General features: G+C 62.3%; 46 protein-coding genes and 2 tRNA genes (2 of these 48 running past the window's edge). 16 read left to right on the plus strand and 32 right to left on the minus strand.

All coding sequences use genetic code 11. From position 1 onward, the window contains the following. The 6 genes from HNE_RS08940 to HNE_RS17975 all read right to left on the minus strand — a co-directional run. Nucleotides 1-132, minus strand: partial view of an MBL fold metallo-hydrolase gene (locus tag HNE_RS08940; RefSeq protein ID WP_011646814.1) — the start only. The gene continues 672 nt to the left of window position 1, outside the view; the window shows 132 of its 804 coding nt (coding positions 1-132); the start codon lies at nucleotides 130-132; its stop codon lies off the left edge, out of view. Further along, on the minus strand, nucleotides 129-905 hold the full coding sequence (locus HNE_RS08945; protein WP_011646815.1) for a TatD family hydrolase: 777 nt from the start codon (nucleotides 903-905) through the stop codon (nucleotides 129-131). Before HNE_RS08945 ends, HNE_RS08940 begins: the two co-directional genes overlap by 4 nt. Before the next feature lie 10 nt (nucleotides 906-915). Further along, nucleotides 916-1,851, minus strand: coding sequence for a DNA polymerase III subunit delta' (locus HNE_RS08950; protein ID WP_011646816.1), 936 nt, complete (start codon nucleotides 1,849-1,851; stop codon nucleotides 916-918). Beyond that, nucleotides 1,848-2,507 carry a dTMP kinase gene (gene tmk / locus HNE_RS08955; RefSeq protein ID WP_011646817.1) on the minus strand — a complete coding sequence of 220 codons (660 nt, stop codon included), beginning with the start codon at nucleotides 2,505-2,507 and terminating at the stop codon, nucleotides 1,848-1,850. The genes HNE_RS08950 and tmk overlap by 4 nt, the downstream gene beginning before the upstream one ends. Beyond that, entirely contained in the window at nucleotides 2,500-3,654 is a 1,155-nt protein-coding gene (locus HNE_RS08960; RefSeq protein WP_233351886.1) for a D-alanyl-D-alanine carboxypeptidase family protein, read from the minus strand. Before HNE_RS08960 ends, tmk begins: the two co-directional genes overlap by 8 nt. A 117-nt stretch (nucleotides 3,655-3,771) precedes the next feature. Beyond that, on the minus strand, nucleotides 3,772-5,004 hold the full coding sequence (locus HNE_RS17975) for a septal ring lytic transglycosylase RlpA family protein (RefSeq protein ID WP_011646819.1): 1,233 nt from the start codon (nucleotides 5,002-5,004) through the stop codon (nucleotides 3,772-3,774). Nucleotides 5,005-5,214: 210 nt separating this feature from the next. On the opposite strand from HNE_RS17975, the gene HNE_RS08970 reads away from it, so the two are divergent. Next, nucleotides 5,215-5,304, plus strand: a tRNA-Ser gene (locus tag HNE_RS08970). Between the two features lie 146 nt (nucleotides 5,305-5,450). Here the strand turns inward: HNE_RS08970 and HNE_RS18945 are convergent. After that, nucleotides 5,451-5,675 carry a hypothetical protein gene (locus tag HNE_RS18945; protein WP_148205850.1) on the minus strand — a complete coding sequence of 75 codons (225 nt, stop codon included), beginning with the start codon at nucleotides 5,673-5,675 and terminating at the stop codon, nucleotides 5,451-5,453. A gap of 243 nt (nucleotides 5,676-5,918) precedes the next feature. On the opposite strand from HNE_RS18945, the gene HNE_RS08975 reads away from it, so the two are divergent. From HNE_RS08975 to HNE_RS09010, 8 genes are all read left to right on the plus strand, one after another. Continuing rightward, a complete protein-coding gene (locus HNE_RS08975) occupies nucleotides 5,919-6,491 on the plus strand; it encodes a histidine phosphatase family protein (protein WP_011646820.1) in 573 nt (190 codons plus the stop codon). A 164-nt stretch (nucleotides 6,492-6,655) separates the two neighbouring features. Continuing rightward, nucleotides 6,656-8,248, plus strand: coding sequence for a PfaD family polyunsaturated fatty acid/polyketide biosynthesis protein (locus HNE_RS08980; protein WP_035591184.1), 1,593 nt, complete (start codon nucleotides 6,656-6,658; stop codon nucleotides 8,246-8,248). Between the two features lies 1 nt (nucleotide 8,249). After that, complete coding sequence (locus HNE_RS08985) at nucleotides 8,250-12,176, plus strand: type I polyketide synthase (protein ID WP_083759060.1); 3,927 nt, start codon at nucleotides 8,250-8,252, stop codon at nucleotides 12,174-12,176. 74 nt (nucleotides 12,177-12,250) lie between these two features. Next, complete coding sequence (locus HNE_RS17980; RefSeq protein WP_049755098.1) at nucleotides 12,251-13,594, plus strand: SDR family NAD(P)-dependent oxidoreductase; 1,344 nt, start codon at nucleotides 12,251-12,253, stop codon at nucleotides 13,592-13,594. Further along, nucleotides 13,591-19,671, plus strand: coding sequence for a beta-ketoacyl synthase N-terminal-like domain-containing protein (locus tag HNE_RS08995; protein ID WP_011646822.1), 6,081 nt, complete (start codon nucleotides 13,591-13,593; stop codon nucleotides 19,669-19,671). Before HNE_RS17980 ends, HNE_RS08995 begins: the two co-directional genes overlap by 4 nt. A gap of 782 nt (nucleotides 19,672-20,453) precedes the next feature. Further along, nucleotides 20,454-21,626: an OmpA family protein gene (locus HNE_RS09000; protein WP_035591182.1), complete on the plus strand. Its 1,173-nt coding sequence runs from the start codon at nucleotides 20,454-20,456 to the stop codon at nucleotides 21,624-21,626. Between the two features lie 43 nt (nucleotides 21,627-21,669). Then, nucleotides 21,670-23,415, plus strand: a complete 1,746-nt coding sequence (locus HNE_RS17985) for a hypothetical protein (protein ID WP_011646824.1) — start codon at nucleotides 21,670-21,672, stop codon at nucleotides 23,413-23,415. Nucleotides 23,416-23,513: 98 nt separating this feature from the next. Further along, a complete protein-coding gene (locus HNE_RS09010) occupies nucleotides 23,514-24,713 on the plus strand; it encodes a CaiB/BaiF CoA transferase family protein (protein ID WP_011646825.1) in 1,200 nt (399 codons plus the stop codon). 63 nt (nucleotides 24,714-24,776) lie between these two features. Here HNE_RS09010 and HNE_RS09015 read toward each other — a convergent pair whose 3' ends face one another. The 6 genes from HNE_RS09015 to HNE_RS09040 all read right to left on the minus strand — a co-directional run bounded on the left by HNE_RS09015 (nucleotide 24,777) and on the right by HNE_RS09040 (nucleotide 29,846). Continuing rightward, nucleotides 24,777-25,574, minus strand: a complete 798-nt coding sequence (locus HNE_RS09015; RefSeq protein ID WP_011646826.1) for a crotonase/enoyl-CoA hydratase family protein — start codon at nucleotides 25,572-25,574, stop codon at nucleotides 24,777-24,779. A gap of 26 nt (nucleotides 25,575-25,600) precedes the next feature. Then, entirely contained in the window at nucleotides 25,601-26,401 is an 801-nt protein-coding gene (locus HNE_RS09020; protein ID WP_011646827.1) for a TIGR03084 family metal-binding protein, read from the minus strand. 3 nt (nucleotides 26,402-26,404) lie between these two features. Then, nucleotides 26,405-27,295, minus strand: a complete 891-nt coding sequence (mmsB, locus tag HNE_RS09025) for a 3-hydroxyisobutyrate dehydrogenase (protein WP_011646828.1) — start codon at nucleotides 27,293-27,295, stop codon at nucleotides 26,405-26,407. Between the two features lies 1 nt (nucleotide 27,296). After that, nucleotides 27,297-28,073 carry an enoyl-CoA hydratase-related protein gene (locus tag HNE_RS09030; protein WP_011646829.1) on the minus strand — a complete coding sequence of 259 codons (777 nt, stop codon included), beginning with the start codon at nucleotides 28,071-28,073 and terminating at the stop codon, nucleotides 27,297-27,299. 6 nt (nucleotides 28,074-28,079) lie between these two features. Further along, on the minus strand, nucleotides 28,080-29,576 hold the full coding sequence (locus HNE_RS09035) for a CoA-acylating methylmalonate-semialdehyde dehydrogenase (RefSeq protein ID WP_011646830.1): 1,497 nt from the start codon (nucleotides 29,574-29,576) through the stop codon (nucleotides 28,080-28,082). A 194-nt stretch (nucleotides 29,577-29,770) separates the two neighbouring features. Continuing rightward, a tRNA-Thr gene (locus tag HNE_RS09040) sits at nucleotides 29,771-29,846 on the minus strand. 113 nt (nucleotides 29,847-29,959) lie between these two features. On the opposite strand from HNE_RS09040, the gene HNE_RS09045 reads away from it, so the two are divergent. From HNE_RS09045 to HNE_RS09055, 3 genes are all read left to right on the plus strand, one after another. Further along, the gene (locus tag HNE_RS09045) at nucleotides 29,960-31,144 is read left to right on the plus strand and encodes a DUF418 domain-containing protein (protein ID WP_011646831.1); all 1,185 of its coding nucleotides are present in this window, start codon (nucleotides 29,960-29,962) and stop codon (nucleotides 31,142-31,144) included. 67 nt (nucleotides 31,145-31,211) lie between these two features. Then, on the plus strand, nucleotides 31,212-32,951 hold the full coding sequence (gene metG / locus HNE_RS09050) for a methionine--tRNA ligase (RefSeq protein ID WP_011646832.1): 1,740 nt from the start codon (nucleotides 31,212-31,214) through the stop codon (nucleotides 32,949-32,951). A gap of 4 nt (nucleotides 32,952-32,955) precedes the next feature. Next, the gene (locus tag HNE_RS09055; protein WP_011646833.1) at nucleotides 32,956-33,438 is read left to right on the plus strand and encodes a GFA family protein; all 483 of its coding nucleotides are present in this window, start codon (nucleotides 32,956-32,958) and stop codon (nucleotides 33,436-33,438) included. Here the strand turns inward: HNE_RS09055 and HNE_RS09060 are convergent. From HNE_RS09060 to HNE_RS09120, 13 genes are all read right to left on the minus strand, one after another. Then, nucleotides 33,435-34,091 (minus strand): DUF938 domain-containing protein, encoded by a 657-nt coding sequence (locus HNE_RS09060; protein WP_011646834.1) that lies wholly within the window; start codon nucleotides 34,089-34,091, stop codon nucleotides 33,435-33,437. The two genes, HNE_RS09055 and HNE_RS09060, sit on opposite strands and share 4 nt — an antisense overlap. Then, nucleotides 34,081-35,094, minus strand: a complete 1,014-nt coding sequence (locus HNE_RS09065; protein ID WP_011646835.1) for an aldo/keto reductase — start codon at nucleotides 35,092-35,094, stop codon at nucleotides 34,081-34,083. The genes HNE_RS09060 and HNE_RS09065 overlap by 11 nt, the downstream gene beginning before the upstream one ends. 10 nt (nucleotides 35,095-35,104) lie before the next feature. Beyond that, complete coding sequence (locus HNE_RS09070; protein ID WP_011646836.1) at nucleotides 35,105-36,856, minus strand: class I adenylate-forming enzyme family protein; 1,752 nt, start codon at nucleotides 36,854-36,856, stop codon at nucleotides 35,105-35,107. Nucleotides 36,857-37,034: 178 nt separating this feature from the next. Next, nucleotides 37,035-37,616, minus strand: coding sequence for a hypothetical protein (locus HNE_RS09075; RefSeq protein WP_011646837.1), 582 nt, complete (start codon nucleotides 37,614-37,616; stop codon nucleotides 37,035-37,037). Nucleotides 37,617-37,650: 34 nt separating this feature from the next. Continuing rightward, nucleotides 37,651-38,292, minus strand: a complete 642-nt coding sequence (locus tag HNE_RS09080) for a tetratricopeptide repeat protein (protein ID WP_011646838.1) — start codon at nucleotides 38,290-38,292, stop codon at nucleotides 37,651-37,653. 105 nt (nucleotides 38,293-38,397) lie between these two features. Continuing rightward, nucleotides 38,398-40,320, minus strand: a complete 1,923-nt coding sequence (dxs, locus tag HNE_RS09085) for a 1-deoxy-D-xylulose-5-phosphate synthase (protein WP_011646839.1) — start codon at nucleotides 40,318-40,320, stop codon at nucleotides 38,398-38,400. Between the two features lie 35 nt (nucleotides 40,321-40,355). Further along, a complete protein-coding gene (locus HNE_RS09090; RefSeq protein WP_148205853.1) occupies nucleotides 40,356-41,264 on the minus strand; it encodes a polyprenyl synthetase family protein in 909 nt (302 codons plus the stop codon). A gap of 10 nt (nucleotides 41,265-41,274) precedes the next feature. Continuing rightward, entirely contained in the window at nucleotides 41,275-41,520 is a 246-nt protein-coding gene (locus tag HNE_RS09095; RefSeq protein WP_011646841.1) for an exodeoxyribonuclease VII small subunit, read from the minus strand. A 71-nt stretch (nucleotides 41,521-41,591) separates the two neighbouring features. Next, nucleotides 41,592-42,194, minus strand: a complete 603-nt coding sequence (locus HNE_RS09100; protein ID WP_011646842.1) for a histidine phosphatase family protein — start codon at nucleotides 42,192-42,194, stop codon at nucleotides 41,592-41,594. 92 nt (nucleotides 42,195-42,286) lie between these two features. Further along, nucleotides 42,287-43,135, minus strand: a complete 849-nt coding sequence (lepB, locus tag HNE_RS09105) for a signal peptidase I (RefSeq protein ID WP_035591177.1) — start codon at nucleotides 43,133-43,135, stop codon at nucleotides 42,287-42,289. A gap of 108 nt (nucleotides 43,136-43,243) precedes the next feature. Continuing rightward, entirely contained in the window at nucleotides 43,244-44,308 is a 1,065-nt protein-coding gene (locus HNE_RS09110) for an MBL fold metallo-hydrolase (protein WP_011646844.1), read from the minus strand. 55 nt (nucleotides 44,309-44,363) lie between these two features. Further along, nucleotides 44,364-45,482 carry a pseudouridine synthase gene (locus HNE_RS09115; RefSeq protein ID WP_011646845.1) on the minus strand — a complete coding sequence of 373 codons (1,119 nt, stop codon included), beginning with the start codon at nucleotides 45,480-45,482 and terminating at the stop codon, nucleotides 44,364-44,366. A gap of 69 nt (nucleotides 45,483-45,551) precedes the next feature. After that, nucleotides 45,552-47,321 (minus strand): acyl-CoA dehydrogenase, encoded by a 1,770-nt coding sequence (locus HNE_RS09120; protein WP_011646846.1) that lies wholly within the window; start codon nucleotides 47,319-47,321, stop codon nucleotides 45,552-45,554. A gap of 121 nt (nucleotides 47,322-47,442) precedes the next feature. Here HNE_RS09120 and HNE_RS09125 point away from each other — a divergent pair, with 121 nt between their 5' ends. Genes HNE_RS09125 through HNE_RS09135 form a run of 3 tightly spaced genes read left to right on the plus strand, consistent with a single transcriptional unit; the run spans nucleotide 47,443 to nucleotide 50,400 of the window. After that, the gene (locus tag HNE_RS09125; RefSeq protein WP_011646847.1) at nucleotides 47,443-48,183 is read left to right on the plus strand and encodes a YceI family protein; all 741 of its coding nucleotides are present in this window, start codon (nucleotides 47,443-47,445) and stop codon (nucleotides 48,181-48,183) included. Nucleotides 48,184-48,189: 6 nt separating this feature from the next. Beyond that, nucleotides 48,190-49,398 carry a cytochrome b/b6 domain-containing protein gene (locus HNE_RS09130; protein ID WP_011646848.1) on the plus strand — a complete coding sequence of 403 codons (1,209 nt, stop codon included), beginning with the start codon at nucleotides 48,190-48,192 and terminating at the stop codon, nucleotides 49,396-49,398. Nucleotides 49,399-49,458: 60 nt separating this feature from the next. Beyond that, nucleotides 49,459-50,400 carry an L-threonylcarbamoyladenylate synthase gene (locus HNE_RS09135; protein WP_011646849.1) on the plus strand — a complete coding sequence of 314 codons (942 nt, stop codon included), beginning with the start codon at nucleotides 49,459-49,461 and terminating at the stop codon, nucleotides 50,398-50,400. Between the two features lie 10 nt (nucleotides 50,401-50,410). On the opposite strand, the gene HNE_RS09140 is transcribed toward HNE_RS09135, so the two are convergent. The 5 genes from HNE_RS09140 to HNE_RS09160 all read right to left on the minus strand — a co-directional run bounded on the left by HNE_RS09140 (nucleotide 50,411) and on the right by HNE_RS09160 (nucleotide 56,630). Next, a complete protein-coding gene (locus HNE_RS09140) occupies nucleotides 50,411-50,623 on the minus strand; it encodes a DUF3126 family protein (RefSeq protein ID WP_011646850.1) in 213 nt (70 codons plus the stop codon). Nucleotides 50,624-50,715: 92 nt separating this feature from the next. Beyond that, a complete protein-coding gene (gene cysE / locus HNE_RS09145) occupies nucleotides 50,716-51,525 on the minus strand; it encodes a serine O-acetyltransferase (RefSeq protein WP_011646851.1) in 810 nt (269 codons plus the stop codon). A 72-nt stretch (nucleotides 51,526-51,597) separates the two neighbouring features. After that, nucleotides 51,598-54,726 (minus strand): efflux RND transporter permease subunit, encoded by a 3,129-nt coding sequence (locus HNE_RS09150; RefSeq protein WP_011646852.1) that lies wholly within the window; start codon nucleotides 54,724-54,726, stop codon nucleotides 51,598-51,600. Between the two features lie 18 nt (nucleotides 54,727-54,744). After that, the gene (locus HNE_RS09155) at nucleotides 54,745-55,932 is read right to left on the minus strand and encodes an efflux RND transporter periplasmic adaptor subunit (protein ID WP_148205854.1); all 1,188 of its coding nucleotides are present in this window, start codon (nucleotides 55,930-55,932) and stop codon (nucleotides 54,745-54,747) included. Further along, a complete protein-coding gene (locus tag HNE_RS09160; RefSeq protein WP_011646854.1) occupies nucleotides 55,929-56,630 on the minus strand; it encodes a TetR/AcrR family transcriptional regulator in 702 nt (233 codons plus the stop codon). The genes HNE_RS09155 and HNE_RS09160 overlap by 4 nt, the downstream gene beginning before the upstream one ends. A gap of 140 nt (nucleotides 56,631-56,770) precedes the next feature. On the opposite strand from HNE_RS09160, the gene HNE_RS09165 reads away from it, so the two are divergent. Further along, nucleotides 56,771-57,409 carry a nitroreductase family protein gene (locus HNE_RS09165; protein WP_011646855.1) on the plus strand — a complete coding sequence of 213 codons (639 nt, stop codon included), beginning with the start codon at nucleotides 56,771-56,773 and terminating at the stop codon, nucleotides 57,407-57,409. Between the two features lie 46 nt (nucleotides 57,410-57,455). Here HNE_RS09165 and queF read toward each other — a convergent pair whose 3' ends face one another. After that, nucleotides 57,456-57,671, minus strand: the 3' portion of a protein-coding gene (gene queF, locus HNE_RS09170; protein ID WP_011646856.1) for a preQ(1) synthase. 252 nt of this gene lie beyond the right edge of the window; 216 of the gene's 468 nt are visible here — the last part of the coding sequence; the start codon falls outside the window, past its right edge; the stop codon is at nucleotides 57,456-57,458.

Here is a 57,671-nt window from a genome sequence, read left to right on the forward strand (position 1 = left end):
CTGAACAAGCGCGCAGCATCTCCTCCGGCGATTTTTCGGTTCAGCCGGATCACACGCGCCCCAGTCGCCCCCGACACGCGGGACGCCGCCTGAAGATCCAGTGCCCAGCAGGATGATCCGTGCATCACTCACGCCACGCTCACCTTGGAAAACAGCGTCAGAGCATTCGCCTCTGTAATCGCTTTGACCTCATCCACAGGCATACCCTTAAGCGCTGCGAGCGCCTCTGCGACATGGGCCAGATACGCTGGCTCGTTGCGCCGTCCCCGCATCGGCACAGGTGCCAGATAAGGGCAATCCGTCTCCAGAATGATCCGCTCCATGGGAACCTCACTCATAACCGAACGGACATCCTTTGCGCTCTTGAATGACAATATTCCCGATACGGAAAAATATGCGCCACACGCGAGCGCGCGCTTCGCCAGGCCTTCACCGCCAGTGTAGCAATGCAATAACGGCCGGAATGCGCCTTTGGCTATCTCCGTCTCAAGAATATCGGCCATCTGATCATCCGCCTCCCGCGTGTGCAGGATTAGCGGAAGGTCTGTTTTCCGGGCCGCAACAATATGCGTCAACAGGCTTGCGACCTGCTCCTTCTCCGGACTGTATCCGTAATGAAAATCCAGCCCGGTTTCGCCTATGGCAACAACCTTGTCGTCTTGAGCGGCATCGATCAGCATTTCAGGCGTCAGGCTGGTGAAGTCCTTCGCATGGTGAGGATGGGTGCCTACGGAGCACCACATGTCGTTCTCGGCTTTGGCAATCGCGTGCACGGCCGGGAAATTGTCGAACCGATCGCATATAGCCAGGAACCGCCGCACGCCCGCTTCGCGCGCCCGGCCCAGAACGTCCTGCAGATCGTCTGCAAAAGCTTCGCCATGCAGGTTTACATGCGTATCAAACATCAAAGATCATTCACTTGGCTGGGGCGGCGTCATACATCGCCGCGATTATCTTGGAGGCCACTTGGGCGGCGTCCATGTTCAAGGTCTCCGCATCGCCAGAAAGGCGCGCCAGTCCCAGCCACGCCTTGGCCGCCTTCGGCTCTGTCTCGGCCCGCGCGGCAACCCAGTCCAGCACCTCGTCACGGAATGCAAGTTCAGCCTCCGGGCCCGCGCTGGCCGCGCTCAGCGCCGCAGAAACAAGCTTGTCCGGCGGCCGCGGCATGGCCTTTATCAGCGCGCGCGCCGCGCTGGATGCGCTCATCGCGGCGCCGGATGACAGCCTCATCCCCAGTCCGGGTCGCCCCCTCGCCAATGCGCTCGCTTCGCGCGGCGCGCCCGCTGCTTCCAGGGCGCGCTCACAGTCTTCGGCAGACAGCACCGAAAGCTGCAGCACGCGGCAGCGGGACCGGATTGTCGGCAGGATCGGTCTGGATCGATGATTGACCAGCAACAGGATGCTTTGCGCCGGGGGTTCCTCAAGGGTCTTGAGCAAGGCGTTTGCCGAGTTGCGGTTTGCCTCATCAATGGCGTCAACAATCCCGACGCGCCAGCCGCCCATTGCCGGTTTCATCGAAAAGAAGTGACCCACCTGGCGGATCTGCTCAACGGTTATGTCCTGCGTAAGTTTGCCCTTATCATTGAGCTCGCGGCGCTGGACATTCATGTCAGGATGATTTCCGGCAAGAATGGCGCGCATAACCGGGTCGTCAGCAGGCGCATCAAAAGGCGCCGCCGCCGGGCCACGCGCGCCCAGCAGATACGCCGCAATGCGCTCGGCAACCCGCGCTTTGCCAACGCCTGACGGACCTTCGATCAGCCAGGCATGGTGCAATCGGCCACTGCGATGCGCCGAAAGGAACGCGGCCTCGGCCGCCTCATGCCCGAACAGAGGCAGCGCGGGGCTCATGGCGCGGCGGTCCTCGCGTTCTGCAACAGCGTGGCGACCTGTTTCCACGCGGCATCGAGCACCTGATCAGGCGTCACATCCGTATCGATCAACCGGCACCGGGCGGGTTCGGATCTCGCAATGTCCTGAAACGCCGCGCGCACCGCCTCATGAAAAGCTTTTGGTCTGCGCTCGAACGTGTCGAGCGCGCCGGCGCGCGCCGTGCGGCGCTTACTGGCCACGTCGAGCGAAACGTCCAATATCAGGGTCATGGACGGCACGGTATCTCCCAGAACTTCACGTTCAATCGAGAGGAGGGCGCTGACATCAACGCCGCCTTCAATGGACTGGTAGACGCGCGTTGAATCGGCAAACCGGTCACAGATTACCCAGTCACCACGCGCCAGGGCTGGCCGGATCAGCTTTTCCAGATGGTCTCGCCGCGCCGCATTGACCAGCAGCGCTTCGGACAGAGGCGACCACGCCTCCCCTTCCGGAGGGTGCAGCAACAGTTGCCGCGCAGCCTCGGCCAGCGGCGTGCCGCCAGGCTCTCGCGTGACGACCACACCAATGCCGTGGGCCTCCAGCTTCCGGGCAAGCGCCTTGGCCAGCGTCGATTTGCCGGTGCCTTCACCGCCTTCCAGCGTGATGAAGTGACCAGCAGCCGTATCAGTCATTGCTGCTGGAAATAAACGTGCGAACACCCTCAAGCGCCATGCCGACAAATCCCAGCTTCTTCACATCTGCCTCGGCGATAATCGGGGCTTCGGTAGGCTCAGAACCTTCCATCGTGATCACCAGCCGGCCGACCTGATCGCCCTTCTTCAGAGGCGCTTTCACCGGCCCATCAAGAACGATCTCGACATTGGCTTTGGAAAAGGCAGCCTTGTGTCCGGCCACTTCGATCGGTTCTGCCAGCGAAACCGGAACAGCACGGGCCTCTCCCAGCCACACTTCCACATCTGGCAATACCAGCGTTTCGGGCCCGATGGTTTTGAGGTCAAAGCTCTGGAAGGCGACGCGCATCAGGCGTTCGCTCTCCTGCGCGCGCGCCGCCATGGTCGGCAGCCCGTTCACGACGATCGTGCGCCGCACGCCATCGCGCACAGCCGACGCTGTCAGACCATAGCCGGAAGATTCCAGATGCCCCGTCTTGAGGCCATCGGCCCCGGCAACCTCGAGCAGAGGATTGCGGTTGGCCTGCGTGTATTCGCGCCAGGTATAAGAGGGCAGCGAATACCACTCATAATATTGCGGATACTTGTCGATCGTCATCTTGGCGAGCCGGGCGAGGTCTTCGGCGGAAACGACATGTCCATCGCCCTCAAGCCCGGTCGTGTTGACGAAATTGACCGAAGACAGCCCAAGCTCGTGGGCCATTTCCGTCATTCTGCGGGAGAAGGCTTCTTCAGACCCTGAAATGCCCTGCGCCAGCACAATGCAGGCATCGTTGCCGGACATCGTGATCACGCCATGAAGCAGTTCTTCAACCGTCGGCGTATCCTTGGGCACCAGGCCCATCGTGGACGTACCGGAAGGGAAGCCGCCGCGCCGCCACGCATCTTCGCTGACGGTGAACTTGTCGGTCAGCGAGAGTTCGCCGCGGTCGATCAGCTCGAAGACGACAAAGGCTGTCATCATCTTGGTCATCGAAGCGGGCGTCATCGGCTCATCGCCGCGCTTGGAATAGAGGATCTTGCCGGTCGCGTGATCCATGATCACAGCATACTCCGCCGGCGTGTCGATCATCTGAGCCGATACGCTGGCGCCGCTGAGCGCTCCGAGGGTCAGTAGGGCCGCAAACACCTTGCGAAAGGGAACCACGATGTCTTTCTCCTGTGCCGTTCAGGTGGCCGCAGGATATTCAGCGGCCTTCTGCACTGTATAGGCAGGAAAAAGGGCCGGTTTGTGGTCAGCGTCAATGGGCGCGCTGAGGGTTCCTCAATATCCGGTGACGATCCGGCCGTCCGCCGTGCCGTTCAAAGAGAGATTTGCACGGATCTGCTCGGCTGCGGCATGGTCCTGGAAGGGGCCAACGCGCACACGGAAGAAGTCAGCACCATTCACCCGCGCCGGAACGATCTCGACCGGGAGAGAGGCTTCCACATTCCGAAGCAAGGCTTCGGCATTTCCGATGTCGGAGAAGGAAGCGAGCTGAACGAAAACGTCGCCGGTCGCACTCGCCGGGGCCGTGTAGGCCGGTGCTGGAGGCGCAACCGTCATCGACATCAGGCGCGGCGCAGAGGCGCCGCCGCCAAGAAGTTCGTCCTCGGCAGCAACCGGCGCCGACACGGCTTGCGAAACAGCCGGCTGAGCCACGGGGCTCTCACGCAGCAGAGCAGGCGCGCTGGAAGTCTTCGCGGCAGGGCGGGTGGCAACGACAGGCGCGGGGCTCAGATACCGAAGGCGCACATTGCCCTTCCCTGCTCCGTTCATGCCGAGCGTTTCTGCCGCCTTGCGGGAAAGCTGCACATTGGCGCCATCCTCAAACGGGCCGCGATCATTCACCCGAACAACCACTTCGCGCCCGGTGTCGACATTGGTAACGCTCACAAGGCTCGGCAGCGGCAGGCTGGGGTGGGCCGCAGTCAGTTCCGTCTGGCTGAAAACTTCACCATTGGCCGTCGGCAGGCCCGCAAACTCGTCACCATAGACGATCGCAATACCGGTCTCGGCGAAGGCGGCGTTTACGTCAGCGGGGGCAGAGGCCTCCACCACTGGTTTCAGAGGCGTGTAGTCCATCCCCTGCCCGGCCGGTTCCGGCATCGCCTGAAGCGAAACCGCCTCAACAACCGGCGGTGCCGGCGCAATCATCTGAGGGGCTTCTGAATAAGCACTTTCACGCGTGGATGCCGCGATCGGACCCGATTGGGCCGATGCCGTCTTGAACTCGCCGGCAACCGGCTGGCCCACAGCAGGCTGTGAGTCAGGATAACGGAATTCAATGCGGGCAGTTGCCTTGTCGATCGGCGCGGATTTGGCGGGCGCCGAAGCCCGCGCAGGTGCCTGCGCGGTCTGGAAGGAAGGCGCAGCCCCATTCATCGCGTCCGATTTGTAGACGATAGGTGCCCCACGCGATCCCGCTTCAGCCGTCGCGGAGAGCGCGCAGGCAAAAGCGAGAACCGAAAGGGCAACCCTGGACCGGCCAACAAAAGTCGAACGTTTGAACGGCATGACCGCTAATCTCCTCATTCTGAGTACCGGATCACATTCGGTGGTCCGGGCGGTTTTCTACCGCTTTCAGACTGGTGTTTACCACGTGATGGTGGAATCCCCGTCAACGCCTGAAGGTAATCCAACAGGCATGATTAAGCGTCCGGTAACAGTTTTGGCGCCGTTGCCCCCTTGCCTTCCCGGCACGCTTCGGAGAAACAGCACCGGCCCGGAGGAGTGGCAGAGTGGTTTAATGCGGCGGTCTTGAAAACCGTTGAGCCTTCGCGGGCTCCGGGGGTTCGAATCCCTCCTCCTCCGCCATTTTTTATCGGTTCAGAGAAGTACTCAATATTATCGAGACTTCGAAACGCAATTCGTCCTGAACCGGAAGCTGACTTTCTCGGCTTCGAAGATGTTGCAATTTTGGTTTAGGAGATCACGAGACACTTTTTATAATGTATCACCCGCTACTTTTTGTCTTCTGGTGGCATCAATAGAATTGCCGTCGCACAAATTGCTCCGATAAGTAAACAAAGTAAAAACAATTGCCATGGCTCAAACGGACTGTTGCTGGTCCCACGGTCCCAACAGACAAATTGATCTGGGCAAAAAAATTTAAGTTTGGCACGCATAAAAGCTGTAGCGGATGTAACTAAAAACAACACAAGCCAGAGTTTGATTTTCCATCGCATACTGTTCTCATTGTCGGGTATTTTACGCCTTCAGGCTTTTCTCATTGAGCGCCGTAACAAGGCAACCGATAAGCGAGAAACTGCGCTATCAATGTCTGATGCTGGCTATCCTCGCCCTTCGGCCGTTATTCCAATCCTCCTGGTCTGCTAATTATGGAGACGGGTTCGTATGTGTTTGGAAGTTCCGCCAGCAGCCCTACCCGCTAAACAGGCATACACCCGAGTTGATCGACTGACGGTCCTATGACGGCATTGTTCTTCATCACGCATCCGGAAGTCATCGTCGACCCGGCCATACCCGTCGGCCGCTGGCGCCTTAGCCCTGCCGGCATCGCGCGCATGCAGGTATTTTCCGCTTCGCAGACGATGGCGAATGTCAGGACAATCTGGGCCAGCAGCGAGACCAAGGCGATCGAGGCGGCTGAAATCCTGGGGCGCCAGATCCGCGCGCCCGTGAACATCCATGCCGGTCTGGGCGAAAATGACCGCCAGTCGACCGGCTTCCTGCCACCGGCAGAGTTTGAACAGGTCGCCGACGCCTTCTTTGCGCAACCGGAACACAGCATTCGTGGCTGGGAGCGAGCCCTGGACGCGCAGTCGCGCATCCTGAAGGCCTTCAAATCCATCACCGAAAACCCTCACGCCGGAGACATGGCGATCGTCTCACATGGCGCAGTCGGCACACTCCTTTTCTGCGCGCTCACCGGTCAGCCAATCAGCCGCCATTTTGACCAGCCCTTCCAGGGCCATTACTGGCGTGCGCCATTTCCAGACCTGAAACCCGAGACCGGGTGGGAGCCAATCGCTTGCCGTTGATCCGGGAACCAAACGTGCTCGTTTTGCCGCCTTCAAATCAGGCAGCTCCAGGCGAGTGACACCCCAGAATTCGCATCATGGTAGAATTCTCCAGCCATATCAAAGAAACCCGTCCGGTAACCTTAGTTTCAGGTTGAGTCGGTCTGCAAATGCCCTCTAAGACTATGCGCGGGGCGGACATTGATTCCGCTGCATTTCGGCCAGAAGGGCGGGAAATTTTGTTGGATTTGATACGGAAAGCCGTAGAGGCGCCGCGCGCGCGCGCCTGGATTTCGATCCCCGAATCCGGCATTCCAGAACTCGTTTCCGTTGGCGCTCAGCCCTCTGGCAATGCCTCTGCCGCGGCCCTTCCTCCTGTCTATCCAGAGTGGTTGGGTGACCGTGCTTTCGCTGCCGAACACGGCGCCCGTTTCAACTATGTTGCTGGCGAAATGGCCCGTGGAATTGCAACGCCTAAAATGGTTATCGAAGCGGCCCGCGCCGGCTGTGTCGGCTTCTATGGAAGCGCCGGCCTGCCCCTCGCCGAGATCAAATCAGGCGTAGAGGAAATCAAGGCCGCCCTTGGCCCCGAAGCCCGAAACTGGGGCGCCAATCTCATCCACTCGCCGCAAGAGCCCGGCCAGGAAAAAGCGGTAATCGACCTCTTCCTGTCCCAGGCCGTCTCAAGAGTGTCAGCGTCCGCCTTCATGCGCCTCACCGCAGATGTCGTGCGCTATACAGCGCTCGGGCTCACCCGCGCCGCAGACGGCACCATCCAGCGCGCCAACCACATCTTCGCCAAAGTCTCCCGCGCCGAAGTCGCCGAAGCCTTCATGGCGCCTGCCCCTGAAAAGATCCTGAAAGATCTCGTCGCAGAAGGTGCGATCACCGCGCAGCAGGCAGACCTAGCCAGCAAGGTGCCCGTTGCAGCCGAAATCACCGCCGAATCGGACTCCGGCGGCCACACGGACAATCGGCCCGCCTCCACCCTCTTCAGCTCCCTCGCCGCCGCACGCTCTCGGGTCGCCGCCCACAATGGCCACCCGGAAAGCAGCATCCGCATCGGCCTCGCCGGCGGCATCGCCACGCCGCAATCGGTCGCCGCCGCCTTCCAGATGGGCGCTGCCTATGTCCTGACCGGCTCCATCAATCAAAGCGCCATCGAATCCGGCCTTGCCGCGCCGGGCCGCGCGCTGCTGGCGAAGGCAGGCCCGGCAGATGTCGCCATGACGCCAGCCGCCGACATGTTCGAACAAGGCGTGCAGGTACAAGTGCTCAAACGCGGCACGCTCTTCGCCATGCGCGGCAAGAAGTTCCACGCCTTCTATCGCAGCGGCGCCTCTTATGAGACCCTGCCCCCAACGGATCAGAAGTGGATCGACGATGTGCTCGGAGAGCCGTTCGAGGCTGCCTGGCAGGCAACGCGCGGATACACTCAGAAGGTCCATCCTGCCGAAGCCGCCCGCGCCGACAAAGACGGCAACAAACGCCTGGCCCTGGTTGCCCGCCGCTATCTGTTCATGGGCGCTCAATGGGCCCGCGAAGGTCATCCGGGCCGCGCAGCCGACTACCAGATCTGGTGCGGCCCCGCGATGGGCGCGTTCAATGAATGGGTCGCCGGCAGCTTCCTGGAGCCTGTCGAAGCCCGCACCGTTCGCCAGATCGCGCTGAACCTCATGGAAGGCGCCGCGCGCGTCACACGGGCAGGCCAGCTGCGATCCATGGGTTTAACGGTGCCCGCCGACCTGTTCTCCTTCCGGCCTGTCGCCTTCGAGTGAAATGATGACCCAGCACCGCAAGCCCGCCACCTTTGATCCTGCCGCGCCGATAGCGGTTGTCGGCATGGGCGCCATCTTCCCCGGCCGCGGCGACACCACCGGCTTCTGGCGCGACATCTTCGAAGGCCGCGACCTGCTCAGCGATACGCCGGAAACACACTGGTTGATCGACGACTATTACGATCCGAGCCCCCTCACCCCGGACCGCACCTACGGCCGTCGCGGCGGCTTCCTCTCCCCCGTCGCCTTTGATCCCATGGCCTTCGGCATCCCTCCCGCCGCGCTCCAGACCACCGACTCCGCTCAACTCCTCGCCCTCGTCGCCGCCAAGATGACGCTAGACGACGCCGAGCGCGACAGCGGCGGAAAGTTTGATCGTACCCGCACCAGCGTCATCTTGGGCGTCGCCTCCGCCACAGAGCTAACAGCGCACATGGCCGGCCGCCTCCAGCGCCCGGCCTGGGTCAACGCCCTGCGCCAATCGGGCCTGCCCGAAAACGAAGTTCAGGACATCGCCCGCCGCATCGAGAGCCACTACGCCGAATGGAAGGAAAGCACCTTCCCCGGCCTCCTCGGCAACGTCGTCGCGGGCCGCATCGCCAACCGGCTGGACCTCGGCGGCAGCAATTACGTCACCGATGCTGCCTGCGCCTCCAGCCTCTCAGCGCTCCAGATCGCCCTGCACGAACTGCGCGCGGGCGACTCCGACATGGTCCTGACCGGGGGCGTCGACGCACTGAACGACATCCTGATGTTCATGTGCTTCTCGAAGACACCGGCCCTCTCGCCCACAGGCGACTGCCGCCCGTTTTCAAATGCCGCTGACGGCACCATGCTCGGCGAAGGCATCGGCATGATCGCCCTGCGCCGCCTCGATGAAGCCGAGCGCGATGGCAACACCATCCACGCCGTCATTCGCGGCCTCGGCGGAGGCTCGGACGGCAAGGGCACCGCCATCTACACACCCCTCCCCTCCGGCCAGGCCCGCGCGCTCCGCCGCGCCTATGAACAGGCCGGCTACGGACCTGACGCGGTAGACCTCCTCGAAGCCCACGGCACCGGCACCAAAGCGGGCGACCGCGCCGAGATCGAAGGCCTGCATCAGGTCTTCGGCGAGAAGGCGTCGGAAGAAGGCCCCTGGTGCGCCGTAGGCTCCGTCAAATCCCAGATCGGCCACACCAAAGCCGCCGCAGGCTCTGCCAGCCTCCTCAAAGCGGTGGAATCCCTGCGCCGCAAAATCCTTCCGCCCACGATCAAGATCGAGGAGCCCGCCGACGCCATCCGCGACAGCGCCTGCTTCTACGTCAACACCGAAGCCCGCCCCTGGATCAGCGCAGAAGACCGCCCCCGCCGCGCTGCCGTCAGCTCCTTTGGCTTCGGCGGCAGCAACTTCCACGTCACGCTGGAAGAATACACCGGCCCCGCCGCCGCCAAACCGCCCCGCGTCTTCCCGGCCGAACTCTTCCTCTACAGCGCCAGCGATGCCGCCGCCCTCGCCGAACAACTCAGCACAGCCGCAGACACCCCGCTCACTGAAGACGCCTTCGCCGCCGCATCTGAAATCACCCTCAAACGCTTCGCCGCGAACGCAACCGTTCGCGCCGCAATCACCGCCACCAGCCCGGATGATCTCGCTGCAAAGGCCCAGCGCCTTGCCGCTCAGATCACCGATGGCTCCGCCGGCGTCGCGCCCCTCCCGCAAGGCTGCAGTCTCTCCCTTCATCCCGCCACCCCCGGCAAGATCGCCTTCCTCTTCTCCGGCCAGGGCAGTCAGTATACTGGCATGGGCTCAGATCTGGCGATGGCCTTCCCCGCCGCCCGCGCCGTCTGGGACAGCGCCGCAAGCCACGCCATCACCGGCGCGCTGAAGCTCCATCGCCTCGCCTTCCCGCCTGCGGCCTTCGATCAGGTCGAGTTCGGCAACCAGACCAAACGCCTCACCGCGATGGAGAACGCCCAACCCGCCATCGCCGCCGTCGCCCTCTCGCATCTTGCCCTCATCGAGGCCCTCGGCCTTGAGGCAGATATGGCCGGCGGCCATTCCTTCGGCGAGATCATGGCCCTCCACCATGGCGGCGCTTTCGACACTGAATCCGCACTCACCATCGCCGCTGCGCGCGGCCGCGCCATGGCCGACGCCGCCGCCTCCAACGAAGGGGCGATGCTCGCCGTTCAATGCGAAGCAGAGGCCATCCGCGCGCTGGTCGATCAGGTCAGCGGCCGCCTCGTCATCGCAAATGATAACGGCCCCAGCCAGGTTGTCCTCTCCGGCCCGGTCAGCGCGATCCAGAAGGCCGAAGACCTGATCGCCCAGCGCGGCATCAAAGCCCGCCGCCTTCCGGTCGCCACCGCCTTCCATTCCAGCGTCGTCAGCCCCGCCGTTGATCCGTTCCGGGATATTCTCACCGGCCTGAAGATCAAGAAGCCCCGCCTCCCGGTTTACGCCAACGCCACCGCCGCGCCCTATAAGGCAAAGGCCGCCGACATGGCGGGCGAAATTGCGGGCCAGGTCGCCACCCCCGTCCGCTTCCGCGAGGAAGTCGAAGCCATGTACGCCTCCGGCGCGCGCCTCTTCATCGAGATCGGTCCCGGCAATGTCGTCAGCGGCCTCGTCGCCGACACCCTGGGCAGCCGGGACTATCTTGCCGTCTCTCTCGATAACAAGCGCACAAATGGCGTGACCCAGTTCCTCTCCGCGCTAGGCACGCTCAGCGTCGCCGGTATCGCGCTGGACTTCACCGCCCTGCTGGCTGGCACGCCGCCGCCCATCCCTAAGCCTGCCCCGTCTCGCCACGCCGTGATGCTGACCGGCGCCAATCACGACCGCCCCTACCCCCCCAAAGACGGCGCTGCAGGACGCGCGCCGCCTAATCCACCACGCACTCACGCTGCGCCCCCGCCTACGCCTCAACCTTCTCCCGCCTCCCAGCCTATTGCCGCCGTTTCTCCAGAAAGGATCTCGACGCCCATGCCTGATCTGCCCCGCACGAATGATCCTTCGCCCGCTCAGCCCACAGAACAAACCGCCTACGTCGCCCCCTCCGGCGCCGTCGAACGCATCTGGCATGAAGTCTCCCAGCGCCATCAGGATTACCTGCAGGTCACCGCTGCGGCCCATACGGCGTACCTGAACGCGGCGGCTTCGCTCCTCGGCGGCGCAACCCTTCCGCCCGCTCAAACATCGTCGCCCCCACCCGCCTTACTACCCCCGCCCCCACGTCCTGTTGCTGCGCCAGCGCCCACACCTTCGCCTACCGCGCAAGCTGTTCCCACGCAGGCTCCCGCCACACGCGCGGAAGTTAATATCGCGCCCGCCCCGCCAGCCAGTAAGCCCTACACAAACGGCCACGCCGCCCCGCATACCGCTGCGCCCGCAACGCCCCCAGCAGGCCTCGACCCCATAGCGCTCGTCCGCTCAATCATCTCGGAGAAAACCGGCTACCCGGAAGATATGCTCGAAATCGACATGGACCTAGAAGGCGAGCTCGGCGTCGACTCCATCAAGCAGGTCGAAATCCTCTCCACTTTGCGAGACCGCGTTCCAGAGCTTCCGGAAATCGATCCTGAAAAACTGGTCGAGCTGCGCACAATCGCGGCCATTGCCGCCATGCTCGGCAACACGCCCGCTCCGGCCCTAACGCCAGTCGCGCCGGCAGCCCAGCCGTCTCAAACTCCGGCGCCCTCCCCCGCTTCGGCAAGCGGCGTCTCGTCAGACATCGTCCGGGCCCTGATCGCCGAGAAAACCGGCTATCCGACAGATATGCTTGAGGATGACATGGACCTCGAAGGCGAACTCGGCGTCGACTCCATCAAACAGGTCGAAATCCTCTCCGCCCTGCGGGATCGTTACCCCTCCCTGCCGGAAGTTGATCCCGAGCAGATCACCGAGCTGCGTACCATCCGGAAGATCGCCGATTTTTTTGCCTGAGGGATGGTGGGCAGGCCCACACCGCCCCCCGTCCCGCTCCGCCTGAGATAGCAGTTCCGGCATACGGATGTGACGTGCGCGCCGCACGCTGGGAAGCCGCATTCCCAGCGGCCCCGCAGTCCGTGCGTTTGCCGGTTGAGATAACGAACGCCGAACCCGCATCGGCAGAAGCTCTACAGGCGGGCCTCGCAGCAGCAGGCATCGAAGCCACGCTGGTTCAATCGCCGAGCGGCGCAGCGGGCACGGTCCTGTTCACCGAAGGCCTGACAGACGCGGCAATGACCGCCCGCCACTGGGCCGCGCTCGATGCAACGCGCAAAGCGCACTGTCAGGACGCTGCCCTTATACTCCTTCAACGTATGTCCGCCGATACCGGCCTCGAAGGCCTCGCCCGCACGCTGCGCCGCGAATGGCCAGACACCTCCGCCCTCTGTTGGACGCTGCTGGACAATGTATCCGGCGACATGCTTGCCCCGTGGCTAGCCCAGCCTGCCGAAGATCTCTGGATTTCATCTGATGGCACCGCCCGCCGTGCCACGCTTGGTTCCCTGCTGACCCCAACACCCTTGCCTGCCACTCAAGCCGGTCTTTGGCTCGTCACCGGCGGCGCGCGCGGCGTCACCGCCGCCTGCGCGGTTGAACTCGCGCGCCAGTCCGGCGGCACATTCATTCTCGCCGGCCGCTCCGCCGAAACACCATGGCCAGAAGGCATTCCGGAAACCACCGACCTCAAAATCCTCCGGGGTCTGATGGCGAGCGCAGCTGTCAAACGGGGCGAAAAACCCTCTCCCGCCGCAATCGATAAAGCGGCCCGCGCCGCCATCGCGGGCCTCGAAATTCGCTCTACACTGGCGCAGATCAACGCCACAGGCGCGGACGCCCACTACCTTCCGATGGATACGTCCGACGCCGCCTCCGTCACCGCCGCGCTCTCCACCATCCAACAGCGTTTTGGCCCCATCACCGGCCTCGTCCACGGTGCCGGCGTCTTGGCAGACCGGCTTGTCGAGGAAAAAACCGAGGCTGAACTGCGCCGCGTCTTCGCCACCAAAGCAGAAGGCCTCTTCCACATCCTCTCAAACATAGACCGCGCCGCGCTCCGCCATGTGGGTCTCTTCTCCTCTGCCTCCGCCTTCTTCGGCAATCGCGGCCAGTCAGACTACGCCATGGCCAACGCCATCCTCGCCAATGCCGGCCGCGCCCTCCATGCAGAACTCCCAGGCGCTCAGGTCAAAGTGTTCGACTGGGGCCCCTGGGAAGGCGGCATGGTCGACGCCACCCTCGCCAGCCACTTCAAGGAACAAGGCGTGCCGCTCATCCCGCTCAGCGAAGGCGCCCGCATATTCGCCCACGAACTTCTCGCCGGTGATCCCTCCGACGTCGAACTGATCGTCGGCACTGTCTGGAGCGACGCATGAGCCGGTTTGAACCCATCGCCATCGTCGGTGAAGGCTGTGTCCTGCCCGGCGCAAACTCGCCCGATGCCCTCTGGAATATCGTGGATCAGAAGCGCGTCGTCACGCAGCGTGTCACCCCGGCCCATCTTGGCCTCGCCGATCGCGGCGCAAACAATCCCGCCTGGGTGTCCGGCCTGATTGACGAGACACCTTCCGATGAGCGCGCCCGCCTCGACCCCGTCTGCCGCTGGCCCCTCACCGCCGTCCTCGACGCTTGGTCTGGCGCCACCACCGATCACATCGCCCCAGAACGCCGCGCCGTCATCCTCGCCAACCTTCTCTACCCCAGCCGCGCCAAAGCCACCTACGCCGCCGACATCTGGCGCGATGGCCACACGGGCCGTCCCCTCACAGACACCCTAAATTCCGGCTTCCCAGCCAAACACATCGCAGACGCCATCGGCGCCACCGGCCCCGTCCTAGCGCTCGACGCCGCCTGCGCCTCTTCGCTCTACGCCCTGGAAATCGCCTGCCGCAAACTCGCCGCCGGCCAGATCGACATTGCCGCCGTCGCCGCCGTCAACGCCGCCGACAATCTCATCCTCCATATCGGCTTCAGCGCCCTCAAAGCCTTGAGCCCCACCGGCCGCTCGCGCCCCTTCATCGAAGGCGCAGACGGCCTCGTGCCCTCCGAAGGCGCCGCCGCCGTAATCCTCAAACGCCTCAGCGATGTGAAGAAAGGCGAGACCGTTCACGGCGTCATCCGCGGCATCGGCCTCTCCAATGACGGCCGCCGCAAAGGCCTCCTCGCGCCCGACGCCACCGGCCAGTCAGAATCCATGCGCCGCGCCTATGCCCAGGCTGACATTGATCCGACCACGATCCAATTCCTGGAATGCCACGCCACGGGAACCTCCGTCGGCGACAGCGTCGAGATCGCCGCCTCCAGCACCGTCTTCGGCGCCCGTCGCCTCCCCATCGGCTCCCTGAAAGCCAATACTGGCCACCTGATCACCGTCGCAGGCCTCGCCAGCGTCCTGAAGCTCACCGCCGCCCTGCGCCGCGAAACCCTCCCAGCCATGCCCCTCGACGGCGCCCTCCTTCCCACGCTCAACAGCAACGGTCTCACCCCTCTCTCCACCCCCGAACCCTGGACACGCGAAGACGCCCCCCGCCGCGCCGCGATCAGCAATTTCGGCTTCGGCGGCAACAACGCCCACCTCATCCTGGAACAACACGATCCCCGCACAAAATACGTCACCGGCGCCCGCCTGAAAGATATCCCCCCTGACGATATCGTCATCTGCGGCATCGGCCTCCTTGCCGGGCCGGATCGGGGTGAACGCGCCGTCCTCCGCCGCCTGATGAACGCCCCGCTCCAGAGCGCGCCCGCCGCCCAGACCGTCAGCGCCGACCCCATCCGCGCCCGCACGCCCCCCGCCGATCTCCTCCGCGCCGAGCCCCAACAACTCGCCATCTTCGAGACCGCCACTATGGCCCTCGAAGGCATCACGCGCCCATCGCCCGAAACCTGCGGCGTCTTCACCGGCACAGGCTGCGCCAATGACAGCGCCCGCTGGCTCCTCCGGGAACGGATCGCCTCTGAAGGCATTTCTTCGCCAGAAACCCTCAACGCCATCGCCCCGCCGCTCGTCGCCGCCGACGTCCTCGGCGCCATGGCCAACATGACCGCTAACCGCCTCACTGTTTCCGAAGATTTCCGCGGCAGGGGCTTTGCCATCTCCGCCGAGGAAGCCTCCGGCCTCGCTGCCCTCGACGCCGCCTGCGACGCCCTGCGCCAGGGCGAGCTGGACCTCGCCATCGTCGCCGCCGCAGACTTCGCCACTGAAACGGTCACCGCCTCGCATACCCCCGCGCCGTCCGCCGACATAGCCGCCGCCCTCGTCCTCAAACGCCGCAAGGATGCAGAAGCCGCCGGCGATCCCATCCTCGGCACCGTCAGCGCCATCGACTGGGGCGCCCCCGCTGCAACCGGCGAGAGCCTGACGCAATCCGCCTACGGCAATGCTCCCATCGCCGCCCCTCTCTTCGATCTTGCCACGCGCCTCGCTCTCGCGGCGCGCGGCGTCGCCCCTGCAGCAGACAAGTCCATTGCCGCCCCTTACCTCGCAGACCCCATTCCCGCCTTCACCGCCGCCGCGCCCACCACCGCAACCTTGCCCGGCATCGCAGCGACCATCGCGCCTGCGACCGTCCGTCCGTCACCGGACATGCTCCGCCCTACGCCCCATCTCTTCTGGGCCGCCGCCGCCAGCCGCGCCGCCCTCGCCAAAAAACTGACCACTGGAAAGACGGGCGGCAGCGACAAGCATCGCATCGCCGTTCTCGCGCCGGGCGAAGAAACCCTCCTTGTACAGCAAAAATCCGCCGCCACCGCGCTCGCCGCAAACACCGCCCCAGAGGGCGAAGGCATCTTCTATGGCGCCGGCGCTCCAGATGGCGAACTCGCCTTCGCCTTCACAGGCTCCGCCGCCTCCTACCCCCGCATGGGCCGAGGCCTCCTCGCCGCCTTCCCAGAAGTCGCCGCCGGTCTCGGCAGCATCCCCGCCGCGCAGGCCATGACGCCCCTGCTGGCCAAAGCGAGCCTCACAGAATTCGAACAACTCTGCGCCGTCAGCCTGCTGACACAGGCCCACACCATCCTCCTGCGCGACGTGCTCGGCCTCTCGCCCACCGCCGCCCTCGGCCTCTCGCTCGGCGAAAGCAACGCCCTCTTCGCCTTCGGTTACTGGAAGGATATGGGCGGGCTGCTGGACGATATTTCGGGCGCCGCTATGTATGAGCGCCATCTCGGCGGAGACTTCGAAACCGCCAAGGAAGCCTGGGGCCCGAACGTCCCCACAGACTGGTCAAACTGGCGCCTGCGCGCGCCCATCGCAGATGTCCGCAAGGCCGTGGCCGCCCATCCCAATGTCGAAATCACCATCATCTATTCGGACATTGACTCGATGATTGGCGGGCCAGCGGATGCCTGCCGCTCCGTCGCTGACTCCTTGGGCAAGGGCGCTGGCGCGCTGATGCACCAGCACCTGATCGTCCATGCCAGCGCCATGGCGCCCTTCGCGGAAAAATGGCGGCAGCTCCACACCCGCCCGGTTTCCCGCATCGAAAACGGCCCTCGCCTTTACGCCAATGCCATCAACGCCGCCTACAAGCCCACCAAGGCCAAAGTCGCCGACATGCTCACCCGGCAGGCCGTCACTACCGTCGATTTCCCTGCCACCGTTCGTCAGGCTTGGGAAGATGGTGTACGGACCTTCGTAGAGGTCGGACCCCGCGACTCCCTTACCCAGAGCATCCGCCTCACCCTGAAGGACAAACCCCACCTCGCCATCGCCACAGACGAGATCGAAAGCGGAGACCTCGCCCAGATTGCCCGTCTCGCCGCTACGCTCTTTGCCGCTGGCCACTCCATCCGTATAGACACGGTCGCCGCCCGGCTTGATGCCGCGCGCGCGCACCCCTGGGCCGCGCCCAAACCCGCCACCGTCACCCGCCCGGCAAAATACGAAACCCCCATTGTACCCGCGCGCAACCAGCCGCCCGCGCCGCGCGGCGCCGTCATGTCCCCCGCCCCGACACTGCCCCCGCCTGTCTACGCGCGCATGACGCCCGCCTCTCCGCCCACAGCGCCGGTCGCTTTCCCGCCTCCGCCGAAGCGTCAGACAGCAACAGCCTCTACCCCACCTCAAAGCGCCGTTCCCCCTCCCTCCGGCGTCGTCTCCGCTCGCCAACCGCTCGCCAAGCGCGCCCCCACGGGCAAAGCCTGGGATCGCCCCGCCATCGAGGCTGCCTCGCGCGGCCCCATGTCCGCCTTCTTCGGAGACGCTTTCGCCGAACAGGACCAATACGCCCGAAATGTCCGCCTCCCTGCCCCGCCGCTTCTGCTGGTAGACCGCGTCACGGGCCTCGACGCTGCCCCGCTGGTCGATGGAAAAGGCGTCATCTGGACCGAGACCGACCTCACCGGAGATCACTGGATGATGCAGAAAGGCCGCATCCGCCCTGGCCCGCTGATCGAATGCGGTCAGGCAGATCTCACCCTCATCGGCTGGATGGGCGCAGACCTGCAAAACAGGGATGAGCGGGTCTACCGCCTCCTCGGCTGCGAAATCACCTTCCATGAAGGCGGCCTGCCGGAGGCCGGCGACACGCTGAAATTCCAGATAGAGATCACCCAGCACGCCACGTTCGGCGGCGTGCGCATGTTCTTCTTCCAGTATGACTGCGAGACCGTCGGCCGCCGCGCCTTCTCCGTCCGCCAAGGGCAGGCAGGCTTTTTCACGGATGCCGAACTCGCCTCGGGCAAAGGCGTCGCCTGGGACGCCGCTAGCGAAGCGCCGCCCACGGCAGACCCCGCCCCCATCAACACCGCCCGCGCCAGCCGCAAACCAGCCTTCTCTGCCGATGATGTCGCCGCCTTCCGCCTGGGCGACGCCTTCGCCTGTTTCGGCGCAGGCTTTGAGCTTTGCGCCGCGCATTCCTTCCCCGCCCACCTTCCCGGCGGCAAGCTTGCTTTCTTCGACGAGGTCTCCGAGTTTGACCCCGTCGGCGGCCCGTGGAAACGCGGCTATCTCAAAGCCCGTGCTAGCGCGCCGAAGGACGCCTGGTTCTACGAAGGCCACTTCCACAACGATCCCTGTATGCCCGGCACATTAATGGCCGAAGCCGCCGTGCAGGCGCTGGAATTTTACGCCGCCGCCCTTGGCCTGACACAGGAACGCGACGGCTATGTCTTCGAGCCCGTTCCCGGCGAAACCGCCAAATTCATCTGCCGCGGTCAGGTCATTCCGGATACGGATCACGAGATCACCTACGAAGTCTTCATCGACGAAGTGATCGAGGGCGAAACGCCGAAAGTCTTCGCCGCCCTTCTGGCGCGCAGTGATGGCAAGAAGGTTTTCTACTGCCCCCGCTTCGGCGTTCAGCTCCGCCGCCAGTGGGCAGAGCCGCGCGTCTCGCCTGCCCCCATCCGCACCGGCCCGGAACACGAAAGCCGGGGCGATTATGCCGCCCTTCTGGACTGCGCCAATGGCGCGCCCTCCTCCGCCTTCGGAGAAATGTACCAGCGCTTCGACACCGAAGGCAAAGTCCCCCGCTTGCCCCAGCCGCCCTATCACATGATGTCCCGCGTGGTGGCCGCCACAGACCGTCCCGGCGTGCGCCGCGCCGGCGCCACCATCTCGGCCGAATACGACATCCCGCCCGACGCCTGGTATTTCGTAGACAACCGGAACGGCGAGATGCCCTTCTCGGTCCTCTCTGAAATCGCGCTCCAACCCTGTGGCTGGCTCGCCAGCCATTGCGGCTTTGCGCTGGATGGCGGCGACCGCTTCCGCAACCTCGAAGGTGATGGCCGCGTCTACCGAGCCCTTGGTCCGCGCGACGGCACGATCTGCGTCGACACCACGCTCTCCTCCTTCTCCAAGGTCGGCCCGATGACCATCGTGGCATTCGATCTGAAAGGACGCCTCAAATCCGGCGAGCCGGTCATCGACCTCTCGACCCGCTTTGGCTTCTTCCCCGCCCAGGCCCTTGTCCGCCAGGCTGGTCTTGGCGCGGGTCAGTTGGACAAGTCTTGGCTAGAACTTCCGGGCAGCGACCACGACCTAACCCCCCGCGATCCCCGCCTCGCCGCCGGCCAGCTCCGCATGCTCGACCGCGTGGACTATTTCGACCCCGAAGGCGGCAAAGCCAGCCTCGGCCTCGCCCGCGCCAGACAGGTCATCGACCCCTACGCCTGGTATTTCAAAGCCCACTTCTTCGGCGATCCTGTCCAGCCTGGCTCCCTCGGCCTTGATGCCATGGTCCAGCTCCTCACCCGCGCCAGCCTCCTCAAAGGCCTCGCGGCGGAAAACGCCCATATCGAAACCCTCGCCGCCGACATGCCGGTGAAGTGGTCCTATCGCGGCCAGGTCACGCCGGAGAAGAAGCAGGTCACCACCGTTATGGAGATCATCGAAGTATCCGGAGACACCCGCCGCCGCATCGTGACCGGCCGGGGCTCGCTCTGGTGCGATGGTCTGCGCATCTATGAGGCCAGCCCCATCTCCGTCGCCTTTACTTCAGACGGGTAACCGCCCGCCCGGCAGCCTGTGGAATTCCTGTCCTGCTTTGTCCCGCTTTGTCCTGATATGTCCGGAACGTGTCGCACGCTGTCCCGGAAACGGTGCCTGTCTGTCACCACATTGACCCGGTTTGACCGGCATTCGCGGGCAGCAATTCCTGATGGCGCGCTGCGTTTGAAGCTCCGGCCACGGCATAATCAAGCGCCCGCTATCCGCATCTCATCTGTCGTGCCACCCGGCCGCCCGAGCGCCCCAATCCCCCACACCACAGCCATCTTATCCAACAGCCTCCAAACGGCGGTATTCTTGGTGTCCCGATACCCCCAAAAGCGCCCCTTCCAGATCAAACAAGGAGATCCAAACCCGGCAGTGTTTTTTCCGCGCTTTCTGTTCGTCCGCAAATATTCTGCCGGCCGTGAAAACTCGCAGAACTGAGTCTGTGGCCTGCAATACTCTCAAATCACGAATGTGCCGGTGAATATTCTCCCGGCAGGCGAAGGAGTCATGCGCTCAACTTTCCGCCAGTGGGCAGCCTTGTTTCCACTCGGCTGAAAAGTAATACACGCCCCGCCTGCCCAGAACAGCTGTCCGGCAATCCAGAAGGTTCAGGCGCTTACGAAAAACTGCATTATTACAATGCATTAATAACGCCCAATCCCGCGCGCGCGGTTTCCCGATTATTAATGCCTTGTATTGCCGCCCCAGCAGTATTGTGGCTTTACTTCCTGTAGTGTCAGGGCGGGGTGAGGTGTCTTCCCCTCGCCCCGATCAGGGCCACCAGAGGCGGAAGCATGTCGCTCGACTCCAGTCAGTCGGATCAACAAAAAATGGTGTCGGTACGGCGTTTTCGCCGCGCCGATGGCGCGGTCATGCCCTTCCTGCCCTACGGCCTCATCCCGGTTGCCGGCCTGGCCGCCCTGCTTCTGTTTGGCTGGTTTGTGCTCGCGTTCACCACCATTCAGGGCTCCGCCCGCGCCGCGTCCGAGCGTGCCTTGGCTGAAGCCGGTGAAAGCTGGGCCAGGGTCCGCGCGTCCGGCCAGTGGATCACGATTGAGGGCACGCCGCCCACACCAGAGGCAGGAGAACGCGCCCTCGCCGTTGTAAAGACGGCCGCAACGTCCACCTGGCTCGGCAAGGCCAGGCCTGTCACGCGCGTCAGGGCCGGTTTCGCCACAACAGCACCCGCGCAGGCCAACTCCATCAAGGCCAGCACCACCTCGCCCCCCGATCCGGAATTCCTGTTCCGTCTGACGGCTGGAACCCTGTCGCTCAATGGCAATATCCCCACACAATCCCTGAAAACAGATCTCGAGGATCTGGCCGAAAGCCGGAAATCTCCTGACCACCTGATTGATGTGATCAACGCACTCAACGTTACGGGCGGCGCATTGCCCAACGGGTTCGAAGCTGTCGCTCAGCGCGGCATAGACACGCTGTCAGAGTGCGTATCTGGCACTGCCAGCTTCAGCGATCTTACCTTCAATCTGCGCTGCCAGGCAGATGATACAAAGGTTGAAAGCATTCGCGCTTCCGCCAATGCAGGGTTGCCGCTCGGCGTGTTCGGCACCATAGAAATCCTGCCGATTCAAGCGGTAGCGAGTTGTGAAGAAGAACTCTCGCGCCTGCTCGAGGCGGCACGCATCGAATTCGCGCCCGGCAGCGTCATCCTCAACGTCGCCAGCGGCCCGGTCCTCGATCTCGCCGCGCGGGCCGCAAGTGATTGCCCCGGAACCCTTCGTGTTGAGGGGCACACGGACGACACCGGAAACCCCGGCTACAACGACCAGCTTAGCCTGCGCCGGGCCGAAGCCGTCCGCGCCGCGATGATTGAGCGCGGCGTTCCGCCCGACCGTCTCGTCGCTGCCGGATATGGCCAGAACAATCCGGTTAGCAGCAATGAAACCGAAGACGGGCGTGCCCGAAACCGCCGGATCGAAATCCGAATTATCAGGCCAGGCGAATGAGCCCCCTGATCACCCCTAGCGCGCCTGCCGGCGGAGATTGACCATGTGGTTCCTGCTTATTCAGATATTCTTCTTCATGTGCGTCTCTGCGGCGCTCGGCGCAGCGCTCGCCTGGTGGTGGCTGCGCCGCCGCTTCATCGATGTAACGGAAACGCATGCCGACCTTACGCGCCAGGTCGAAACCGCAATCGCCGATGGCCGCGCCCTCAAGAAGGAAGATATTGATGCCAGCCTGACAACGGCGTTCGCCGCCTATCAGCCTCCCCAGCCGGATTTCCTGCCCTTGCTGGAGCGCCTGGAGCTGCTTGAAAAACAACTTGCAATGCCTGATCCGGATATGGGCTCTTTGAAGGATCGCATTGGCGCAATCGAGCAGGCCGTCTCGACAACGTCTGCATCCATCGCCTCCCTGCGCAGCATCCACCTGGCCGCCATTTCAAGTAATATCAAAGACGTAGCCGACCGTGTGGACGGCATCAAAATGCCCGACGTGGAGAGCATCCATCAACGCGTCGCGTCGCTCGCAGACACCGTCGCGTCCAACCGGCCAGACCTGACGCCGCTGCAAGACAGGCTCGCCGCGCTGGAAACCCAAATCTCCAACTTCAAAATTCCCGAAGTCGATCTCGGCCCGGTTCACAGCGGCCTCGCCCGGCTGGACCTCAGCCTCTCAGAGCTGCAACCCCCTGAAATCGACCTCCGCCCGATCGAAACCCGCCTTTCCAAACTCGAGGAGCTTCTCGACGCTCTGGATCACAAGGACTCCTTCGCTCTGCTGGCAGGAGACGTTGCCACAGTCTCGGCAGAACTCGCCGCGATTTCTGGCGAAGTGGCCAACGTCTCCACCGGTCTCACCACCGTATCTACGGGCCTCACGCGAGTGTCCGAGGAAGTAGGCTCGGTCGGTGAAGCGGTCTCCCGCATAGAAATTCCGGAAAGCGCTGATCTGGACCCGATCCACAACCGGCTTGCCGAAATCGACGCCTCCCTGATGGACCGCTTTGCCCTGGTCCAGGAGCGCATTTCCGCGACTACGCCGCTGAACGATGCCCTCATCGCTACCTTGGCAGCCGTGGAAGCAGATCTCGATGTCGTTGCCTCGCGGCGCGGCCCTGATCTGGAACCCCTGTTCGCACAGCTGGCATCGCTGGACTCCTCCGTCGGAACCATCCGGAATGAGCTGCGCAGCCAGACCCGGCTCGAAACCATCGAACGCCGCCTGCTCACCATCCAGGAAGCGGTCAACAACCCGCCCTCCAACGAAGTCTCCCGCGAAGACCTGAGCGCGCTGGAAGACCGCCTGACATCCATCGAGTACGGCGTCACCGCTCTGCATCACATGCTCCGCGGCCGCGGCGACAACGGCCGCGCAGAGAGCGAAGCCCCACGCCCGCGCGCCGAAGCTGCCGGATATGAAGCCCGGACAAGCACCCGCACCACGCGCTCGCTCCCCACCGCCGAAATGCAGGCCGTCGCGAGCCGCCGCGCAGAAGCCATCGCCGAAGCCCGCAAGCCGGATGATGAGGCTAACCTGCTGACACACGCCGCATTCGGCGAAGGGGATGACCTCGCCCAGATTGTCGGTGTCGGGCCGATCCTGACAGAGCTGCTGCACGATGTCGGCGTGTTCTACTTCTGGCAAATCGCCGAATGGAGCGATGAAGACGTTGCCTATGTCGACGAAAAACTGCTGCATTTCAAAGGCCGCATCGAGCGTGACGATTGGGTCGGCCAATCCAGAGTCCTCGCAGACATGCCCGGCGCAGCGCCCCGGCCAGAGCTGGCCTGAACTGCCCTTGCGGAATGGGTTGGCGAGGCATGTCGCAACCGCCTAGTCTGCCGCAAAACTGGGTGCCCCATGGCCACCCGCCACCGGGAGATACCTGAATGCTCGAAGGCATACGCGTCGTCGAATACGCAACCTACATGGCCGCGCCTGGCGCTGGCTGCATCCTGCGCGACTGGGGCGCCGATGTCGTCAAGATCGAACCTCCAGGCGGTGACCCGATCCGCCTTTTCTTCCGCACCATCGGCACAGATTATCCTGACAATCCCGTCTTCGATTTCGACAATCGCGGCAAACAGTCGATCATCATCGACACCAGCAAGCCCGAAGGCCAGGCGCTGATCCGCGAACTGGTGAAAGACGCAGACGTTTTCCTGACCAATGTCCGCCCCGGCGGGCTTGCGCGGTCAGGCCTCGACTACGACTCCCTCAAGGAACTCAATCCCAAGCTCGTCTATTGCTCGCTCTCCGGCTATGGCCTTGAAGGCCCCGACGCTGATCGCCCAGGCTTTGACATCGCAAGCTTCTGGAGCCGCACCGGCGTCGCCAACCTGACCATCCCGAAAGGCGGCGAGCCGTTTCCGCTGCGCACCGCCTTCGGCGACCACACGACCTCTATCGCTGCGGCTGCGGGCATTTGCGCTGCCCTCGTGGAAGCTCAGCGCACCGGAAAAGGTCGTCTCGTGGAAGCGTCGCTGTTCCGCACTGGCCTCTACGCCATGGGGTCCGATCTCGCGATCCAGCTGTTCTTCGGCCGCGTCGCCTCCACCAAGGGCCGGCATGAGCAGAACGTTCCGATCTCCAACTTTTACCAGAGCAAGGACGACAAGTGGTTCTGCATCGTTTCCCGCCAGGGCGAGACAGACTGGGCACCGCTTTGCCGGGTCATCAACAAGCCTGAATTGGCAACAGATCCCCGTTTCAACAATGCCAAGGGCCGCCGTGCGAACAATGCCGAAGTAGTGAACATCCTCGACGCAGGTTTCGGCGCCTACGACATGGAAGAGCTGGCAAAACGCCTCGACGCGGAATCCATCGCCTGGGCCCCGGTCCAGACACTGGCCGAAGTCGCAAAAGACCCGCAGGCGCATGCCGCAGGCGCGATCGTCCAGACGCCCAGCTCCAAAGGCGATGGCACAACCTATGCCTCCCCCGCCTCGCCGGTCCGTTTTCCCGGCGCCGATGATGGCCCCAAAGGCCCCTCCCCTGCGCCCGGCGAGCATACACGCGACGTCCTGGCCGCCCTGGGTCGCAACGCGGCCGACATTGACGCCCTTTACCAGTCCGGCGTGGTATTCTGACAAAATGAAAGGGCGTGAGAAATACTCACGCCCTTTCGTCTTAATGACGCCGGTGCCGAGACCTTACTTGCCTTTGAAAACGGGCGTCCGCTTCTCAAGAATTGCGTTGACGCCTTCGACATGATCCTCGGTCTCATGCATCAGCGCCTGCGACGCCGCCGAAAGTTCCATGATCGTATCATAGGAGGCGTTCGTTCCGTGGCGCATTAGCGTCTTGGCGAGCCTGAGTGCCTGCGGCGGCTGGCCGGCAATCTTCTCCGCCATCGCCATTGCCTCATCCATCAGCTTGTCAGCGGGGACCACCTTGCTGACAAGCCCCCATTCGGCCGCCGTCTTCGCGTCGATCACGTCCCCGGTGAACAAGAGTTCGGCGGCGCGCGAGGAGCCGATCAACCGCGGCAACAGCCAGGCGCCGCCATCGCCGGGGATCAGACCAAGCTTTAGGAACGTAACCCCCATCTTTGCCGTCTCGGACGCAATGCGGATGTCGGCCATGCACGCTACATCGCAGCCAAGGCCAATGGCCGGGCCATTGATGGCTGAGATGAGCGGTGTTTCCATATTGTACAGGGAGCGGACGATCATGTGAATGTTGCGGCGATAGCCCTCACGAATGTCTGCCGGACTTCCACCGAAAGCGCCCGTCTTTTCCTTCATGGCCTTCACGTCGCCACCAGCGGAAAACGCCCGGCCAGCCCCCGTCAGAATGGCGCAGCGGATCTGTGGATCAGCTGCAATCTCGGCGCACACGGCGGCCACTGCCGGACCGTCGCCTTCCTGCCCCAGCGCATTCATCATTTCCGGACGGTTCAGCGTCATCACGGCAATCGGGCCGCGCTTCTCTAGCAGCAGAATGGACATGGGCGTTTCCTTTGGAGTTGAGATGTTCAGGTGGCAGCAGCTTTCGCCGTGAACCGGCTGCCCGGCGGCGGCGGCGGTGCTGGCGGGCCAGCAAAGCATTGGGCTTTCGACATCCAGTCTGCGGCGACCGGACCGGTTACCTTGAGCGACGTGTCGGCAATGTTGCGCGTCTGCGTGACGACCTGGCAGAATTCCTCCGCCCGGCCCTCGATGCGCTCTGCGTCATTGGGAGTGCCGTGGGTCCATATCTCACCTGATGGGGCCGTCAGCACAAGATAAGGCATTTCACCCGGCGGCTTTTCCCGGCGCGTCGCATAGGTCCAGCCGAACGTGTTCACGCCCAGCATCACGATATTGCCAATTCGGTCTTCGTTCTTTCGGACGGCGCCCAGATGGTCATAGGCTTCCTGCCCATGCGCCCAGGTTTCCATGAGGCGCGCTGTGATAGACGAGCGTGCGCTCATGTCCGGCCCAGCCCATTTCAGACGCGCCTTTGGATCAGCGCCGGCGAAACGGTCTGCGGTTTCCTCAAACTGTTTCTCCCATTCAGCGACAAGCGCGAAGCCATCAAGGCCCGCCAGAACTTCACTTTCATAGGCGCGCATGGATTTACCGGCGGCAGCCATGGTTTTCAGGTGATGGACCAGCTCATCTTCATCAGCAAGCTGAAGATACGCCATGCGGTTCCAGAAATGCAGGTGCTGGAGAACGTCATGAATACCCCACCCCTTGAACTGTGTGGGTTCGCGATACCGGATCGGCGCAGTCTCGGAAATCAACTCGTGCAGGGCACGGCTCTCAGCGCGGAAGTCCTCAGCCTGCTGCATGGTTCAAAGCTCGCCCTTCAGATCTTTCATAACGCCCGAAAAATCCAGGCCATCGAAGCCGCGCTCCGAAAGATTCTGATATATACCCTCGGCCATTTCCCCCAGGCGAATGTCCGCGCCCGCCGCTTTTGCGGCGTCGGCTGCCAGATGCAGGTCTTTCAACATCATGGCGACCGCAAACCCCGGTTTGTAATCCCGATTGGCCGGGGACGTGGGCACCGGTCCTGGCGCCGGGCAATAACTCGTCATCGACCAGCATTGGCCGGACGACACCGATGAAATCCTGAAGAAGGTCTCCGCATCCAGCCCGAGCTTTTCAGCAAGATTGAACGCTTCACAGGTTCCGATCATCGAAATGCCAAGCAGCATATTGTTGGCGATCTTGGCGGCCTGGCCGTTTCCGGCGCCACCTGCATGGAAGATGTTCTTGCCCATCGCCTTCAGAATCGGCGCTGCCCTTTCGTAAGCCGCTGCTGTGCCGCCGGCCATGAATGTGAGCGTGCCAGCTTCAGCAGCTGCCACACCGCCGGATACCGGTGCATCCACCATCAGAAAGCCCGCCTGCTCCGCCTGCGAATGCGCTTCACGCGCATCTGTCACCGCAATGGTGGAGCAATCAATCAGCAACGTACCTTTTGCAGCATGTGCGCCAACACCATCAGGGCCAAAATATACGCCGAGAACATGCTTTCCAGCCGGTAGCATACTGACGATAACGTCTGCGTCTTTGACTGCGTCGGCGACAGACGCTGCGGCGCGCGCGCCTTTGGCCGCGGCTGCCGCCACCGCTTCTCCGTTCAGGTCAAAGGCGGCCACCGCATGTCCCGCCTTCACGAGGTTGGCGCACATGCCACCGCCCATGTTGCCGAGGCCGATGAAGGCGATCTTGGTCATCTTACTTGTCCTCAAACTTTGCAGGGCGCTTCTCACTGAATGCGCTCATGCCTTCTTTCTGGTCGGCAGTGCCAAACAGGCCCTGGAACAGGCGGCGTTCGAATTTCACCCCTTCCGTTGTCGGAAGTTCTAGCGCGCGGGCAACCATTTCCTTGGCCGCCATCAACGAAGGCACGGAGAATGCCGCGATCTCTTCTGCCGCCGCCAGTGCAACCTCCATCAACGTATCATGAGGCACAACGCGGGAAACAAGGCCGATCCGGTCGGCTTCAGTGCCGTCAATCATCCGCCCTGTGAGTACGAGATCCATAGCCTTGGCCTTGCCGACAGCTTTCGTCAGACGGATGGAGCCGCCCATACCCGGTGTCACGCCGAGCTTGATTTCGGGCTGACCGAACTTGGCTTTATCAGACGCAATGATCAGGTCACACATCATCGCGAGTTCGCATCCGCCGCCCAGCGCGAAGCCATTAACCGCAGCAATAACCGGCTTGCGCGAAGCCGCAAAACGGTCCCAGCCTGCGAAATAGTCTTCCACATACATGTCAGAGAAAGATTGCGGCTGCATTTCCTTGATGTCAGCGCCAGCGGCAAACGCCCGCCCGGCCCCGGTCAGGACGCTGACGGCAATGTCCTTGTTGCGATCAATCGCAGCGAAACAATCCACCACTTCCTGCATAACTTCAGCGTTCAGTGCATTGAGCGCGTCAGGGCGATTGAGGGTCACCAGGGCTACGCGGCCCTTCTGCTCAAACGTAATCGTCTTGTAATCGGTCATGTCGGTTTACCCCATAGTCGGAATGACGAACGCCTGGTCGCCGATGTCGCCCTCGGGCCAGCGCTGCGTGATTGTCTTGATCTTGGTCCAGAAGCGCACGCCTTCCGGCCCATGCTGGTTGGTGTCGCCGAAAGCAGACCGCTTCCAGCCTCCGAAGGTATGATACGCCACGGGCACCGGAATCGGGACATTCACGCCCACCATTCCGACATTTACCTGCGCTGCGAACTCGCGGGCGGCGCGGCCATTGGAGGTGAAGATAGCGCAGCCATTCCCATACTGATGGTTGGAGGGAAGCGCAGCAGCCTCTTCCAGCGTCTCGACGCGCATCACCTGCAACACCGGCCCGAAGATCTCTTCCTTGTAGGACTGCATGGACGCAGTGACATTGTCGAACAGGTTCGGACCGATGAAATATCCGCCCTCATTGCCCTGTAAGGTCAGCCCGCGGCCATCGAGCAGCAGGTTCGCGCCCTCATCAATGCCCATCTGGATGTAGTTCTCTACCTTCGCCTTGTGCGCCGCAGAGACGACGGGGCCATAATGGGCCTCGGCGTCGGTGGAGATGCCCACCTTCAGGCCGCGCGCCGCTTCAATCATGCGCTCCACAAACTCATCGCCGGTTTTCTTGCCAACGGTCACCGCGACAGGCAGTGCCATGCAGCGCTCGCCGGCAGAGCCATACGCCGCGCCGACAATATCCTTCACCGCCTGTTCCAGATTAGCGTCTGGCAGAATGATGCCGTGGTTCTTCGCCCCGCCCATCGCCTGCACGCGTTTGCCGTGCGCCGTGCCGGTCGAATAGACATATTGTGCGATATCGGACGAACCGACAAAGCTCACCGCTTTAATGTCGGGATGTGTCAGGATCGCGTCGACCGCTTCCTTGTCGCCATTGACGACATTGAGCACGCCTTTTGGCAGGCCCGCTTCCATCATCAGTTCTGCCAGGCGCATCGGCACCGACGGGTCTTTCTCCGACGGCTTCAGGATGAAGGTGTTGCCACAGGCAATCGCCACCGCCGACATCCAGCACGGGATCATTGCGGGGAAGTTAAACGGCGTAATGCCCGCGCACACGCCCAGCGGCTGGCGCATGGAATAGACATCAATGCCGGGCCCCGCCCCTTCGGTGTATTCACCCTTGAGAAGGTGGGGAATCCCGCAGGCAAACTCCACCACATCCAGCCCGCGCTGCACATCGCCTTTGGAGTCCGCAATCACCTTGCCATGCTCGGACGAGAGCATGTGCGCTAGCTCGTCCATATTCGCTTCAACAAGGCGTTTGAACTCGAACATAACGCGGGCCCGGCGCTGCGGGTTCATGCTCGCCCAGCCTGGCAGCGCCGCACTGGCAGCATCCACGGCTGCGCCCATTTCGGCCTTGGTTGCCAGCGCCACCTTGCCCTGAACCTTCCCCGTATTGGGATCGAAAATCTCCCCAAACCGACCGGACGTTCCAGCTACACTCTTGCCATCAATGAAATGATGCACCTCGCGCACGCGCGTTCCTCCTGGCTAGCAGCCTGTGCGGCGGTCGCAGTCTGTCCTGCGCGCCAACACGGCGTTTCTGATGGGTGCGGGCTTGCCGCATTTTCCAGCGTCTTGCAAGGAAGCGGAGGCCTGTCTGCTCCCCTCAAATCGCCACATCGCGACCTTTCCTCGAAGGAAAGGAGAGGTCGAAAGATCAGGAGGAGTGGTGCCGGCTGCAGGACTCGAACCCGCGACCCTCTGATTACAAATCAGATGCTCTACCAGCTGAGCTAAGCCGGCACTGTGGCCCGCGTTACCGGAAAGTTTTTCCCGGCGCAAGTCGCCAGGCTGCAGTGCTTGCATGGCCCCCGCTCAGCTGATTGACTGAGTTTCGGCCCCAGGGAAGCATAAGTATGAATGCACCGCCCGCTACCTCGCCAAATCGCGCCCTCATGCCGGACCTGCTCAGGGCATTTGCTCTCGTGGGTATCGCGGTGGTGAATGTCATCGGGTTTGCCCAGCCCCTCTCTTCCGGATTTTTCGGGTCAGGGCTCGAGTCTCCGGCAGATCGCTTGGCCTTCGGCGCCATGGCATCGCTGTTTCTGATGAAATCCTACCCCCTGTTCGCCATGATGTTCGGTGCCGGTCTCGCCTGGCAACTGGCATCCGCCCAGCGATCAGGCGCCGATGCGGGCGCGCGCTACTTCAGGCGCATGGCCGCGCTCATATTCATCGGCGTGCTCCACTTCGTATTCTTCTGGTATGGCGACATCCTCATCACCTACGGGCTGCTCGGTTGCCTGTTCTTTGTGATGCGGGGCGCTTCCGTGAAGACGCTGATTGGCACAGGTGCAGCCCTCATTGCGGCCAACACGGCAATTCTGCTCCTCTTCGCGGCCTTGATAAGCTCGGGCGAAACCCATGCCCCAGAGGCAATCGCCGAGGCGCGTGACCCTCAAAACGACGCCGAGCAGATCGAAATGCTCACCAATGGGGCATTTCTCGAGGTTGCCAGCTGGCGCCTGTCCCAGCTCCCCTTTTTCCTTCCGGCTGCCTTTCTCCAACAGGGCATCGCTGTTTTCGGTTATTTCTGTTTGGGCCTTGCCGCCGTTAAAGCCGGGGTAATTGACCAGCCGAAAGCCCGGATATGGGTTCTCTCGCGCTGGGTTTTCCTTCCCGCAGGTCTGGTGGGCAGCTTGTGGGGCGCCCGGCTCCTGCTGGATGCGGACGCAATGATCTCCGGTCAATTCATGCTTGGGAACGCAGTACTGATGGCGTTCTCGGCCTTTTCTGCGCTCGGCTATGCCGGCCTGATCGCCCTTTTCTCTACCGGCAAAGCAGGCCCCATACGCCGCTTCTTCGCCCGCGCGGGCTCGGCCTCCCTGTCGGCCTATCTGTTACAGTCGCTCATCCTTTCCCTGCTTTTTTCCGGCTATGGCGTTGGCCTGTTCGGCCAAACTTCCGCGACCCAGGCAATCCTCACGGCTGTCGGCGTAGGTCTCGCTTCTCTGGCGTTTGCGGGCACATGGCGCAGCTTTGCCGCCAGAGGCCCGATGGAGGCACTGTTGCGCAGGTTCACATATTGGGGCCGCGCCTAGAGCTTTCCTTTAGCGGTGAGGGCGTTAAAAGGCGCGTTCTCCAACAGAAAGGCTCTGAAAAGGCCCCATGACCCAGCAACGGCGCATCCTCATCACCTCGGCCCTGCCCTACATCAACGGCGTGAAGCATCTCGGCAATCTCGCCGGCTCAATGCTGCCAGCCGATGTTTACGCCCGTGTGATGCGCCTTCAGGGCCATGACGTAACCTACATCTGCGCCACCGATGAACACGGCACCCCGGCCGAACTGGCCGCTCAGGCGACGGGCCAAAGCGTACAGGCCTATTGCGACGAACAGTATGAGGTACAGCGCAAAGCTGGCGAAGGCTTTAACCTGTCTTTCGATTGGTTTGGCCGCACATCCCGCCCGGCCAACCACACGCTGACCCAGCACCTCGCCCAGCAGCTCGAGAAGAACGGCCTGATCGAAGTGCGCACCTCAAAACAGGTTTACGCTGTCGATGACGGCCGGTTCCTGCCGGACCGTTATGTTGAGGGCACTTGCCCCCATTGTGGCTATGAAAAAGCCCGCGGCGACCAGTGCGACAATTGCGGGCGGCTGCTTGATCCCGTTGACCTCATCAATCCCTATTCGGCCGTCTCGGGCAGCCGTAACATTGAAATCCGCGACACGGACCACCTCTACCTACTGCAAACAGGTATGCAGGACCGTATCCGCGACTGGGTAAACGCCAAGGGCAAGAACTGGCCGTCTCTGGCGGTCTCCATTGCCAACAAATGGCTGGATGAGGGCCTTATCGCCCGGTCCATCTCCCGCGACCTCAGCTGGGGCGTCAAAGTTACGGACGCTGACGGCAATCCCCGGCCGGGCTTCGAGAACAAGGTCTTTTATGTCTGGTTCGATGCGCCGATCGGTTACATCTCCGCCACGCAGGAATGGGCTGAAGCGACCGGCAATGACTGGGAAAAACTCTGGCTGACCGACAAGGGCGCCGATCAGACCGAATACGTCCAGTTCATGGGCAAGGACAACGTCGCCTTCCACACCGTCAGCTTCCCCGTGACGCTCCTCGGCTCAGGCGAACCCTGGAAAACCGTGGACAAGCTGAAAGCCTTCAACTGGGTTACCTGGTATGGCGGCAAGTTCTCCACCAGCCAGAAGCGCGGCGTGTTCATGGACCAGGCCTTAAGCCTTCTGCCGTCTGACTATTGGCGCTGGTATCTCATCTCCAATGCGCCGGAAGGCTCTGACGCGGCGTTCACCTGGGAAGGTTTCCAGGCAGCCGTGAACTCCGATCTCGCCAATGTTCTCGGCAACTTCATCAACCGGATCACCAAATACTGTGCTTCTAAATTCGAAGGCAAAATTCCCGAAACCGGCACATCCGGCGACGCGGAAGCCTGGATGGCCAACGAACTCGCAGAGCGCCTGCCCCGCCTCATTGAATTCTATGAAGCCATGGAGTTCCGCAAGGCTGCTGCCGAAACCCGCGCCATCTGGGCGGCGGGCAACGAATACCTCACTAAGGCCGAGCCTTGGGTGAAGTACAAAAATGATGTTGACGGCGCCGCTGTCGGCGTTCGCGCGGGCATCAATCTTGCGGCCATCTTCGGCATCATCGCCCAGCCAATCATTCCGGATGCGGCAAAGAAGATTCTCGATGCCCTGGGCATCCCGGAAGAAAATCGCAAGATGCCGGCAGGCTCAAAGCCCGAAGACTTCGCCGCCCTGCTCGATGCAATCCCGCGCGGCCATGCAATCTCGCCACCAGACGTTCTCTTCCAGAAGATCGAGGATAGCCAGGTTGAAGAATGGACCGCCCAGTTCGGCGGTGGTAAGGAGTAAGCCCATGCCCAAAGCGCGATCAGGAGGCTGCCAGTGCGGGCGCATCCGGTTTCGCGCCGAAAGCCTGAGGGACAACTCGCATGTCTGTCATTGCCGGATGTGCCAGAAGGCAACGGGCAATTTCTTTGCCGCGCTCGTAGGCGTGCCGTACACTGATTTCCAGTGGACACGCGGGACACCGGCAGAATTTAATAGCTCCGAAAAGGCCCGGCGCGGCTTCTGCCGGGATTGCGGCACACCGCTTTACTACCGCCACGAAGACAACCAGCACATCTCGATGAGCATCGGCGCCTTCGACGATCCAGCCTCAATCCCGCTAAACTTTCAGCTCGGCATGGAAGGGCGCCTTCCTCAGATGGACCAGTTCGAAGTCCTCGACGATTTCGGCAGCACAGAAGACGACATGCCCGAGGAAGCCGCGCGCATCCGCGCCAGCAACAACCAGCATCCCGATCAGGACACGGAAGACTGGACGCCGAAAGCTTAGTCCTTCCGGAAAAAGACGGTAAGATTGTTCGCGGGCATCTGGATAACAGTCTCCAGCACTAAACCCGCCTTGCCCGCCAGAGGCAGCAGCTCCCTGTCCAGATCCCGCACGCCCCATCGCGCGTCCCGGCCCTTCAGGCTGTCATCAAACACCGCATTGGAAGGCGCAATAATGCCTTCACGCCCAAACGGCCCGTAAAGCACCAGCTTTCCGCCAGTCCTCAACAGCCGGCCCGCGCCGGCGATCAGCCCTTCAGCCGCCTCAAACGGGGCAATGTGTACCATATTGGCGCTGAAGATAGCGTCCCATGGGGCCAACGCCTCCGCCACGCCCCAATCGCCCTTTGCTGCGTTGACCTCCATCGGCCCAAGCAACTGCGAAGAACCGCTCGCTGCCCTCCAGGCGCGCTGGCTCTCAAGGCTCGGCCCGTCAATGTCTGAATACGTCCATTCCAGTCCGGGCATCTCGCCGACAAGAAACGCGCCGTGCTCCCCCGTCCCGGAGGCAATTTCAAGCACGCGTGCGGGCACGCTCAGATGCGCCCGCAACACATCCCGTATAGCCTCCCGGTTACGCTCGGCCGAGGGTGAATAGCGCCGCCCGTCTCCGCCCTCCCCACGATCTTCCAGCGCAACTGGCGGCTTATCCGCCATGCTGGCGCTTCTCGAAGTCAAACATCTCCGTTGTTACACTCGCCTGCCCGGCCGGTGAGTATCGCGGGCCAACGGCACGCTCCGGTGAAAAAGCTGCATTCAGACGTGCGACTTGCTCCGCTGTCAGACGAACGCCTGCGGCCGCGTGGTTCTCTTCAAGATGCGCGATATTGCGCGTCCCCGGAATGGGCAAAACATGATCCCCCATCGCCATCGTCCAGGCGATGGCAAGCTGCGCCACGCGGCAACCGGCCTCAGCAGCCACAACCCGCGCAGTGTCCAGAAGCGGAAGGTTGCCCGCATAATTTTCGTCCGAAAACCTCGGGAACATGGACCGGCGCATATCCGTCGCATGAAAGCTTGCCGGATCAGCGGGCGGATCGGCCAGAAACCCCCGCCCAACCGGTGAGAACGCCACCAGCGCAACGCCCAGCTCCCGGCAGGCTTCCAGAACAGCAATCTCCGGATTGCGCACCCATAGCGAGTATTCCGATTGCAGAGCTGCTACCGGATGCACCGCATGCGCCCGGCGCAGCTGCTCCTCGCCCATTTCGGAAAGGCCGTAATACCGGATCTTGCCCTCCTTGATGAGGTCGGCCATTGCCCCGGCAGACTCCTCGATGGGAACTTTGTGATCCGGCCGGTGAAGATAGTAGAGATCAATCACATCCGTTTGCAGACGCTTCAGGCTGGCCTCACACGCCGCCTTGATTGCCTCCGGCCGCCCATCCAGAACGCGCTCGCGGTCCCGAAACCCCAACACACACTTGCTCGCGAGGAAGTATTCTTTGCGGCGAGCACCCAGAGCCTCGCCAATCAACGCCTCGCTGCGGCCAAGACCGTAGATCGTTGCCGTGTCGAGAAAATCGCAGCCAATATCCAGCGCCCGGACAAGCAACGCCTTCGCTTCGCCTTCATCCGCTGGCGGACCATAGGCATGCATGATGTTCATGCAGCCCAAACCAACAGGGTGGACCATCCGGTCCCCTATGCGTCGCTTCATGCTCATACCCTTATGCCCGCGCCTTGAAGCGCTGGCGCAATTCTGCCTTCAGGATCTTGCCGTTTGCATTGCGTGGAAGCGGCTCGTCCTGAAATTGGATTTCCACCGGCACTTTGAACGCCGCCAGCTGCCCGGCCACATGCGCGCGCAGCTCCGCTTCGCTCGCGGCTTTGCCTGGCTTCAGCTGAACAACCGCGCCGACCTCCTCACCGAGGATCTTGTGCGCAATGCCGACTACGGCCGCGTCCATCACTGCCGGATGATCGTAAAGCGCGCTCTCCACTTCGATACAGTAAACGTTTTCGCCGCCCCGGATCAGCATGTCCTTCGCCCGGTCGACCAGGTAGAGGAACCCCTCTTCGTCGATCCGCGCGAGGTCACCGGTCACGACCCATCCATTGCGGAACGTCTCCGCGGTCGCATCGGGCCGGTTCCAGTATTGCCGGCAGTTTGCCGCGCTCTTGCACCAGAGCTCGCCCACTTCCCCGGCGGGCATGTCATTCCCGTCGGGATCACAGATCTTGAGTTCCACGGCGGCGGGTGGCGCTCCGGCGCTGGAAGGCCGGTTCACATAATCCTCACCGATATTAAGTGTGGCGGTCGCACAGGTTTCCGTCATGCCCCAGCCATTGCCGGGAGCCGCTTCAGGGAAACGTTTCTTGATGGTGGACACAAGCTCCGGCGCAGACGGCGCCCCGCCATAGGAAATCGCCTGAATGGAGGAGAGATTATATTTATCTCTGTCCGGATGTTCCAGGATTTGCCAGGCAATCGCCGGAACGCCGCCCACGGCGGAAATCTTCTCGCCCTCAATGATCGGCAACGCCTCGCCCGCATCCCATTTATACATCGCAACCACCTTGTCGCCGCGAAGCGCCGAAGGAATGAGGATCGCGAAGGAACCGGTCGCGTGGAAGAAGGGAATGGAAATCAGCGTCGCCCGCATCGCGTCCGGATCGGGCGCCGGAACCGGCTCACCCTTGCGTAGGAACATCCGCGCCTGACAGGCCGACGAGTTGAACATATTGGTGATAACGGCGCGGTGGGTTGCCAGTGCCCCTTTGGGCTTCCCCGTTGTACCGGACGTATACATGATCGTCGCGTCGTCATCGGGGCCAATCTCGACACCCGTCGGCCCGGCATCTGGCAGATCCTCCCAATCGTTGGGATGGCCGACGATGGCATCCAGCGACGACACGCGCGGGTCTGCAATCTCTTCTGTGGTATCGCGCGCAATGAGCACGTTCTTCAGCTCTGGCAACTTGTCGAGATGATCCCGGAAGCGCTCATAAATCTGCAGGTCCATGATCGCCAGTTTCACTCCGGCGAAGGAGAGGCCATATTCCAGCTCCTCGGCCGTCCACCAGGAGTTCATCGGCGTCGCGATCGCGCCAAGGCTCAGGGCCGCATAAAACCCCAGCGGCCATTGCGGATAATTGCGCATGACAATCGCCACGCGGTCGCCCTTCTTGATCCCGTACGTATCGCGCATTTCAGCGGCGAGCTTCCGGACCGCCAGTTGCAGCGCGCTGAAGGTTACGCGCTCATTCTGGTAGACGAGATAGGTCCGGTCCGGGAACTGCTCGGCCGCAAGATCGAGGATCACCGGGATATTTGGCGGCGCGTTCTTGTAAACCTTCATCGGAACGCCGCGAATGACCGCGTCTTCAAGTTCCAGGGGCGATCCCGGTCCCGCCAGAGCCGCATTTGCCTGTGCGACCGACATTGCGGGCCAGTTTGGGGGAAGAAGGTCTGTCGACATGGGTTTCCTCGGCTTGTTTGGTTTCTGGTTCCAGACAACCACGCGCCGCCCGGTTATAGAAGGGGCTCACATGCGACACGGCGTCATTTTTGTGCGCCGGAGGCCCCTATTCGGGCGCAGGCCGCAATATTCTGCCCCTTCAATCTTCTCATCGCGCCTCGGTCGATATGGTTCCCGGTCAGCGAATTGCGATCATCTCGTCTAGATCGGTATCGGGGTTGAACGACCGCGGCCGAGACTTCCATGCCCACCCGAACAGGAGAGGCAATGAGATAAGAATAAATACACCCTTGAGGATTGACGTCGCAGCGAGGTTTCCAGCGTTGATGGGTAGGGAAAACAGAACGCTGGCCAGCACAGCCAGCATCCCGAATGAGACCAGTAACAGTGGCCAATAGAATTCCACGCGTTCCCCGGCCCGGAACTCCGCCAAGGGATTGGCGCGCCGCACGCCCAGCGTTACCATCCAGATCAAAGGATAAAAACTCTCCGAGCGATCCTCAAAATCGGCAAACCCCGCATAATGCATGTTCGACAATGTAACGCGGGACCGGCTACCCAAAAGCTCCATCAACAACCTTCCCGGTTGTGAACGGCTGGGCGCCCAGGCGATCCGTACCCGGCGCACACGGTCAAAGGGAATTGTCTGTTGCAATATCCCATCGGCGCCAAACTTTTCCAGCCGGTCAGGATAAGCACGCCAGAGAACCTCCCCTTTTTCCAGGGCAGATATTCTCTGGCGGTAATCTTTGTAATCCATGCTGTCCCCCGAGAGCTGGGAGACAGTTTATGTCTTACTTTCCAAAATCGCAAAAGCGCAGTCTGCGCGTCGTGCCATCCCGGTCCTCTACAGTGTAGCTCTGCCCGGTCAGCCCGGTTTCATCGCAAAGATAGCCGATCTGATACATGGCAAGCTTCACGTCATTGTCCGGCTCGATCGAGTATTGGGTCATCAGGTCGATGGCGTCTTCGTGGCGGCCCAGGTTCATCAGCGCATAGAAGCGCTCCGTATTGGTCGAATCGGGAGATTCCAGAACGATATTCAGAGCGCCGACCTGCGCGCGCGCCTCTGGCAGTTTAGCTTCGGCCCGGCGCGCCCATTCCGTACCCGGATAGGTCGCGATCACTTCGTCAAAATACCCGACAGCCCCTGGAAGATTGTATCCGGTCGGGCTCATGCTCAGCACGCCCATTTCATAGAGCACATGGGCCTTCTCTTCCGGCGCAAGCTCGGGATCGCCTGCCAGCTGCATCAGGCGCTGAATGGCGGTCGGCACATTGCCGGCATCCTGGAGTTCTTCTGCCGTGCTCATGCCCAGCTCATACTGGGAAGGAACCACAACCGGCGCGTCCGGCCGGGCAAGTGGGTCTGGCTGAGAGGCGCAGGCGGCGAGCACCAGCGCGGACGCCATGGCGGCGAGGCTGAGACGGATCATATCAAACTTCCTTCTTGCAGGCGGAAACGGATTTCTAACGCCTCTGCATACCCTGCCTGATTGATCGCGCACAGGGCCGAAGTGTGATGTTAGTGTGGCGATGCCTCAGGCGGAGGCTAGGCGCTCAATTGCTGACAGGTCGCCCCGGCCAAGTGCCTCAATCGCGCGCGCTGCAATATGGCGCGCCGTCAGCCCGGCCTGATCATACATAGCCGCAGGCGTATCATGATCCTGGAACACATCCGGCAGCGTCATGACACGAACCTTGAGCCCCGCATCCAGCCCACCGCAATTGGCAAGGTGCTCCAGCACAAAGCTGCCAAAGCCGCCGCGCGAACCTTCTTCAATCGTGACGAGCACTTCATGCTCTCTGGCAAGGCGCTCGATCAGTTCGTTGTCCAGCGGCTTGGCAAAACGGGCGTCCGCCACCGTCGCGCTCAGCCCTTGAGCGGCCAGCATCTCAGCCGCCTTGAGCGCTTCCTGCAGACGTGTGCCATAGGATAGAATCGCAATCGATGTGCCCTCGCGCACAACCCTGCCCTTGCCGATTTCCAGCGGCTTCAGAAGATCAGGGATCACCACCCCAACGCCTTCGCCGCGCGGATAGCGAACCGCGCTCGGCCGGTCGTCGATTTCCAGCGAGGTCAACACCATCCGCGCCAGCTCCGCTTCATCCGACGGCGCCATGCAGACGAATCCCGGCAACGCGCCCAGATAGCCGATGTCAAAGCTGCCCGCATGGGTCGCCCCGTCAGCGCCCACTAGCCCTGCCCGGTCGATCGCAAAGCGCACCGGCAATTGCTGGATCGCCACATCATGCACAACCTGATCATAGCCACGCTGAAGGAAGGTCGAGTAGATCGCGCAGAACGGCTTCATGCCATCGGCGGCAAGCCCGGCGGCAAACGTCACCGCATGCTGCTCGGCAATGCCAACATCAAAATGCCGGTCTGGAAACTTCTTGCCAAAAATGTCCGTACTCGTACCAGATGGCATCGCCGCCGTAATCGCGCAGATCTTGTCGTCGGTCTCGCCCAGCTTTGCCAGTGTCTGTCCGAACACCTTCTGATAGCTCGGGGGACCACCGGCGCCCTTGGCCTGCTCGCCGGTAACCACCGAAAACTTCGAAACGCCGTGATACTTGTCGGCGGAGTTCTCCGCCGGCGCATAGCCCTTACCCTTCTGCGTCACCACATGCAGCAGGATCGGCCCATCCTGCATCGCCTTGATGTTCTCCAGCAGGTCGAGCAGCGTATCGAGGTCATGCCCGTCAACGGGGCCGATATAGTAAAAGCCCATCTCCTCGAAGAGCGTGCCGCCCATCGCAAAGCCGCGCAGATACTCCTCTGCCCGCCGCGCGGGAGATTCCAGCCCCATCGGCTGGACAACCTTCTTGGCAATCCGGCGCAGGCCCCTGTAGGGCCGCGACGAAACCAGCCGCGAGAAATAATGGCTCATCGCGCCCACAGGCGGGGCAATCGACATGTCGTTATCGTTGAGGATCACGATCATCCGCGAACGGTCTGCGCCCGCATTGTTCATCGCTTCATAAGCCATCCCGGCGGACATTGACCCGTCGCCGATCACGCAGATGACATGATTGTCCTTGTTCTGCAGATCCCGCGACTTGGCAAAGCCGAGCCCGGCCGAAATCGAGGTCGACGCATGCGCCGCGCCAAACGGGTCATACTCGCTCTCCGAGCGCTTGGTGAACCCGGAAAGCCCCCCGCCCTGGCGCAATGTCCGCATCCGGTCCTTGCGGCCAGTCAGGATCTTGTGCGGGTAGCATTGGTGGCCAACATCCCAGACCAGCTTGTCATCGGGCGTGTCAAACACCGAATGGATCGCCACCGTCAGCTCAACCACGCCGAGGCCTGACCCGAGATGCCCGCCGGTCACGGACACGACATCCACGACCTCCTCGCGCACTTCCGCCGCGATCTGTTTCAGATCGGCGCGGCTGCGGCCTTTGAGGTCGGACGGCGTATCAATAGCGTCCAGGAGGCGGTTGGGGCGTGTCTCTGTCATATCAGCGTGCTTTTCTGGTCGTCGCGTACCCGCTTTTAACGGGGTCTGTTCAGCACATAATCAACGGAATGCAGCAGGATGTGGGCCTTGTCACGGAAAATTGCCAAATGTTCCTTGGCTTGCGCGGCGAGCAGCCGCACCCTCTGCCGCGCCCCGTCCACCCCGAGAAGGGTCACAAAATTCGCCTTCCCGGCGTCTTTGTCCTTGGAAACAGCCTTCCCGACGATGCTTTCGTCGCCCTCGGCATCCAGGATGTCATCGGCAATCTGGTAGGCCAGCCCCAGATCATTGGCAAAGCCCGCCAGCGCATTGCGCTCGGCTTCTCGGGCATGCCCGATGATGCCCCCAGCTTCCAGCGCATACGAAATCAGAGCCCCGGTCTTCAGCCGCTGCATACGGGTGATCGTGTTGAGATCGCGGGGGCTTTCCTCTTCCAGCATGTCGATCATCTGGCCGCCCACCATACCCCGCGCGCCCGCCGCGTCCGCCAGCCGTTCAATCAGCAACACTCGCACCGCCGGGTCATCATGCGTCTCGCTCGACGCCAGTATCTTGAACGCCAGCGTCAGCAGCGCGTCCCCGGCCAGAACAGCCGTCGCCTCATCAAACGCCTTGTGAACCGTGGGTTGCCCCCGCCGGAAATCATCATCGTCCATGCAGGGCAGATCATCGTGTACCAGGGAATAGCAGTGAATGCATTCCAGCGCCGCTGCCGTCCGCAACAGGCTCTTCTCTGACGCGCCAAACATGGCGCCCGTTTCCAGCACAAAGAAAGGCCGCATCCGTTTGCCATTGGCCAACGCGGCATGGCGCATGGCGCGCATGAGATTGGCTTCAGGCCCACTGGCAGGCGGGATCAACTGATCGAGCGCCACGGTCACCTTGTCGGCAACTTCCGTGAGGCGCTGCTCGAAGTTCGTCACTTCGCCCCGGTCCGGCCCCATATCAACAGACCTAATCGAAGGAGGCCGGCTCGGTCGTTGGACCGCCTGCCCCCTGAACGATCTGCTCAACCTTGAGCTCTGCGGACTTCAGGCGCGCATCACAATGGGCCTTTAAGGCCGCGCCGCGCTCATAGATGGCGATGGACTTTTCAAGCTCCACTTCGCCTGCCTCGAGCTGCCGCACGATGCCTTCCAGCTCCGCCAGCGCTTCTTCGAAGCTCATCTTGTCCACGGGTTTAGCCTTAGCATCCGACATGGCGCGCCTGTTCTGAATATCCGATAATGTGTGTCTAAAGCCCGCTGCGGGGCGCTACAACCGTAATCGTGTCACTGTCCACGGTATTCGTAGACCCGGTAGCTCCAATAGCTATCCCCCCCATCGCGCACACACACCCAGCCCAGACGCCGCAGTTCCGGCCTCAGCATCCGGTTGAACCATCCGTGTGCGGCGAGGTAGACTTTCGCATCCGCCGCCGCTTCGTGCAGTTTCAAAGCCGCGCTCCTGGCGCGCACGCGCGCCTCCCCCACAGATTCACCTTCCAGAGAATGGCCGGTCAACCAGACCGTGCGAGCCAGCACGTTCCACGTCTTCGGCAATGCCCGGAAACCGCGCAACTTCGGCGGCGGCAGCGGCGCTTCATTGAAAACAGGGTCATAGACCGCTGGCAGGTGAGGCGCCGCATTGTCGGCTGTCTGCTGCGCCCGCAGGCGGCCAGAGGCAAACACGATGTCCGCATCCGAGACGATGTCTTTCAGGGCCTGAGGCGCGTCCTGCCCATCTGCCAGAGGCCCCTGCTCATACCGCGCCCACCAATCGACATAGTCACGCCAATGCAGGCGCGGCCCCAGATTACGGTCCAGCGCCGGGCGCCCATGCCGCGAGATGATGATTGGCCCGCGGCCCGGCTGTGTCGATGTCGTGTTGGGCATCGCCAAATTTCCGTGTTGCCACAGGGCCCAGCGCCCCGGTCAGACCCCGACTAGCGGTGTTGGCCCGAGCGGGCAAGATATGGATTGGCGCCTCAAAGTCCGCGCCATACGCGTTTCTGGCAGGGCTCATCATCCTGCAGCTTGCAGCGATGGAACGTCATCAGAACCGTATCAGCACGCCCGATCAGATGGTCCAGGGGCACAAACCCGATCGAGGCGTCATCGGCCGGCACGCGCAGCGGGCAGCCCGCGCGATCCACAACACCGTTCACAGGGGGGCAATGGCCCGACAGCTCACGGCTGTCATAGGAATTATTTCGATTGTCCCCCACCAGGAACATATGCCCCTCGGGCACGACAAAGAGCGCCGTGTCATCCACCGTGTGGCCGCGAAGGCCGCGATGCGTCAGCCAGGTCTTGTCGCCGATGGTTTCGCGCCATTCATGCGCGGTATCCACCACATCGGTCCGGTCGGGCACATACCGCACCGTCCGTACGAACTCTGCCTCAATCGGCTGGCCATTGATCACCAGCTCCTCATTGATCATCTGAACGGTATCGCCGGGCAAGCCGACCACCCGCTTGATCATGACCCGTTCCGAATGGGTGTGTTCAAACACAACCACATCGCCGCGTTCGGGCGTGCTGGCAAAAAAGCGACCGCCACCAAGTGGCAGGTAACGCCCGATACTCAGCGGCAGGGAATACCGGCCATACCCGAAGGCAAATTTGGAAACCGCAACCCGGTCACCGACTTCAAGCGTCGGAACCATGCTTTCGGAGGGAATCACCCGCTGCTCGTAGAGCAGGCCGGTGAAGAGGAGAAAGGCGGGCGCGACGATCGCAAGTGTCGCGCCCCATTCGCGCAACTCCTGCTTGACCTTTGCCCAAAGACCCGCCTGCGGCGGTGCCTCGTCCGGCACGCTGTTTTCCTCAGTCATTCAAACCCCAATCACAGGCAATCCGGCATGTCTTAGACGAAAAGCAACAGGCTTGCGAAGGCGAAATGACCCGCAAGACTGCATTTCAATGTGAGGCGAAACAGCGCTTCAGGCGAGGCTGTATAGCAGTGCGCCGTCCGTGTCGGGCCGGCTTTTCACCTCGCCCCGATGGATCAGGTAGTTGAGGTGTGCCAGTGCCTCTCCCGTGGCGCTGCCCATCTCGTCATCCTTGATGGCCCGCCCGAACAGCGAAATGAAGGTCTCCGGAACCTTCAAAGGTCCCTTTTCGAGCTTCTGCCGCAGACGCGTCAGCGACGTCTCATGCCCGGCAATCAGATTGCGCAGGCGGATATGAGCGCCTGTGAAAGGCTCATTGTGGGCCGGCAGGATGAAACAATCCTCGGGCAGCTCCCGCAGCAGTTTTTCACAGCTCTTGATCCAGTCATCCAGCGGATTGGACATCGGCTCGGTCGGATGCACCGAAACATTCGACGAAATCCGCGGCAACAGCTGGTCACCGGTGATCGCCACATTCAGCGTCTCGCTGAAGAGGCACACATGCTCAGGCGAATGCCCGTTGCCGGTAATCACGCGCCATTCCTGGCCCGCCAGCTGCACCCGGTCGCCATCTTCCAGCCGCGTGAACGCGTCCGGCATCTGGCTCACGCCGCGCCCGAACCCGCCAAAGCGCGACACGTAATTGTCGATGGCTTTCTGGGGCCACCCGGCCCGCACATAGAAATCGATCCCCGCCTTGGGCGCGTCCCGGCCGGTATCGGCCACCAGCATCCGGCAGGTCGTATACTCCAGACGGCTGATCCACAGCTCGGCGTCATACTTGTAACAGAGCCAGCCAGCGCACCCGATATGATCGGGGTGCATATGCGTGATAATGACCCGCTTCAGCGGCTTCTCGGGCGTTACCCGTTCATCCAGCAATTTGCGCCAGGCGTCTTTGGTATCGGGCAGCGGCATGCCGGTGTCCACGATGGTCCAGCCATCGCCATCATCCAATATCCACACATTGATGTGCTTGAGCGAAAACGGCAGCGGCATCCGCGTCCATTCCACGCCCGGCGCCAGCGTGATTGCTTCGCCCGGTTCGGGCGCCAGCGTTCCATGCGGGAAAGTCAGACCCTTGTACTGGGTCGGTTCTGAGAGAAATCCATCCATGGGACTCACGATACGGCGGCAGGCTCCCCCGTCGAGCCGTCACGCGGGGGAAAGATCACTTGATCGGCTTGCGTTCCCGGGGAGGCAACTTCGTCCGCTTGAACTTGTCGCCCTTGAGCACCGAAGGACGGTTGCTGGGGCCCTCAGGCGCCGGCGCGGCAGTGGGCTTTGCGCCAGGACGTGCAGGCTTGGCTCCCGGCCGCGCGGGTTTCGCGCCGGCACGGTCCGGTTTGGGTCCGGTGCGGGGCTTATCTGGCCGCCCCTGTCCGGGCTTTGTCCCAAACTGTCCCGATCTGTCCCGATCTGTCCGGGGTTGGTCGCGCCCTGTCTCAGATCGCTCGCGTCGCGGGCCATCACTTGTCCTCAGGCGATCCTCGCGCCGGGCGGGGCTCGAACGCACTTCTTCGCCGGCCCCAGCGGCCAGCAACGCCGCCCGCTCCTTGGCACCCAGCGGCCGCCATTTGCCCTGAGGTAGACCCGCCAACAGGATCGGACCAACCCGAATTCTCTGCAAATCCAACACCCTAAGCTCAACCAGCTCACACATCCGCCGGATCTGCCGGTTGCGACCTTCCTTCAGAACGAAGCGCAAAACCTGTCCGCGTTCCTGGGTCACTTCCGCCGGGCGCAGCTGCCGCCCGTCCAGCTCCAACCCATGCCGTAGCAGCGCCACCTTGGCGGTGGTGATGTCACCTCTCACTTTGACAAGGTATTCCTTGTCCATGTCGCTCAGCGGGCCAATGATCGCCTTGGCGAGCACACCATCCTCCGACAGAATCAGCAGTCCATGCGAATCCTTGTCGAGCCGTCCGAGCGGCGCCATCTTGTTCGAACGCTGCGGGATAGCGTGCGCGCTGCCCGACAGGTTCTCCTCCGAAATCAGCCGGATCGCCGGAATTTCCCCCGGCTCAGGAGTCCCCGAAACATAGCCCACAGGCTTGTTGAGGATCACTGACAGCTGGTTATCCAGACGCCGCGACGCGGCATCCGTAAGGCTCAGCGTCTGCCCCTTGGTGACGCGTTCCCCGGCAACCGTAACCGGCTTACCATCCAGTTGTATAAGGCCTTTTTCAATCAGCGCATCGGCTTCCCGGCGCGAACAGACGCCTTCCTGAGCCAGCCATTTATTGATGCGTAACGGCTCATCGCCGGTATAGGTCTTGGTCCAGGCCACAGCCAGTTCGCTCCTCGGGGATCAACGCCCCTCTTACCGGCCACCGCCCCGGCCAGCAACAGCCCGCTGCTAGACGCCGAACAGCGCCTTGCTGCCCTCCAGGAAGCGCGCCCCGCCCTCGGTGATCGCAGGCACGCGCCCCGGCGCCGAGGCCAGCGACGTTTCCGCAAAGAACCCCGCCAGCGCCAGCTGCCGCGCCCGCTGATCCATATCTTGACCGCTCCGTGCCGCAATCGCGCCGAGCGCCAGGAAATGCCCGCCGATCACATCGCCGGCCAGCGCCAGATACTCCGTCGCGCCCGCAAGCCCCTTCTCGGGTTCATCTGCCAGCGTTTTCACCATCCACTCGCTCGCCTCAGATAGCGCCGCCGCGCCCGCCTTCAGCCGGTCAGCGATCTGCACCAGCTGCGGATCATTTGTCGCCCGCGCCTGCCGCACCGTTTCCTCAACCTCGACAATCATCGCCTGCATCGAGGCGCCCTTCGTGCCCGAAAGTTTCCGGCCCACTAGGTCGATCGCCTGAATGCCGTTCGTGCCCTCATAAATCGGCGCGATGCGGGCATCCCGGTAAAGCTGAGCGGCCAGCGTCTCGTTCATGAAGCCCATGCCGCCATGCACCTGCACGCCCAGGCTCGCCACCTCAACGCCGATATCCGTGCTCCAGGCTTTGGCAATTGGCGTCAGAAGGTCTTCGCGCGTCTTGGCCGCGGCGCGCACATCCGGATCAGGCGAACTGTGCGCGAGATCTGCCGCCACCCCGCAAGCGTAACAGATCGCCCGCGCTGCAGCCACTTTCGCCCGCATGGTCGTCAGTGTGCGGCGCACATCCGCATGGTGCAGGATCGGCGCCGGACCTGTCACGCCAGCCGCTGCCCCTTGCTTGCGTTCCTGCGCGTAAGCAAACGCCGTCTGGAACGCCGCCTCCCCCACCGCAACGCCCTCAAGGCCCACATTCAGGCGCGCCGAGTTCATCATCGTGAACATGCAGGCGAGCCCGCGATTTTCCTCGCCGATCAGCCAGCCCTTGGCGCCGGAATACTCCATGACGCAGGTCGGGCTGCCATGAATGCCCATCTTCTTCTCGAGCCCGATACAGCGCACACCGTTGCGCTCGCCGGGTGTTCCATCCGCATCCAGAATGAATTTCGGCACGAGAAACAGCGAAATACCTTTGGAGCCGGCAGGCGCGTCCGGCAGGCGTGCCAGAACGAGATGGATGATATTCTCAGCCATGTCGTGATCGCCCCAGGTGATGTAGATTTTCTGGCCGGTGATTGAATAGCTGCCATCCTCACATGGCTCGGCCTTGGTCTTGAGCGCGCCGACATCGCTGCCCGCCTGAGGCTCAGTCAGGTTCATCGTGCCGGTCCATTCGCCGGACACCAGCTTTGGCAGATACGCCGCGCGCTGGACATCGGTGCCATGCGCGAGCAGCGCCTCAACCGCGCCATAGCTGAGCATCGGACAGAGCCCGAACGCCATGTTCGCCCCGTGGAACATCTCCATCACGCCAAGCGCCAAAGCCTTCGGCAACCCCTGGCCGCCCCATTCCTCAGGCGCGGCAAGCCCCATCCAGCCACCCTCAACGAATGCCTTGTAGGCGTCCCCAAAGCCGGGCGGCGCCACAACGCCCCCATCTTTAAGCACTGCGCCATGCGCATCGCCCACAGGGTTCAGCGGCGCCAGCACATCACGCGCCAGCTTGGCCGCTTCCTCTAGGATCGGGCGCACCAGATCGGGATCATACGCCTCATGACCGGGCAGCCCCTGCAGCCGCCCGATCCGCGCGAATGCGTTCAAGGCAAATTCAATGTCGCTGACCGGTGCGTCGTAGGCCATGTCCATCCCTTTGTGTTTCTGAATAAATGATATGTCGCGTAGATGTTAAAGTTGAGGTTCACACTGTAAATGAGTGCACTACTTAGAGTGTTCCCATACGGCAACTGGAGGGACTGATTCCATGCGACTTCTTCTTATTTCGGCCAGCGCACTGATTCTTGCGGCCTGTTCTGAAACAACACCGGCGGCGCCCGCCGCCGAGACTCCCGCCCCCGAAGCGACCGCTTCAACAGAAGCAGCCCCTGAAACCACCGAAGCTCCGGTGGAATATGGCGCGGCCGGCACCTACGAGATTGATCCGGCCCACACATCGGTCACCTGGAAAGTCGATCACTTCGGCCTCTCCAGCTACACGGGCCGCTTCAAGACGGTTGACGCGACACTCCAGTTCAACCCGGAAGACCCTTCCGCCACCAGCATCACCGCCACCATCGACCCGCTCTCGGTCGAGACAGATTTCCCCGGCGACTATAAAGCCGGCCATGCGGACAGCGGCTTTGACTCGTGGAACGAAGACCTCGGCCGCAACGCCAACTGGCTGAACGCTGACGCCTTCCCGCAAATCACCTTCACCAGCACCTCGGTGACCCAGGACACCCCGTCGACCGGCAAAGTCACCGGCGACCTGACCTTCCTCGGCGTGACCAAGCCGGTGACCCTCGACGTAACGTATAACGGCAAGGCAAACTTCCCCTGGGCGCCTGAGGCTGACAAGATCGGCTTCTCCGCCACCACAACTCTGAAGCGTTCGGACTTCGGCAACGCCACCTACGCGCCAAACATCGGCGACGAAGTGGAAGTGATCATCGAAACCGAGTTCCAACAGGTCGTTGCTCCGGCAGAACCGGCCCCGGCAGAGTAAGCCAGTATGACAACTTCCTCACCGGCGTCTCGCTATACCGCTGTGGCCATTGCCCTTCATTGGGCCATGGCCATCCTTCTCCTCTTCATGATCTGGCTTGGCTGGAACATGGACGACAACGAGGTCCGGTATCAGCTGCACAAATCGGTGGGGATTACGCTTTTGTTTCTGACAGTCGCCAGGATTGTCTGGCGGCTGCTCAACCCGCCGCCGCCTCTGGCGTCAGACATGAAGCCCTATGAGCAGAAGCTCTCTCACGCCGTTCACATCGCGTTTTACGCCATGATGGTCATCATTCCGCTGGCCGGCTGGCTGCTGGTGTCCATCTCGCCCTTCCAGATTTCGACGGTGCTTTATGGCGCGGTCGACTGGCCCCACCTGCCGTTCACATCCGGCCTCCAGCAGGGCAATGAACTCCTCCACGCCGTCGTGGAGAATGTTCACTCCAAAGGCGCCTGGGTCATTATCACTTTGCTCGGCCTGCATGTTGCCGGCGCGGTGAAGCATGAAATCAGCGGCGAGGACGGTGTGCTCAAGCGCATGATCCCTGGCCTTTTTGGCAAGGCCGCTCCGCCATCTCCGCCCGCGCGCGGGGCCGTTATCGCTTTCGGCAGCAGTGTTATCCTCTTCGCTCTCATTGCCGCCATTCCGCTCATTGGCTCAGGGGGCGCCAGAGGCAGCGCAGCCCCAGCAGGGGGCACCGGCGCCGAGACAAACGGCAACTGGACGGTCGATTACGCTACCTCCGAGATACGCTTCTCCGGCCTTTATGACGGCAAACCCTTTGAGGGCGTTTTCGACACCTGGAACGCAGATGTCGCCTTTTATCCTGAAGATCTCCCCGCCTCTGCCGTTTCGGTTACCGTCGATACAGCCAGCGTCGCCACGGGAACCAAACTTTATGATTCCACCCTGCGCGAAGCGGAATGGTTCAACACCGCCGCCTTCCCGCAAGCCACCGTCCTGCTTTCGGACTTCCAGAGCACAGGCGGCGAAACATACTCGGCGACAGCGACGATGACGCTTAAAGGCAAGGAAACCAGCGCACCTCTGACATTCGAACTCAAGATCGACGGCGACCGCGGTGACCTTGAAGGCAAAGCGGTCTTCTCGCGTAAAGCGCTGGATCTCGGCCAGGTGTCAGATGCAGGCGGCAGCTGGGTCTCTGACGAGATCGCGGTTGAAGTCAAAGGCACGGCAACCCGCAACAACTGACGGGCGCCATCCGCGATGCTACGCATTGACGGCGATTAGCCCAGTGCTAAGCGAGAAGCCATGTCCGCGCCCGTCGTCCCGATCCTGCCCGAAACTGTCGCCCTGGCGGTGGAAATCCTGAGCGGTGGCGGGCTTGTCGCCATGCCGACGGAGACCGTCTACGGCCTTGCCGCGGATGCCGCCAACCCGGACGCCGTCGTCCGTCTGTACCAGGCCAAGGGCCGTCCGCGCTTCAATCCGCTGATCGCTCACGTCTCAGGGACGGAAATGGCATCGCGGGAAGCGGTATTCTCGCCCCTGGCAGAGCGTCTTGCCGAGAAATTCTGGCCAGGCCCGCTTACCCTTGTGTTACCGGTCAATCCGAATGGAACCGTCTGCGACCTTGCCCGCTCCGGCCTCCAGACAGTTGGCCTTCGCTGCCCCTCGCATCCCGCAGCCAACGCACTGATCACCGAATTCGGCCGCCCCGTTGTCGCCCCTTCTGCCAATCGCTCCGGTCATGTAAGCCCAACGCGCGCAGAGCATGTTGCCGCCGACCTCTCAGACCGGATTGATCTGATCCTGGATGGCGGTCCCTGCGATGTCGGGATCGAGTCAACAATCCTCGCGGTTGAGGGCGAAACCGCAACGCTGTTGCGCTCAGGCGCAATTCCCAGCGACGTGCTCGAAACCTTCATCGGAAAATCTCTGGAACGGGCCAGCGGATTGGCAATCTCGGCGCCCGGTATGCTCAAATCCCATTATGCGCCCAACGCGCAGCTCCGCCTCGACGCAGCCGCGCCGGAAGCGGGAGAAGGGTATCTGGGGTTTGGCCCTGGCGTGCGCGAGGGGCTAAACCTCTCACCCGAGGGAGACCTCGCAGAGGCCGCGACCAAGCTGTTTGCCATGCTGCGCGCGCTTGATGCACGGTTTGACCGCATCGCCATAGCCCCCATCCCGTGGGAAGGGCTCGGCGAAGCTATCAACGACAGGCTGGCACGCGCGGCTTACCGCGACAATTGATGAAGCAGCCTCAGCCGCCCATGATGTCTTCTTTAAGAACCGTCATCATGAACTGGTAAGAGGTCTCACCCTCATCTTCGTCCTTGTAGACGACGGCGATGAACTCGGCGCCGAGATACACCTCGACGGAATCGTCGGTCTTCTGGCGCGCAAGCAGGCGAAGACCGGGATGAAGTTTTTCCTTGAGATAGGCCTCAAGACGCAATGTTTCTTCGCGCTCCATGGCGGCACTCCTTGTTTTATCTGGACTAGCTGGCGGGAACCTAGTCAGTTTCGCTCACAGTGCAATGCACGGGCTGCAAGCGGCTGTGAAGGTTATTCTGCCGAAGTTTCGGGGATTGCCTGATCCATGCTCTGCGCAGGCTGGCAGCACGCCGGTCCCGCAACAATCTTTGCTGGCACACCGGCAACGGTGCACCGCGCCGGAACATCTTTGAGCACCACACTGCCGGCTGCCACCTTGGCCTCGTCGCCAATGGAGATATTGCCGAGGATCTTCGCGCCCACCGAAAGCAGCACACCGCGCCCGATCTTGGGGTGGCGATCACCCACTTCCTTGCCGGTTCCGCCGAGCGTAACCCCATGAAGCAACGAGCAGCCATCGCCAACAATCGCCGTCTCACCGATCGTGATGCCGGAGGCATGATCCAGCATTACCGCGCGCCCGATCCGCGCTGCCGGGTGAATATCCACATCGAAAAGCTCCGACGCCCGGCTCTGGAAATGAAACGCCAGCGTCTCCCTGCCCTGCCGCCACAGCTCGTGTGCAATCCGGTGCGTCTGAAGCGCCAGGAAGCCCTTGAAAAACAGGAAAGGCTGCAACATCCCGCGTGCTGCCGGGTCACGCTCCAGAACGGCCTGCATATCGCTTTCGGCAAACTCGATCAGGCCCGGCGCGCTGTCATAAACGGCCGAAAGAATGTGCCGCACCTGCTGGGGGCCCATGCCCGGCCCGGAGAGCTTCTCCGCCAGATGAAAGGACAATGCTTGCCCCAAAGTGGCATGCGAAAGGATCGCGGCGTTGAGATAGCTCGCCAGCGTTGGCTCCTCGGCCGCAGCCGCCTGCGCCTCAAAACGCAGCCTTTTCCAGGGCGGAGGGGGGGCGCCGATGTCAGGATTTTCCATTGGGGCAGCCTCTTCATGTCTTCTGTTGGAGGTGAGATGGCATCGCAAAAGCGATGTTTCAATTCCTTTTGCCTATTCTGCCGGTTGCGGTCTTGGCGGCGGCCTGTAGCCAAACAGCCTGCGGATCGGCTTCATTGTCATGATCCGGAAGACCGCCGGCGTGAAATAAAGCCCGATCAGCGCCGATCCGCCGACGCCGCCCGCAATCCCGGCTGCCAGCGGCATCCAGAACGTATCGCCCGTCAGCAGGATCGGCACAAATCCGCCCATCGTGGTCAGGGTCGTGGCAATGATGTGCCGGGTGGCATCCATCACCACCTCGCGCTGCGCAATAACATCATCCGCCATCGCATCTTCATCCGCCTTGAGCAGAGAAAGCACGACGATGGAACTGTTGATCGCAATCCCGAAGAGCCCAAGGCTGCCCACAATCGCATTGAACCCGAACGGCAGATTGAACAGCCACACCCCGAAAAAGGCGTAGAACACCGAGATCACACCGGTCGCCACAATCAGCAGCATCATCCGGAATGAATTGAAAACCAGCGTGATCGCCCCGGCCATGACCAGCATGAGCGGAATGCCAACCCCTGCCAGGTTCCCGACTGCCTCCCCGGAATTTTCCGCCTCGCCCCCGATCAGCATGTCGTATTCCGCCGGCAGAACAAACCCGCTCACCGCCAGCCGTTCCTGAAACTGCGCCAGCGTCGGCGCCGGGAGCGTGTACGGATCAAGATACGCCAGGATCTGGTTGGTGCGCAGCCCGTCGCGGCGCGAAATCGTCGCTGTTTTCGGCGTCAGCTCCATTGCGCCCAGCGCAGAAATCGGCGTTCCCGTTGCGCCCGGCATGGCCCCGATGGTCTTGGATTGAAGGTCTGACAGCGACTGCCGCCGGCTGTCCGATCCGATAATGCGAACCGGCAGTTCCTCGGTCCCCTCCAGGATAGACCCTGCCCGGATGCCCTCAAGCTCGGTATTCAGATTGGTCGCCAGATCCGCCAGGCGCGATCCTGCAAGCGCCGCTGCTGCCTCATCCGCGTTCAGCCGCAATGTCGGCGCACCCAGCTGCAGAGACCCGACCGTATACGTAACACCCGGCGTTTCGCTCAGGATCGTGCGCAATTCGTTGCCCAGCCTGTTGAGCGTTTCCAGATCAGGCCCGCGCAGGATCAGCTCGATCGGCGCATCCGCCGGTGGCCCCTGCTCGAACGGCAAGGCGAGAAAACGCGCCGACGGAAACTCCTGCCGCACGCGCCGCTGCACATCATCGACGATCTCGTGCGTGCGCTCGGCGCTGTCGAGCTGCACCCAGCCCGAAGCAAAACCTTCCACACCCTGCGTATTGTTGATGATATTGTAGTAGACCCGCGGCGAAGGCTCCCCGAGCACCCAGGTCACGGATTTGACACCCTCCGTTTCGAGGATGAATTCCGTCGCACGCCGGGTCACCTCCTCGGCGTCTGCAATATCCGCCTCATTGGGAAGGTTCAGGACAACCTGGAACTGATCCCGCTCCGTAGGCGGAAAGAATTGCTGCGGCAGTGTGCTGGTCAGCACAAGCCCCACAATCGCCGGCGCCAGGCCAATGAATATGCCCAGCGGCGGAAACCGCAACACGGCCTCAATCGTCCCCCGGTAGCCATCCGAGATGAAATCGATGCTCACCCCGTCGCGCCACCACCGGCGCGTCCGGCGCACTTCCCCCTTCTCCCAGCTTCGCGTCCGGTCAAACCATCCCGCCAGCGCCGGAACAATCGTGATCGAAATCAGGAACGAGGCAGTGATCGAATAGATCACCGAGAGGCCAATCATGCCGATGAACTCACCGGCGGCGCCAGGCAGCATCGCAATCGGCGCAAATGCCAGAACCGTCGTCAGCGTCGATGCCGCCAGCGGCCCGGAAAGCTGTTTCAGGCTTTTCTGGATGGACTCCAGCCGCCCATACCCCTTCGCCCGCCACTGATCGACATCATCAGCCACTACAATGGCATTATCGATCAACAGGCCGAGCGAGATAACCAGCCCCGTCACCGACATCTGATGCAGCGGATGCCCGAACACGTTGAACAGGATCAGCACCAGCCCCACCGTCAGCGGCATCGCCAGACCCACCACGATCGCAGAGCGCCATCCCATCAGGAAGAACAGCACCAGAAAAACGATCAGCGCCGACATAAGAAGGTTCTCGGCCAGGCCGGTCAGCCGGCCATTTGTATACACGCTCTGGTCAAAGACGATTTCTGCAGCCAGACCCGGCGGCATGTTCACGGCAAAATCGGCAACAATCTTCCGCGCGCCATCGGACCATATGTCAACGCGCTGTTCAGGCGAGATATAGGCTGCGACCAGAACGGATCGGTGCCCGTTCTCATATGCTGCCCGTGTCGGGGGCTCCTGCAGCCCCTTCTCGATCCGCGCCACATCGCCCAGCCGCAACGAACTGCCATCTTCCCGCTGAAGAACGGGCACTTCGGCGATCCGGGAAATATTCGTGAACTCCCCCTCGACTTCGACGCCGATCGTCCCCCCATCCGTCCGCAGCCGCCCGGCGGGGTTCTTGGAGTCGGCCGCCAGCACAGCGCCCGCCGCCTGGCTGAACGACAGCCCCGCAGCAGAGAGCGCCTGCGCGTCCATGACAACGCGCACTTCTTCGGTCGGCATCCCGAATGTCTGCGTCAGCTCCGTCGCGTTCAGCCTCTGAAACCGGTCCTGAAGGTCCAGTGCCAGGCGCCGCATGATCGGCAGCGGCACATCTCCCTCGCCGGTCCAGGTGAGGGATACAATCATCGTGGCGGCGCCCACATATTGCCGCGTCACGTCCGGCGCGGATGCTCCGGGCGGAAACGAACTGCGCGCCTGTTCTACCTTTTGCCGGATAAGGGTCCAGGCATTGTCGACCTCTGTTTCAGACAGGTCTTCCTGAACGTCCAGCACCACCTGCGCGACACCGGCCCGTGAGATCGTATCGACCTGCGCGACCTCGGGCAGCTCCATCAATGCCGCTTCGAGCGGTTGCGCGACAAGCGCCTCCATCCGCTCGGCATCTGCTCCGGGCAGGAATACCACCACGGTGCCAAACCGCTCGACGAGCGTCGGGTCTTCCTGCCGGGCCAGCGTCATCAAGGCGCCGCCACCCCCCAGCAGGATCACAAGGATCGCCAGGATCGTCAGGCGTGTATTTCTGAAGAATAGCGTGCTCACCCCACCCACTCCGTACCGTCAGCCGCCGCTCGCCGCTTCGGCGCGCTGCACCTCTCGCGGCACGACCCTGGCGCCGGGAGTAACCCGCTGCAGTCCGTCCACAATAATCCGGTCGCCCGCTTCCAGCGGTCCGCGAACGAAAGCACGCTCCCCCGCGGGATACACCATCTCCACCAACCTCGGCTGAGCGCGCCAGCTTTCGTCTTCGCCTTCGCCCACCACGGCATAAACAGTCCACATGCCCCGATTGGCGCTCGCCAGGGCTTTGAGCGGCACCCAGAAACCCTTTTCTTCAAGCTTCCGCTCCATCTTCAGGCGAACAATCGAACCGGCAGGCACGCCTGTCGTCTCTGGTATGTCAAAAATCGCCGCAACGGTTCTCTGTGAGGGGTCCACAACGCCGGTAACACTTCTCAGTGGCGCATCGACCGGCCCGGTCTCCGCTTCCAGCGTATAAATGTCGCCGGGCACCAGTTCGGAAACTACGCGGGCAGAAACACCGATGCGTGCCTCCAGCGCCCCGCCCTCGACCAGCTCAAGAATGGCTTGTCCGGGGCCGGCAATTGCGCCTTCATCTGCAAAGCGTGAAACAATCATCCCGTCATACGGCGCCGTAATGCTTGCCAGATCTATTTGCACACGGATCGTATCCGCCTGCGCTTTGGCGGCATCGACGCGCGCCATGGCAGTGGCGGCCTGCGAAACAACTTCATCGACACGCTGCTGCGAAATATGCCCCTGCGCCTGAAGTTGGCGCTGGCGGTCAGCCGTATCCAGGGCCAGCTGGTGGGCGGACCGCGCCTCTTCAACAACAGCCTGCGATGAAGCCAGCTGCGCGCCAAGTCCGCGCGTGTCGAGGCGGGCTATGGTCTGGCCGGCCTTAACACGGTCGCCTACCCGAACATCAATCCGTTCGATCCGTCCCCCGGTCTGAAACCCCAGCCGGCTGGTGCGCCGCGCTTCGGCGATGCCCGTAAACAGTTCGTCTATGTCCAGCTCCGTCAGATACTCAACCGGAATGACGCTGACGGCCAACGGTTCGGGCTCGGCGATTGCGATCTTCGGCCCCTCTTCGCTTCGCAGCAGCGTCGCCGCGGCCAGAAGGCCAGCAATCACCAGCCCCATTAGAACGATGAAGACCAGCGCCTTGAGAACGGTCGGGCGGCGGCGGCTGGTGTCGGCTTCGTAGGGTGTCTCGTGGGTCATTGGCCGTGTCCGGAACAAGCGGGTGATACGGGAGCCGCGCACAGGCTGCGAAACAGCAGCGCGGCGTGAAACTGAATGAACCCTGCCGTGTCCGTGCCGCCCTGTGGTGTTGGAAGGCTTACGGGGAAACCCGGCAGATGGATCAGTAGCAGCGCAATGCCATGCATGGACGCCCAGAGGGATTTGGCGGCGATGAAAGGGTCAAATGAGGTGTCGAACACGCCAATTTCCTGGCCTTCGCGCACAAGCCCTACAACCACCATGAACGCTTGCCCTTTATGGCTTTGCTCAAACTCACACCAATAGGCGCCGTCATCGGCCTCTGCGGGCGCTTGCGTGGTCGAACTGAACGCCGCGGCATAGTGATGTGGCCGCGCAATCGCCGTCTCCACATATTTGGCAAAGCAGTGACGCACGCGCGCTTCAAATGGCAGGCTGGTCAGCGCCGCCTTGTCGATGGTCGACATCAGCCGCTCAAAAAACGACTCTTTCAGCTCGTCGAGCAGTTCTTCTTTCGAGCCGAAATACTTGTAGATGGCAGCGGGCGAGTAATCGATCTCTTCGGCCAGCCGGCGGATCGACAGACCCGTTTCCCCCTCCGTGGAGAATACGCGTTCGGCAGCATCAAGAATGGCAGTTCGCACACGCTGGCGGCGGCGATCGGCCGGGCTTTCTTCTGGAAGGGCATCAGAATTCAAGGCCGCACATCTCCACCGACGTTTATTTAGTGAACAGTGTTCACCAATAAGGTAATACGCCGATTAAGCATGTCTGACAAGCAATTCATTGGCCTGATTGAGCCTTTGCGGCGGGCGCCTGAAAAGGTAAGGCGTGGAGTGTGACAAAGCTCTTTCCCGATCCCCCGCCCCCAGGCTCCCCGCTGCTGGCTGCAAGGCCGGCCAACGCGGTCCGCAGCTTCCTTGCCTTGCGCAAATCCGCCAACAAGCAGTTCCTGAGCGAACCCGGCCCGACAGCCGATGAGCTGGACCAGCTCCTCAGTATAGCTGCCCGCGTGCCCGACCACCGGAAGATGACCCCCTGGCGCTTCATTACCTTCCAGGGCAATGCCCGGCAGGACTTCGGCAAGGCCCTCGCCACCATTGCCGGTCGCAAGCCCAATGCAGAATCGCGCGACGTGGTCGAAGCTGCCGGACTGCTGCTTCGTGCGCCAACGGTCGTCGCAGTCATATCCGCGCCTGTCGATGATGGCCGCACGCCTGTGTGGGAGCAGGAGCTGTCGGCCGGAGCGCTCTGCTACAACCTGCTCCTCGCGGCCAACGCCAGCGGCTGGGGCGGCGTGTGGCTATCGGAATGGATCACCTTCAGTGAAGAGGTGGACGTCCTGTTGGGCCTCAAGCCAAACGAGCGTCTCGCAGGCTTCATCTACATTGGCACCGCGACAGCGTCCCCTCAGGAACGGATACGTCCAGACCTGTCCGGACTGGTCTCCGCCTGGTCTCCGGATGTCCCGGACTGACCGGGTTTGTCCAAGTTTGTCCAGATTTGTCCGCGTTTGTCCGGGATTATCCGCGCCCGCGATAGGACGCGACGCCCGTATCGGGCACGTAAAGCCCCTTCGGAACATCGCCTGATTGCCAGAATACATCGATAGGTATCCCCCCCCTCGGATACCAGTATCCGGAGATGCGCAACCAGGTCGCTTCGGTGAAATCGAAGATCTTTTTCCCAATGGAAACAGTGCACTCCTCGTGGAAAGCCCCGTGGTTTCGAAAGCTTGT

The organism is Hyphomonas neptunium ATCC 15444 (genome assembly GCF_000013025.1).
Taxonomy (GTDB): Bacteria; Pseudomonadota; Alphaproteobacteria; order Caulobacterales; family Hyphomonadaceae; genus Hyphomonas; species Hyphomonas neptunia.

Bases quoted from the DNA above. Each gene is read 5' to 3' on its own strand.
- HNE_RS08945 (WP_011646815.1), bottom strand. From the start codon at position 905: ATGTTTGATACGCATGTAAACCTGCATGGCGAAGCTTTTGCAGACGAT.
- HNE_RS08950 (WP_011646816.1), bottom strand. From the start codon at position 1,851: ATGAGCCCCGCGCTGCCTCTGTTCGGGCATGAGGCGGCCGAGGCCGCG.
- tmk (WP_011646817.1), bottom strand. From the start codon at position 2,507: ATGACTGATACGGCTGCTGGTCACTTCATCACGCTGGAAGGCGGTGAA.
- HNE_RS17975 (WP_011646819.1), bottom strand. From the start codon at position 5,004: ATGCCGTTCAAACGTTCGACTTTTGTTGGCCGGTCCAGGGTTGCCCTT.
- HNE_RS18945 (WP_148205850.1), bottom strand. From the start codon at position 5,675: ATGCGATGGAAAATCAAACTCTGGCTTGTGTTGTTTTTAGTTACATCC.
- HNE_RS08975 (WP_011646820.1), top strand. From the start codon at position 5,919: ATGACGGCATTGTTCTTCATCACGCATCCGGAAGTCATCGTCGACCCG.
- HNE_RS08980 (WP_035591184.1), top strand. From the start codon at position 6,656: ATGCGCGGGGCGGACATTGATTCCGCTGCATTTCGGCCAGAAGGGCGG.
- HNE_RS08985 (WP_083759060.1), top strand. From the start codon at position 8,250: ATGATGACCCAGCACCGCAAGCCCGCCACCTTTGATCCTGCCGCGCCG.
- HNE_RS08995 (WP_011646822.1), top strand. From the start codon at position 13,591: ATGAGCCGGTTTGAACCCATCGCCATCGTCGGTGAAGGCTGTGTCCTG.
- HNE_RS09000 (WP_035591182.1), top strand. From the start codon at position 20,454: ATGTCGCTCGACTCCAGTCAGTCGGATCAACAAAAAATGGTGTCGGTA.
- HNE_RS17985 (WP_011646824.1), top strand. From the start codon at position 21,670: ATGTGGTTCCTGCTTATTCAGATATTCTTCTTCATGTGCGTCTCTGCG.
- HNE_RS09010 (WP_011646825.1), top strand. From the start codon at position 23,514: ATGCTCGAAGGCATACGCGTCGTCGAATACGCAACCTACATGGCCGCG.
- HNE_RS09015 (WP_011646826.1), bottom strand. From the start codon at position 25,574: ATGTCCATTCTGCTGCTAGAGAAGCGCGGCCCGATTGCCGTGATGACG.
- HNE_RS09020 (WP_011646827.1), bottom strand. From the start codon at position 26,401: ATGCAGCAGGCTGAGGACTTCCGCGCTGAGAGCCGTGCCCTGCACGAG.
- mmsB (WP_011646828.1), bottom strand. From the start codon at position 27,295: ATGACCAAGATCGCCTTCATCGGCCTCGGCAACATGGGCGGTGGCATG.
- HNE_RS09030 (WP_011646829.1), bottom strand. From the start codon at position 28,073: ATGACCGATTACAAGACGATTACGTTTGAGCAGAAGGGCCGCGTAGCC.
- HNE_RS09045 (WP_011646831.1), top strand. From the start codon at position 29,960: ATGAATGCACCGCCCGCTACCTCGCCAAATCGCGCCCTCATGCCGGAC.
- metG (WP_011646832.1), top strand. From the start codon at position 31,212: ATGACCCAGCAACGGCGCATCCTCATCACCTCGGCCCTGCCCTACATC.
- HNE_RS09055 (WP_011646833.1), top strand. From the start codon at position 32,956: ATGCCCAAAGCGCGATCAGGAGGCTGCCAGTGCGGGCGCATCCGGTTT.
- HNE_RS09060 (WP_011646834.1), bottom strand. From the start codon at position 34,091: ATGGCGGATAAGCCGCCAGTTGCGCTGGAAGATCGTGGGGAGGGCGGA.
- HNE_RS09065 (WP_011646835.1), bottom strand. From the start codon at position 35,094: ATGAAGCGACGCATAGGGGACCGGATGGTCCACCCTGTTGGTTTGGGC.
- HNE_RS09070 (WP_011646836.1), bottom strand. From the start codon at position 36,856: ATGTCGACAGACCTTCTTCCCCCAAACTGGCCCGCAATGTCGGTCGCA.
- HNE_RS09075 (WP_011646837.1), bottom strand. From the start codon at position 37,616: ATGGATTACAAAGATTACCGCCAGAGAATATCTGCCCTGGAAAAAGGG.
- HNE_RS09080 (WP_011646838.1), bottom strand. From the start codon at position 38,292: ATGATCCGTCTCAGCCTCGCCGCCATGGCGTCCGCGCTGGTGCTCGCC.
- dxs (WP_011646839.1), bottom strand. From the start codon at position 40,320: ATGACAGAGACACGCCCCAACCGCCTCCTGGACGCTATTGATACGCCG.
- HNE_RS09090 (WP_148205853.1), bottom strand. From the start codon at position 41,264: ATGGGGCCGGACCGGGGCGAAGTGACGAACTTCGAGCAGCGCCTCACG.
- HNE_RS09095 (WP_011646841.1), bottom strand. From the start codon at position 41,520: ATGTCGGATGCTAAGGCTAAACCCGTGGACAAGATGAGCTTCGAAGAA.
- HNE_RS09100 (WP_011646842.1), bottom strand. From the start codon at position 42,194: ATGCCCAACACGACATCGACACAGCCGGGCCGCGGGCCAATCATCATC.
- lepB (WP_035591177.1), bottom strand. From the start codon at position 43,135: ATGACTGAGGAAAACAGCGTGCCGGACGAGGCACCGCCGCAGGCGGGT.
- HNE_RS09110 (WP_011646844.1), bottom strand. From the start codon at position 44,308: ATGGATGGATTTCTCTCAGAACCGACCCAGTACAAGGGTCTGACTTTC.
- HNE_RS09120 (WP_011646846.1), bottom strand. From the start codon at position 47,321: ATGGCCTACGACGCACCGGTCAGCGACATTGAATTTGCCTTGAACGCA.
- HNE_RS09125 (WP_011646847.1), top strand. From the start codon at position 47,443: ATGCGACTTCTTCTTATTTCGGCCAGCGCACTGATTCTTGCGGCCTGT.
- HNE_RS09130 (WP_011646848.1), top strand. From the start codon at position 48,190: ATGACAACTTCCTCACCGGCGTCTCGCTATACCGCTGTGGCCATTGCC.
- HNE_RS09135 (WP_011646849.1), top strand. From the start codon at position 49,459: ATGTCCGCGCCCGTCGTCCCGATCCTGCCCGAAACTGTCGCCCTGGCG.
- HNE_RS09140 (WP_011646850.1), bottom strand. From the start codon at position 50,623: ATGGAGCGCGAAGAAACATTGCGTCTTGAGGCCTATCTCAAGGAAAAA.
- cysE (WP_011646851.1), bottom strand. From the start codon at position 51,525: ATGGAAAATCCTGACATCGGCGCCCCCCCTCCGCCCTGGAAAAGGCTG.
- HNE_RS09155 (WP_148205854.1), bottom strand. From the start codon at position 55,932: ATGACCCACGAGACACCCTACGAAGCCGACACCAGCCGCCGCCGCCCG.